Annotated in this window: 56 protein-coding genes and 1 other RNA gene (2 of these 57 running past the window's edge); 19 read left to right on the top strand and 38 right to left on the bottom strand. The window is 64.8% G+C overall.

The genetic code is table 11. The annotated features are described in order from the left end of the window. A protein-coding gene (gene rsmH, locus C2862_RS14220) for a 16S rRNA (cytosine(1402)-N(4))-methyltransferase RsmH (RefSeq protein ID WP_136220823.1) crosses the window boundary here: on the bottom strand, positions 1–609 show its 5' portion. The gene continues 354 nt to the left of window position 1, outside the view; the window shows 609 of its 963 coding nt (coding positions 1–609); its start codon is at positions 607–609; its stop codon lies beyond the left edge, outside the window. Between the two features lie 7 nt (positions 610–616). Further along, positions 617–1,045 (bottom strand): division/cell wall cluster transcriptional repressor MraZ, encoded by a 429-nt coding sequence (gene mraZ / locus C2862_RS14215; RefSeq protein WP_056338436.1) that lies wholly within the window; start codon positions 1,043–1,045, stop codon positions 617–619. Positions 1,046–1,498: 453 nt separating this feature from the next. Here mraZ and C2862_RS14210 point away from each other — a divergent pair, with 453 nt between their 5' ends. After that, positions 1,499–2,449 carry an AAA family ATPase gene (locus C2862_RS14210; protein ID WP_136220781.1) on the top strand — a complete coding sequence of 317 codons (951 nt, stop codon included), beginning with the start codon at positions 1,499–1,501 and terminating at the stop codon, positions 2,447–2,449. A 61-nt stretch (positions 2,450–2,510) separates the two neighbouring features. Continuing rightward, entirely contained in the window at positions 2,511–3,212 is a 702-nt protein-coding gene (locus tag C2862_RS14205) for a fumarylacetoacetate hydrolase family protein (protein WP_136220780.1), read from the top strand. 20 nt (positions 3,213–3,232) lie between these two features. Here C2862_RS14205 and C2862_RS14200 read toward each other — a convergent pair whose 3' ends face one another. The 3 genes from C2862_RS14200 to rnpB form a co-directional block, all read right to left on the bottom strand. After that, positions 3,233–3,754, bottom strand: coding sequence for a PH domain-containing protein (locus C2862_RS14200; RefSeq protein WP_136220779.1), 522 nt, complete (start codon positions 3,752–3,754; stop codon positions 3,233–3,235). Then, positions 3,754–5,241: a glycerol kinase GlpK gene (glpK, locus tag C2862_RS14195; protein ID WP_136220778.1), complete on the bottom strand. Its 1,488-nt coding sequence runs from the start codon at positions 5,239–5,241 to the stop codon at positions 3,754–3,756. Before glpK ends, C2862_RS14200 begins: the two co-directional genes overlap by 1 nt. 19 nt (positions 5,242–5,260) lie before the next feature. Continuing rightward, positions 5,261–5,609: RNase P RNA component class A (gene rnpB / locus C2862_RS14190), an RNA gene on the bottom strand. Between the two features lie 129 nt (positions 5,610–5,738). Here rnpB and C2862_RS14185 point away from each other — a divergent pair. Further along, entirely contained in the window at positions 5,739–7,439 is a 1,701-nt protein-coding gene (locus tag C2862_RS14185; RefSeq protein ID WP_136220777.1) for a thiamine pyrophosphate-binding protein, read from the top strand. Between the two features lie 76 nt (positions 7,440–7,515). Here the strand turns inward: C2862_RS14185 and C2862_RS14180 are convergent, their stop codons facing one another. Continuing rightward, positions 7,516–10,239: a quinoprotein amine dehydrogenase gene (locus tag C2862_RS14180; protein ID WP_136220776.1), complete on the bottom strand. Its 2,724-nt coding sequence runs from the start codon at positions 10,237–10,239 to the stop codon at positions 7,516–7,518. Between the two features lie 240 nt (positions 10,240–10,479). On the opposite strand from C2862_RS14180, the gene C2862_RS14175 reads away from it, so the two are divergent. After that, positions 10,480–11,238, top strand: coding sequence for a DUF4261 domain-containing protein (locus C2862_RS14175; RefSeq protein ID WP_168710064.1), 759 nt, complete (start codon positions 10,480–10,482; stop codon positions 11,236–11,238). On the opposite strand, the gene C2862_RS25265 is transcribed toward C2862_RS14175, so the two are convergent. Further along, entirely contained in the window at positions 11,235–11,378 is a 144-nt protein-coding gene (locus tag C2862_RS25265) for a hypothetical protein (RefSeq protein ID WP_168710063.1), read from the bottom strand. The genes C2862_RS14175 and C2862_RS25265 overlap by 4 nt on opposite strands. A gap of 264 nt (positions 11,379–11,642) precedes the next feature. Here C2862_RS25265 and ftsY point away from each other — a divergent pair, with 264 nt between their 5' ends. From ftsY to rpoH, 4 genes are all read left to right on the top strand, one after another. After that, positions 11,643–12,734 (top strand): signal recognition particle-docking protein FtsY, encoded by a 1,092-nt coding sequence (gene ftsY, locus C2862_RS14170; RefSeq protein WP_136220774.1) that lies wholly within the window; start codon positions 11,643–11,645, stop codon positions 12,732–12,734. Positions 12,735–12,740: 6 nt separating this feature from the next. Continuing rightward, positions 12,741–13,415: a cell division ATP-binding protein FtsE gene (locus C2862_RS14165; RefSeq protein ID WP_136220773.1), complete on the top strand. Its 675-nt coding sequence runs from the start codon at positions 12,741–12,743 to the stop codon at positions 13,413–13,415. Then, entirely contained in the window at positions 13,412–14,332 is a 921-nt protein-coding gene (ftsX, locus tag C2862_RS14160; RefSeq protein WP_136220772.1) for a permease-like cell division protein FtsX, read from the top strand. The genes C2862_RS14165 and ftsX overlap by 4 nt, the downstream gene beginning before the upstream one ends. A gap of 525 nt (positions 14,333–14,857) precedes the next feature. Continuing rightward, positions 14,858–15,751, top strand: coding sequence for an RNA polymerase sigma factor RpoH (gene rpoH, locus C2862_RS14155; protein WP_136220771.1), 894 nt, complete (start codon positions 14,858–14,860; stop codon positions 15,749–15,751). Between the two features lie 244 nt (positions 15,752–15,995). Here the strand turns inward: rpoH and C2862_RS14150 are convergent, their stop codons facing one another. The 4 genes from C2862_RS14150 to pstS all read right to left on the bottom strand — a co-directional run bounded on the left by C2862_RS14150 (position 15,996) and on the right by pstS (position 20,167). Beyond that, entirely contained in the window at positions 15,996–17,252 is a 1,257-nt protein-coding gene (locus tag C2862_RS14150; protein WP_136220770.1) for an NAD(P)/FAD-dependent oxidoreductase, read from the bottom strand. 2 nt (positions 17,253–17,254) lie between these two features. Then, positions 17,255–18,163, bottom strand: a complete 909-nt coding sequence (locus C2862_RS14145; RefSeq protein WP_136220769.1) for a quinoprotein relay system zinc metallohydrolase 2 — start codon at positions 18,161–18,163, stop codon at positions 17,255–17,257. Further along, positions 18,164–18,958, bottom strand: coding sequence for a quinoprotein dehydrogenase-associated SoxYZ-like carrier (locus tag C2862_RS14140; RefSeq protein ID WP_136220768.1), 795 nt, complete (start codon positions 18,956–18,958; stop codon positions 18,164–18,166). A gap of 165 nt (positions 18,959–19,123) precedes the next feature. Next, entirely contained in the window at positions 19,124–20,167 is a 1,044-nt protein-coding gene (gene pstS / locus C2862_RS14135; protein WP_136220767.1) for a phosphate ABC transporter substrate-binding protein PstS, read from the bottom strand. 137 nt (positions 20,168–20,304) lie between these two features. On the opposite strand from pstS, the gene C2862_RS14130 reads away from it, so the two are divergent. The 3 genes from C2862_RS14130 to C2862_RS14120 are packed head-to-tail and all read left to right on the top strand — an operon-like array spanning position 20,305 to position 23,344. Beyond that, on the top strand, positions 20,305–20,697 hold the full coding sequence (locus C2862_RS14130; RefSeq protein ID WP_136220766.1) for a hypothetical protein: 393 nt from the start codon (positions 20,305–20,307) through the stop codon (positions 20,695–20,697). Continuing rightward, the gene (gene ggt / locus C2862_RS14125; RefSeq protein ID WP_136220765.1) at positions 20,694–22,448 is read left to right on the top strand and encodes a gamma-glutamyltransferase; all 1,755 of its coding nucleotides are present in this window, start codon (positions 20,694–20,696) and stop codon (positions 22,446–22,448) included. The genes C2862_RS14130 and ggt overlap by 4 nt, the downstream gene beginning before the upstream one ends. Positions 22,449–22,459: 11 nt before the next feature. Further along, positions 22,460–23,344, top strand: a complete 885-nt coding sequence (locus C2862_RS14120) for a dienelactone hydrolase family protein (protein ID WP_136220764.1) — start codon at positions 22,460–22,462, stop codon at positions 23,342–23,344. Positions 23,345–23,357: 13 nt separating this feature from the next. On the opposite strand, the gene C2862_RS25915 is transcribed toward C2862_RS14120, so the two are convergent. From C2862_RS25915 to C2862_RS14095, 6 genes are all read right to left on the bottom strand, one after another. After that, entirely contained in the window at positions 23,358–23,486 is a 129-nt protein-coding gene (locus tag C2862_RS25915) for a hypothetical protein (RefSeq protein WP_267873533.1), read from the bottom strand. Between the two features lie 154 nt (positions 23,487–23,640). Beyond that, positions 23,641–24,273 carry a hypothetical protein gene (locus C2862_RS14115; RefSeq protein ID WP_136220763.1) on the bottom strand — a complete coding sequence of 211 codons (633 nt, stop codon included), beginning with the start codon at positions 24,271–24,273 and terminating at the stop codon, positions 23,641–23,643. A gap of 628 nt (positions 24,274–24,901) precedes the next feature. After that, complete coding sequence (locus tag C2862_RS14110; protein ID WP_136220762.1) at positions 24,902–25,483, bottom strand: TerD family protein; 582 nt, start codon at positions 25,481–25,483, stop codon at positions 24,902–24,904. Positions 25,484–25,500: 17 nt separating this feature from the next. Further along, on the bottom strand, positions 25,501–26,196 hold the full coding sequence (locus C2862_RS14105) for a TIGR00266 family protein (protein WP_136220761.1): 696 nt from the start codon (positions 26,194–26,196) through the stop codon (positions 25,501–25,503). Between the two features lie 58 nt (positions 26,197–26,254). Further along, the gene (locus C2862_RS14100; protein ID WP_136220760.1) at positions 26,255–26,830 is read right to left on the bottom strand and encodes a TerD family protein; all 576 of its coding nucleotides are present in this window, start codon (positions 26,828–26,830) and stop codon (positions 26,255–26,257) included. 332 nt (positions 26,831–27,162) lie between these two features. Continuing rightward, positions 27,163–28,230, bottom strand: a complete 1,068-nt coding sequence (locus C2862_RS14095; protein WP_136220759.1) for a DUF475 domain-containing protein — start codon at positions 28,228–28,230, stop codon at positions 27,163–27,165. A gap of 116 nt (positions 28,231–28,346) precedes the next feature. On the opposite strand from C2862_RS14095, the gene nhaR reads away from it, so the two are divergent. The 4 genes from nhaR (at position 28,347) to C2862_RS14075 (ending at position 33,105) form a co-directional block, all read left to right on the top strand. Then, the gene (gene nhaR / locus C2862_RS14090; protein WP_136220758.1) at positions 28,347–29,234 is read left to right on the top strand and encodes a transcriptional activator NhaR; all 888 of its coding nucleotides are present in this window, start codon (positions 28,347–28,349) and stop codon (positions 29,232–29,234) included. Positions 29,235–29,302: 68 nt separating this feature from the next. Then, positions 29,303–30,649, top strand: a complete 1,347-nt coding sequence (locus C2862_RS14085) for a hemolysin family protein (protein WP_136220757.1) — start codon at positions 29,303–29,305, stop codon at positions 30,647–30,649. A gap of 93 nt (positions 30,650–30,742) precedes the next feature. After that, positions 30,743–31,555 carry an alpha/beta fold hydrolase gene (locus tag C2862_RS14080; RefSeq protein WP_136220756.1) on the top strand — a complete coding sequence of 271 codons (813 nt, stop codon included), beginning with the start codon at positions 30,743–30,745 and terminating at the stop codon, positions 31,553–31,555. Further along, positions 31,552–33,105, top strand: coding sequence for an ATP-binding protein (locus C2862_RS14075; RefSeq protein ID WP_136220755.1), 1,554 nt, complete (start codon positions 31,552–31,554; stop codon positions 33,103–33,105). The genes C2862_RS14080 and C2862_RS14075 overlap by 4 nt, the downstream gene beginning before the upstream one ends. Positions 33,106–33,247: 142 nt before the next feature. Here C2862_RS14075 and C2862_RS14070 read toward each other — a convergent pair whose 3' ends face one another. From C2862_RS14070 to C2862_RS14025, 10 genes are all read right to left on the bottom strand, one after another. After that, positions 33,248–34,186, bottom strand: coding sequence for a DMT family transporter (locus tag C2862_RS14070; protein WP_136220754.1), 939 nt, complete (start codon positions 34,184–34,186; stop codon positions 33,248–33,250). Positions 34,187–34,244: 58 nt separating this feature from the next. Then, positions 34,245–35,009 (bottom strand): AraC family transcriptional regulator, encoded by a 765-nt coding sequence (locus C2862_RS14065; RefSeq protein ID WP_136220753.1) that lies wholly within the window; start codon positions 35,007–35,009, stop codon positions 34,245–34,247. 75 nt (positions 35,010–35,084) lie between these two features. Beyond that, the gene (locus tag C2862_RS14060) at positions 35,085–36,377 is read right to left on the bottom strand and encodes a sorbosone dehydrogenase family protein (RefSeq protein ID WP_136220752.1); all 1,293 of its coding nucleotides are present in this window, start codon (positions 36,375–36,377) and stop codon (positions 35,085–35,087) included. Further along, positions 36,374–36,805, bottom strand: coding sequence for a DUF2231 domain-containing protein (locus C2862_RS14055; protein ID WP_136220751.1), 432 nt, complete (start codon positions 36,803–36,805; stop codon positions 36,374–36,376). The genes C2862_RS14060 and C2862_RS14055 overlap by 4 nt, the downstream gene beginning before the upstream one ends. Before the next feature lie 76 nt (positions 36,806–36,881). After that, positions 36,882–37,955 carry an AI-2E family transporter gene (locus tag C2862_RS14050; RefSeq protein WP_136220750.1) on the bottom strand — a complete coding sequence of 358 codons (1,074 nt, stop codon included), beginning with the start codon at positions 37,953–37,955 and terminating at the stop codon, positions 36,882–36,884. Between the two features lie 32 nt (positions 37,956–37,987). After that, a complete protein-coding gene (locus tag C2862_RS14045) occupies positions 37,988–38,575 on the bottom strand; it encodes an SCO family protein (protein WP_136220749.1) in 588 nt (195 codons plus the stop codon). A 15-nt stretch (positions 38,576–38,590) separates the two neighbouring features. Continuing rightward, entirely contained in the window at positions 38,591–39,481 is an 891-nt protein-coding gene (cyoE, locus tag C2862_RS14040; protein WP_136220748.1) for a heme o synthase, read from the bottom strand. Continuing rightward, complete coding sequence (locus tag C2862_RS14035; protein WP_136220747.1) at positions 39,478–40,626, bottom strand: heme A synthase; 1,149 nt, start codon at positions 40,624–40,626, stop codon at positions 39,478–39,480. The genes cyoE and C2862_RS14035 overlap by 4 nt, the downstream gene beginning before the upstream one ends. Positions 40,627–40,632: 6 nt before the next feature. Continuing rightward, positions 40,633–41,244, bottom strand: coding sequence for a cytochrome C oxidase subunit I (locus C2862_RS14030; RefSeq protein WP_210735988.1), 612 nt, complete (start codon positions 41,242–41,244; stop codon positions 40,633–40,635). Beyond that, entirely contained in the window at positions 41,222–41,974 is a 753-nt protein-coding gene (locus C2862_RS14025; protein WP_136220746.1) for an SURF1 family protein, read from the bottom strand. The genes C2862_RS14030 and C2862_RS14025 overlap by 23 nt, the downstream gene beginning before the upstream one ends. A gap of 36 nt (positions 41,975–42,010) precedes the next feature. Here C2862_RS14025 and C2862_RS14020 point away from each other — a divergent pair, with 36 nt between their 5' ends. Then, complete coding sequence (locus C2862_RS14020; RefSeq protein WP_136220745.1) at positions 42,011–42,211, top strand: twin transmembrane helix small protein; 201 nt, start codon at positions 42,011–42,013, stop codon at positions 42,209–42,211. Between the two features lie 66 nt (positions 42,212–42,277). On the opposite strand, the gene C2862_RS14015 is transcribed toward C2862_RS14020, so the two are convergent. From C2862_RS14015 to C2862_RS13990, 7 genes are all read right to left on the bottom strand, one after another. Next, on the bottom strand, positions 42,278–43,135 hold the full coding sequence (locus C2862_RS14015; protein ID WP_136220744.1) for a cytochrome c oxidase subunit 3: 858 nt from the start codon (positions 43,133–43,135) through the stop codon (positions 42,278–42,280). A gap of 54 nt (positions 43,136–43,189) precedes the next feature. Next, positions 43,190–43,399 (bottom strand): DUF2970 domain-containing protein, encoded by a 210-nt coding sequence (locus C2862_RS14010; RefSeq protein ID WP_136220743.1) that lies wholly within the window; start codon positions 43,397–43,399, stop codon positions 43,190–43,192. Next, positions 43,400–43,954, bottom strand: a complete 555-nt coding sequence (locus tag C2862_RS14005; protein WP_267873532.1) for a cytochrome c oxidase assembly protein — start codon at positions 43,952–43,954, stop codon at positions 43,400–43,402. 1 nt (position 43,955) lies between these two features. Further along, positions 43,956–44,057, bottom strand: coding sequence for a cytochrome oxidase small assembly protein (locus C2862_RS25525; RefSeq protein WP_210735986.1), 102 nt, complete (start codon positions 44,055–44,057; stop codon positions 43,956–43,958). Beyond that, positions 44,057–45,661 (bottom strand): cytochrome c oxidase subunit I, encoded by a 1,605-nt coding sequence (gene ctaD, locus C2862_RS14000; protein ID WP_136220742.1) that lies wholly within the window; start codon positions 45,659–45,661, stop codon positions 44,057–44,059. The genes C2862_RS25525 and ctaD overlap by 1 nt, the downstream gene beginning before the upstream one ends. A gap of 32 nt (positions 45,662–45,693) precedes the next feature. Next, positions 45,694–46,881 (bottom strand): cytochrome c oxidase subunit II, encoded by a 1,188-nt coding sequence (coxB, locus tag C2862_RS13995; RefSeq protein ID WP_136220741.1) that lies wholly within the window; start codon positions 46,879–46,881, stop codon positions 45,694–45,696. 411 nt (positions 46,882–47,292) lie between these two features. Further along, a complete protein-coding gene (locus tag C2862_RS13990) occupies positions 47,293–48,183 on the bottom strand; it encodes a methyltransferase domain-containing protein (RefSeq protein ID WP_136220740.1) in 891 nt (296 codons plus the stop codon). A gap of 89 nt (positions 48,184–48,272) precedes the next feature. Here C2862_RS13990 and C2862_RS13985 point away from each other — a divergent pair, with 89 nt between their 5' ends. The 3 genes from C2862_RS13985 to C2862_RS13975 are packed head-to-tail and all read left to right on the top strand — an operon-like array spanning position 48,273 to position 50,432. Further along, positions 48,273–49,031, top strand: a complete 759-nt coding sequence (locus C2862_RS13985) for a ComF family protein (RefSeq protein ID WP_136220739.1) — start codon at positions 48,273–48,275, stop codon at positions 49,029–49,031. A 12-nt stretch (positions 49,032–49,043) separates the two neighbouring features. Beyond that, a complete protein-coding gene (gene trmL, locus C2862_RS13980) occupies positions 49,044–49,514 on the top strand; it encodes a tRNA (uridine(34)/cytosine(34)/5-carboxymethylaminomethyluridine(34)-2'-O)-methyltransferase TrmL (RefSeq protein WP_136220738.1) in 471 nt (156 codons plus the stop codon). A 57-nt stretch (positions 49,515–49,571) separates the two neighbouring features. After that, the gene (locus C2862_RS13975) at positions 49,572–50,432 is read left to right on the top strand and encodes an alpha/beta hydrolase (protein WP_210735984.1); all 861 of its coding nucleotides are present in this window, start codon (positions 49,572–49,574) and stop codon (positions 50,430–50,432) included. Here the strand turns inward: C2862_RS13975 and C2862_RS13970 are convergent. The 4 genes from C2862_RS13970 to C2862_RS13955 all read right to left on the bottom strand — a co-directional run. Beyond that, positions 50,398–51,597, bottom strand: a complete 1,200-nt coding sequence (locus tag C2862_RS13970; RefSeq protein ID WP_136220737.1) for a 2OG-Fe(II) oxygenase — start codon at positions 51,595–51,597, stop codon at positions 50,398–50,400. The two genes, C2862_RS13975 and C2862_RS13970, sit on opposite strands and share 35 nt — an antisense overlap. 105 nt (positions 51,598–51,702) lie before the next feature. Beyond that, entirely contained in the window at positions 51,703–52,620 is a 918-nt protein-coding gene (locus C2862_RS13965; RefSeq protein WP_136220736.1) for a diguanylate cyclase, read from the bottom strand. Continuing rightward, a complete protein-coding gene (locus C2862_RS13960) occupies positions 52,617–56,069 on the bottom strand; it encodes a hybrid sensor histidine kinase/response regulator (protein WP_136220735.1) in 3,453 nt (1,150 codons plus the stop codon). The genes C2862_RS13965 and C2862_RS13960 overlap by 4 nt, the downstream gene beginning before the upstream one ends. After that, positions 56,066–56,304, bottom strand: partial view of an oxygenase MpaB family protein gene (locus C2862_RS13955; RefSeq protein WP_229467428.1) — the 3' end only. The gene runs 1,189 nt beyond the window's last position; the window shows 239 of its 1,428 coding nt (coding positions 1,190–1,428); the start codon falls outside the window, past its right edge; the stop codon is at positions 56,066–56,068. The genes C2862_RS13960 and C2862_RS13955 overlap by 4 nt, the downstream gene beginning before the upstream one ends.

Below are 56,304 nucleotides of genomic sequence, written 5' to 3'. Positions count from 1 at the left end.
TTTTTCCCGAGTCTTGACCGCGTCTGCCACGATTGCGGCAAGCTGGCGTGTGCTTGAAATTGGCTCGATTGCCCGGCGAGCAACAATCGCCTTTGCAATCTGAAAAGCAAACCGTTCTTCCCCATAATCTCGTATCACCTTTTCCAGTTGTTGGACGTCCGCCGTGGCAAGCCATTCGGCGGCCGAGAGTCCGCGTGTCGTGTCCATCCGCATGTCGAGCGGACCGTCGTTGCGGAAGCTGAATCCGCGTGTGGCGTCGTCGACCTGCGGCGAAGAGATGCCCAGGTCGAGCAGGATGCCGTCCACCCGCGCCACGCCCTGGGCGGCGAGTGCCGTGCCCATCGTGGCGAAGCTGTCGTGGACGATCGAAAAACGTGGGTCGTCGATCTGTTGCGCGGTGGCGATCGCCTGCAGGTCCTTGTCGAAGGCGACCAGGCGGCCTTTCTGCCCCAGGCGCGACAGGATCAGGCGGCTGTGGCCGCCGCGGCCGAAGGTGCCATCTATATAGATGCCGTCGGCGCGTGTGCCGGCCAGGTCGAGCGCATCGACCGCTTCGTCAAGCAGCACCGTACGATGCAGCAATTCGGGCACCGGAGTGGCAATCGTCATCCGTGCCTCAGAAAGAGAAATTGGAAAGTACATCGGGCATGCCGCCGGCGACGGCGGATGCTTCATCGGCGGCCAGCTTGGCGGCGTCCCAGATCTCGAAGTGGGTGCCCATGCCGAGCATCATCACTTCTTTTTCCAGGCCGACGGCGGCGCGCAGTTCGGGCGAGATCAGGACGCGGCCGGCGCTGTCCATCTCGACATCGCAGGCGTTACCAAGGAAAATGCGCTGCCACGCGCGCGCGGACATCGGCCAGGCCGCGATCTGGTCGCGGTGGGTTTCCCAGACGGGACGCGGGAAGAACAGGAGGCAGCCGTGCGGGTGGCGGGTCAGCGTGAGGCGGCCTTCGCATTGGAGCGCGAGGGCGTCACGATGCTTTGCCGGAATGGACATCCGGCCCTTCGCATCGAGATTGATCGCAGACGCGCCTTGAAACACGTAGGTTACCTAGCTTTGGAGGGTTATCAGTTTAGTTGTTTTGCGCGCCGGGAGACCTGAACTTCTCCCACAAAACTGCACTTTTTCACACTGTTTCCCACTTTAGAGGAAGCGTTGTTACTGGTCAAGCGAATTCCGGTAGGAAAAATCCGGATTTTGTTAATGAAATGAAGGACTTAGCGCTGTTCCCTCATACAGCTTCCAGAAAAAATATCTCGGAAAATTAAGCACTTAGCTGAATGAGTGAAAGTCATTCCTCATCTAGACAAGCTGGCAGCATCGTTGCAATAGAGAAAAAAATTCTGTCTTTACGGCTGTGGTGACGGCGACGCGCAGGGCTCGCACAGCGCAGCTGAAAAATTGCGAATTCATGCTGGACGGGTTAGCATTTCTCATCGCCCGGCAGTGCGGCGACACCGCTGGGCGAATTGCCGTAATAGCAAGGAGAAAGACGTGACCTTGACCATTGCCCGCACCCGCGCCGTGTACGACCTCCTCGACGTGCAGGATGCCCTCGACCGCAGCCGCGGCCGCTCCCCGGAACTCGAAGCCTTCTACGAGCGCATGCTCGAAACCGGGCCCGAGCGTTTCGTGACCACCCCTTCCTCGATCGACGCCCTTTCTCCCCTGCTGGAAGAGTGTCCCAACTTCGACGCCGTACTGGACGACCTGGCGCGCTACCTGCGCCTGGCCCACGCCGGCAACAAGGGTTTCAATGTGATGCCGATCCTGTTGCTGGGCGGTCCAGGGGTGGGTAAAACCCATTTCGCCAAGCGCCTGGCGCGCGCCATGGGCACGGACTGCGAGCTGATCAGCATGAACGCTCTCTCCGCCGGCTTCGTCATCACCGGCAGCTCGGCCAGCTGGCGCGGCGCCAAGTGCGGCAAGGTCGCCGAAAAGCTGGTGCGCGGCCAGTACGCCAACCCGGTGCTCGTACTCGACGAAGTCGAAAAGGCGAGCGGCTCCTCGCAGTCCGATCCACTCGCCGCCCTCTACCAGTTACTGGAACCGGAAACCTCGCGCGCCTTCCGCGACGAATTCATCGACGTCGAGATCGACGCCAGCCAGATCTTCTGGGTGCTGACGGCCAACTCGGTCGAAGGCATCCCCGCGCCGCTACTGAACCGGATGGCCGTGTACGAGGTGCCGGCGCCGACGCCCGAGCAGGCAGCCGGCATTGCCCAGCGCATGTATGCTTCACTGCTGGTGGAGCTGAACCTGTCGGGGTTCGACGCGCGGCTTGCCGAATCCGTGCTCGACAAACTGGCCCCGGTCGCCCCGCGCGACTTGCGCAAGACCCTGCTCGACTCGCTTGGCTATGCGGTGGCCGATGGCCGCGGGCATGTGACGGTCGAGGACGTGCGGCTGCGGCCGGCGGCGGGACGGGGGCGGATCGGTTTCTAGAAACCTCCGTAAAAAGCGTGGCGACGCTAGAATGAGGCCATATCGTCAACCAGAGAGCCTCATGACCGACTTCGCCTTTACGCCGCCCGCCACGCCCTCCCTCGCCATCTTCGGCAGCAGCGCCCGCTTCCCGATCCGCCGCGTCTTCTGCGTCGGCCGCAATTACGCCACCCACGCCCGCGAAATGGGCAGCGACCCGGATCGCGAGCCGCCTTTCTTCTTCATGAAGCCGGCCGACGCCGTCGTTCCGGCCGAAGGCGCCCTGCTCTACCCCTCGGCGACGAAGGAGCTGCACCATGAGATCGAACTGGTGGTCGCCATGCGCTCGGGCGGCGCCGACATCCCGGCCGACGAAGCACTGGCCAAGGTCTGGGGCTACGGCGTCGGCATCGACCTGACCCGGCGCGACCTGCAATCGATCGCGAAAGACACGGGCCGCCCATGGGACATGGCCAAGGGTTTCGATGCCTCCGCGCCATGCAGCCCGCTGCGCCCGGTGAGCGCCTTTGGTCATCCGACCGAGGATGCGGCGATCCGCATCACCGTGAATGGCGAAGTGCGCCAGGAAGGGTGTTTGAACGAGATGATCTGGCCGATCGCGGACATCATCAGCCACCTGTCGCGACTCGTGACGCTGGCGCCGGGGGATTTGATCTTTACGGGGACGCCCGGTGGCGTGGGTGCACTGCAGCCGGGCGACCGGGTGCATGGCGAAGTGGCCGGCGTCGACGAGTTCGACCTGGAGATCGTCGAGAAATCGTAAGTCCGGCAGCGGCCGGCGCATTACCTGGCTTGCGCGTCACGCAGCGCCGCCAGGAAGCGCTCCGGCTGCTCCACACTGATGAGGAGCGACGGCCCCGTCCTGGCCGGCAGGTAGACCACCCGGCTGCGGTCCGTCAGCAGCGCAAACACCACCCCGCCCTGCCCCGTAAACCGCCCCGCCGCATACCCCGGCAAGCTGATGCCATTGCTGCGCACGCCCAGCCGGGCTTCGGGAATCGTGTCCAGGCTGCCGGCCCGCGCCCGCGCCAGGTCGAATTCGGCAAGCGGCCGCTCGTGGCGGTAGAAATGCGCCGCATGCAGCATGAGCTTGCCGCCCTCGAGCCGCAGCTCGTTGTCCGCCATCGTGAACCCCAGGGCGCCCATCAGAGGCAGGATCAGAATCGCTGCCAGCGCCATGTTGCGTGCGGTGCGCGCAGGACCGTCGCGGCGCAGCACCAGCAAGGGTGCGCCGCAGGCCACCAGCGCGATGGCGAACAGGGCAAAGTAGACCGGGGCGCCGACCGAGGGAATTGCAAATTCCATTAGTGCTCGACCCAGCCCTTGGCGTGTTCGACCGCCCGCGCCCAGCGCGCCCGCAGTTCGTCACGCCGCTCCGGCGCCATGGCCGGTTCGAAACGCCGCTCGGCGCGCCATAGCGCCTGGATTTCCTCGCGCCCGCTCCAGAAACCTTCGGCCAGGCCGGCCAGATAGGCCGCACCGAGTGCCGTCGTCTCCGTCACCAGCGGACGCACCACTGGCACGCCGAGCAGGTCGGCCTGGAACTGCATCAACAGATCGTTACGCGCGGCGCCGCCATCGGCACGCACTTCCATGACTGGACAGGCGGCATCCTTCTGCATCGCCGCCAGCAGTTCGGCGCTCTGGTAGGCGATCGCCTCGACGGCGGCGCGGGCGATATGGGCTTTCGATGTCCCGCGCGTCATGCCGACGATGGTGCCGCGCGCGTACGGGTCCCAGTGCGGCGCGCCGAGGCCGACGAAGGCCGGCACCAGCATCACCCCGCCGCTGTCCGGCACCGAGGTCGCCAGCGCCTCGACTTCGCTCGACTCCTTGATGATGCCGAGTCCGTCGCGCAGCCATTGGACGGTGGCGCCGCCCATGAAGACGCTGCCTTCCAGCATGTAGTCGGTGCGGCCGTCGATCTTCCAGCCGATCGTCGCCAGCAGGCGGTTGCGCGAGACAGGCGGCACGTAGCCCGAGTGCATCAGCATGAAGCAGCCGGTGCCATAGGTATTTTTCACCATGCCCTTGTCGTAGCAGGCCTGGCCGAAGGTGGCGGCCTGCTGGTCGCCGGCGATGCCGCTCAGGGGGATCGGATGGCCGAACCACTCCTCGCGCGCCACGCCGACCCGGTCCGAGCTGCGCACCACTTCGGGCAGCATCGCCTCGGGGATGCCGAACAGGTCGAGCAAGGCGGGATCCCAGCGCATCGTGTGGATGTTGTAGAGCATCGTGCGCGAGGCATTGCTGACGTCGGTGACGTGGCGCCCGCACAGTTTATAGGCGAGCCAGCTGTCGATGGTGCCGAAGCAGAGTTCGCCGCGCAGAGCGCGTTCGCGCGCATCGGGCACGTTCTCGAGCAGCCATTGCAGCTTGGTGGCGGAAAAATAGGCGTCCAGCTCCAGGCCGGTGCTGCGGCTGATCTGGCGCGCATACCCTGCTTCGCGCAGGCGGTCGCAGGCGCCGGCCGTTCTCCGGTCCTGCCAGACGATGGCGCGCGCCACCGGTTCGCCCGTGGCGCGGTCCCAGACCACGGTGGTTTCCCGCTGGTTGGCGATGCCGATGGCGGCGATCTGCGAGGCCGGTACGCGGCTATCGGAGATCACCTTGCGCGCGCAGGCGAGCTGGCTTTCCCAGATGTCGAGGGCGTCATGCTCGACCCAGCCGGGCTGCGGGAAATGCTGGGGATATTCCTGCTGGGCGCAGGCGAAGACCTGTCCCTGGCGATCGAACAGGATGGCGCGGGAACTGGTCGTTCCCTGGTCCAGGGCGAGTATGTATTGCGGCACGCATCCTCCGCTGAATTCAGTGTAAAGCAGGCCGATAGGCCGGATTCTGTGTAGTGGTCTCCCTTGCGGGACGCCCCTATGACAGCCATTCCTCTAGGCGCCGAATTACTCCGGCGCTCAAGCTTCCTACCCGCACGCTCCGCGAGCAACATCAACGCGTGCCTATTTGGAATTGCTCCGAGTGGAGGTTACCGCGTTTCACCGTAACTTAATACGCTCGTCTCTGTGGCCCTATTCCTCGCCTTATACCCCTGGCTTGCGCCAGAGGCTTTCGGCGGACGGCCGTTAACCGTCACCCCGCTCTGTGGAGTCCGGACCTTCCTCCCGCCGGCACCGAGGTGCCAGCCAGCGGCTGTCTGGCCTGCTTCACGGCAGCATTGTAACCGATGGGGGGTAGGCGCCGCCATTTCTGAAATTTGGTGTCGCCATTTCAAAAGCCCGGTCGGTAGCGATTGCATAGAATGCCACGATGCCCAATCTTTGAGGATGACCGACACATGACGCACCCTTCCCGCACCGGCGGCCAGATCCTGGTCGATGCACTGCACGTCCACGGCGTCGATACCGCCTTTGGCGTGCCAGGCGAAAGCTATCTCGACGTGCTCGACGCCCTGCACGATTCCGATATCCGCTTCGTCATCAACCGCCAGGAAGGGGGCGCGGCCTTCATGGCCGAGGCCTACGGCAAACTGACCGGCAAGCCCGGCATCTGCTTCGTCACCCGCGGCCCGGGCGCGACCAACGCCTCGATCGGCGTGCACACCGCTTACCAGGATTCGACGCCGATGATCCTGTTCATCGGCCAGGTCGGCAACGATTTCGTCGACCGCGAAGCCTTCCAGGAAATCGACTACCGCCGCATGTACGGCCAGATGGCGAAGTGGGTGGCGCAGATCGACCGCGCCGACCGCATGCCCGAGTACATCGCGCGTGCCTTCCAGATTGCCACCAGCGGCCGTCCGGGCCCGGTGGTGCTGGCGCTGCCGGAAGACATGCTGATCGATACGGCGCAGGTGGCCGACACGCGCCGCTACCAGCCGGTGCAGGCGGCCCCTTCGCAGGCGCAGATCGATACCCTGCGCGGCATGCTGGCCGAAGCACAACGTCCTGTCGTCCTGTTAGGGGGCGGCACCTGGAACGCGCAGGCCTGCGCCGACCTGCAAACCTTTGCCGAAGCGAACATGCTGCCGGTGGCCTGCACCTTCCGCTTCCAGGACCTGATGGACAACGCGCATCCGCACTACATCGGCGACGTCGGCATCGGCATCAACCCGAAGCTGGCCGCGCGCGTGAAAGATGCCGACCTGGTGATCGCGATCGGCCCGCGCCTGGGCGAGATGACGACGGGCGGCTACACCCTGCTCGATTCGCCGGTGCCGAAGCAGCGCCTGGTCCACATCCACAATGATCCCGAGGAGCTGGGCAGCGTCTACCAGGCCGAACTGATGATCGCCAGCGGCGCGCCGCAGGCGACCAGCATGCTGGCCGCGATGGAACCGGTCGACGCCAGCGCCTGGCGCCACACGGTCGCCGAAGCCAAGGCCGACCTCGCCGCCTTCCAGCAACAGCCGCCGATCTTCAAGGACGGCCAGGCCCCGCTCGACCTCTGGCAGGTGGTGCAGGACATGATGGCCGTCCTGCCGCGCGACGCCATCATCACCAACGGCGCCGGTAATTACGCCTCCTGGGCGCACCGCTTCTACCGCTACGGCGCCATGCGCACCCAGCTGGCGCCGACGAATGGCGCGATGGGCTATGCGGTGCCGTCGGGGATCGCCGCGAAAATCGTCGATCCGCAGCGCACCGTCGTCACCTTCGCCGGCGATGGCGAATTCATGATGACCGGCCAGGAACTGGCGACCGCCGTGCAGTACGAGGCCGGCGTCGTGATCCTCGTCTTCAACAACAGCATGTTCGGCACCATCCGCATGCACCAGGAAAAGACCTATCCGGGCCGCGTGTCGGGCACGACCCTGCACAATCCGGACTTCGCGGCACTGGCGCAAGCCTATGGCGGCCATGGCGAAGTGGTCGAGAAGACGGCCGACTTCGCACCGGCCCTGGCGCGGGCACTCGAGCACACGAAGAGTAAAAACCTGCCGGCCGTGATCGAGCTGCGCTACGACGGCAACCTGATCACGCCGAACCTGACTTTGGAGGCGATGCGCAAGGCCGCGCAGGCGACGAAGGCGGGCTGACGCGCCGCGAGCTCGATAAGCAAAGCCCCTGCGCTGCAGGGGCTTTTTTCGTTTCCAGCGCCGGGATCAGCGCAGCTCAGGGACCGACCGGTACGAACGCCAGGAAGGGATCGTCGGTCTGGCCGACCATGATCAGACCGTCGCCGGAAATGTTCAGGGAGTCGTCGGTAAGCGCGCGGGCGTAGCCGGCGAACTTGAAGCTGCTCAGCAACCTGCCGTCGGCGCCGTGCACCCAGACGTCGGCGCTGGAATACCAGCCCATGATGCCGCAATAAACGCGTCCATCGCTCCCGACTTCGACGTTGTTCGGATAGGCATCGCCGCCCGGCAGATCGCCGATTTCGCGCCCGTCCGTGGGACTGATCCGCCTGCAGCGATAGGGCGCGCCGCTTGCGGCGTACAGCCGCGTGCCGTCGCCGCTGACCGCAACATCGGAGGCGCCGAAGCTGCCCCCTGCGGCCTTGCTGAACAGGGTGCCACCCGCCATGGCGCTGTAGTCGATGTCGTATCCGGCTCCTTCCGAATAGATGCGCTTGCCGTCGCTGGTGACGGCGGTCGGCGCAATGCTCGACATCCCTGCCTGCGCACCGTTTTCCGCGTTGTACACCACGCCGTCGGCGGCAACGACCAACTGCACGCCATTGGGCCGCACGGCCAGCAGTTTCGAGTAGTGGTTGACTGCGTTCACGAGGGGCCAGACGCTGGCCTTGGTCATCGACGCCAGGTCGACCACGACGATATTGCGGTTGGCGGTGTCGTATACGTACAGGCTTGCACCGTTCTGGCTCACGCTCATCTTGCCGAGCGAAGCGCCCAGATTGGCGATCGTCCCGACCAGGGCCGCGGTGTAGACGTTATAGACGTCGATCGACGCGCCGCCTTGGTTGGCATACAGGTAAGGACGGATCGGGTCGGTTTTCAGGTGCCAATAGGTCTTGTCCAGCTTCGTCGCCGCGCCCGGCGTGACGCTGCCTTTCCAGAGCGCGACGCGCAAGGTCTCCGCAACCGAGATGCTCGTGTCCGGGCTGCTCAGCGTCACCGTCGCGTAGCTGATCGCATTGGTCGGCAGGCTGGCCGGATTGGCATTCAGGGTCAGTACGTTGCCGCTGCGCGTGACCGTCAGCCAGGCCTTGTCCGAACTTGCGCTCCAGCTTGGTGTCTGGCCAAAGTTGTCGGTGACGGTGATCGTCCGGCTCAGGCGCGACCAGCTGGGGGTCGACGACAGCGCCACGCCGGTTTCCGAGAACAGCAGTTTATGCACGTCGCGGTTGGCCGTGACCGTGATCGGCGCAGTCACGGTGTCGCCATTGACTTTCGCAGTGGCAGTCAGCGCGGCGACGCTGGTGCCCACCGGAAGATTGGCGAACCGTTGCGAGAAGCTCAGGTCGACGCCGGTCTGGCTGACCTGGCCGCTGACGGCGCTGGCGCCCAGCCAAGCGGGCAGTGCCGACATCGTCCATGGATGGGCGTTGCCAAGCGTATTCAGGCTGAGCAAGGTCGCCGCCGTATCCGCGTCGCGGCCGTAGGTGCCGCCCAGCACCAGGGACGTGCTCGAGGCCTTGAGCGTGGCGGGGCTCAGGTTGAGCGTCACCGGGACCGTGCTGGTGTTGGTGTTGGGTGCGCTGATCGTCAGCTGGCCGGCATACTGGCCGCTGGCCAGCTTGCCCTGCGCCGGATCCACCTTCAGCGAGGTGACGCCGGGCGTCGGTCCGCCCGTGGGCGTTATGCTCAGCCATGGCACATTGGTGCTGGCCGCCCATGTCACGGCGCCATCGGCGACGTTGAACTTGACCGCTTCGGCCGCGATCGGCGCGCCGTTGATGGCCGTGAACGTGATCTGGCCGCGGTCCACGCTGAACGCGGCCGGCAGCAACTGCGCTTGCACCGGCACGCTGACGCTGCGGCCATCGCTGGACTTGACCAGGATCGTCGCCGTCTGCATGCCCAGCACCAGCGCGGACACGTCATAGCCGACCCGGAAAGCGCCGTCTCCGGATCCGCGCGTATCCAGCAAGGTGAGCCAGGCGGCGGCGCTCGATGCGGTCCAGGTCTGGCCGGGCGCGCTGACCCGGACGCTGAGCGGCGTGGGCGCCGCCTTGCCGGCGTTGATGGTCAGGTCGAGATTGGCCAACGGCACCGCGGTGAACGCAGGCACCGGCACGGGGGTCGGCGTCGGTGTCGGAGATGGCGGCGTTGTCGGAGTCGGGGTCGGGTCAGGTGGGGTCGTACCCGTGGGTGGCGTCACCGGGGCGGGCGGCGCCGTGACGGTGATCTCGTACGGCAGCTGAATGGGCGAACCCGGGAATTGCTGGGCGCAATTGACGTCGCGGCAGACCTTGACCGTGAAGCTTCCCTTGTAAGTGCCGGCCGCAAGCGAAGGCGCGGTCTGCATCACCGCGCGGTAGGAAATCGGGCCGGTCTGGACGATCTGCACTTGCGGCAGGATGACGCCGGTCGTATCGATGATATAGGCGTAGACCGCGCTGGCCGTACTGAAATCGGCAGGGGTCGTGACCGTCGCGTCGGCGCTGATCGGAATCGAACGCCCTGCTTCGACCGTGGTGGCCGCAGTGGGTGCGCTGAAGGTCAACACGCCTGGGGCTGCCGGCGGCGTCGGCGCCGGTGTGGACCCTGTGGACGGGGCCGGGCTGGGCGTCGAGGGCGCGCCGTTACCGACCGGAGCCGCACTGCCCTGGCTTGCGCCGCCCCCACCGCCGCCGCAGGCGCTCAGCAATCCCAGCAGGGTGCACAGAATCACCGAGGGCGATACGCTTTGTTTCCGAAAAGCGGTCGTAGCCATGTTGACGCCCAATAATTAATAAACACGCAATTATGTTTCAGAATTATTTTTATATAAAGAAAATATTGCAACTGTCGCTCACTAATCACAGTTGACCAGATGAGCGTTATTCACTCGACATGGCCTCGCCCGATTGCCAAAAGCGCCATTTTTCTGAAAAGGCTATGCTGTACAGCAGGCAATACCGCAAACACGCGTCCCATCGGGCGCCCAAGCACAATAAAGAGGAGACGAAACACCGTGAGCAACATCCCGGAACTGGTCCTGTGCATTCCCGGTCCGTGGGAAGAGAGCAGCGTCCTGGCCGACGAAATCGCCTTGAGCGCCATCGGCTATTCCCTTGTCGGCAACGTGTTGCGCGACAGCGAGACCGGTTTCGCCTGCGAACTCGTGCTACAGCGGGCCGACCAGGCGCTGGCGGACGACTTCCGCAAGGCCGGGCCGCACTGGGCCACCACCGTGGCGATGGCCGACATCGAGGATCACCGCTCGGTCGCTTACCTGGTCGCGCCAGGCGGCTCGCGCGAGGCGGCCGACGCCATGATGCGCGCCGGCGCCGCCCTGGTCGACAGCGGCGGCCTGGGTGTAAAAGTCGACAGCACGGGCATCGCCCATGCCCCGGCCTACTGGATCGACATGTGCGAGCAGCTCGACCAACTCACCGCCCACCGCGCGCTGGTGGTGTACGTGGCCGGTGCCGAGGTGTATTCCTGTGGCATGCACAATTTCGGTTTGCCGGAAGCGATCACCAGCGGCGGCGACAAGACGCAGGCCGCCGACATGCTGCGCTTCTTCACGCGCTACCTGCTCGAACATGCACCCCAGCTCGAGGATGGCCACACCTTCTCGGTCAGCGAGGGCAAGCCGGTGTACCGGGTCGAACGGACGGAAGCCATCGATTACGGTGAGGGATCGCTGTTCAACAATCCCTACGGCGCCTGGCGCCTGGTGCCGCTGGTTCCCGAAAAGAAGGGCAACTGGTGGAGCCGCAAGCGCTAAGCAGGTAGCAGTGGTTCCAGTTCCGCCGGCAGCGGTAAAGGGCCTTCGAACACGCTGTGCTGCTGCGCCGTGGGCTGCGTCAGGAACAGCGCGACAAGGATGATGAACAACCAGGCGACGGCACTGCGCAAGCGTGTCATGATTCCCTCCTTGTTGATGAGTTCTTACTGTAGACCTGTTCGCAAAGCTCGGCCGGGGCGCACGATTCAGCCACGTCAGGTCGCTTGCCCCATGCAGGCCGGGCAGCCGAACTGTCGCGTTTGCGCATATTGACAGGCTGCGCCGTGCCCCAGTTCGTTGCCGATTCGTCAGTACGTCCCTCTGGTAAAATACGCGCGACCCTTTTCGTCGTGCCGGTGAAGACGTCCCGGCATGTGCATGCACCACCTCCACCCACGCTATCCATGTTTAGTTTCTTTAAAAGAAAAAAAGCCGACACGCCGGCCGAGGTTGTGCCGGCGCCCGCTCCTGCTCCCGCGCCTGCGCCTGCAACACCAGCCCCGGCAATCCTGGCCCCGGAGCCGGTCACGCAAGGCCTGCCTGAAGCCGACCTGTTCATCGAAGAAACCGCCGAACGTCCCACGACCGAAGCGGAGAAGAAGAAGTCATGGATGGCACGCCTGAAGGCGGGCCTGTCCAAGACCTCGAGCAACCTGTCCCTGCTGTTCGTCGGCGCCCGCATCGACGAAGACCTGTACGAGGAACTCGAATCCGCGCTGCTGATGTCGGACGCCGGCATGGACGCCACCCAGTTCCTGCTCGACAGCCTGCGCCGCAAGGTCAAGGAAGACAAGCTGCTCGATGCCGCCGCCGTCAAGACGGCGCTCAAGGAATTGATGGTCGAGATGCTGCAGCCCCTGCAGAAGCCGCTGGAACTGGGCCGCTACGAACCGCTGGTGATGATGATTTCCGGCGTCAACGGCGCCGGTAAAACCACCACCATCGGCAAGCTCGCCAAGCACATGCAGAGATCAAGTCAATCCGTGCTGCTGGCCGCCGGCGACACCTTCCGCGCCGCCGCCCGCGAGCAGCTGATGGTCTGGGGCCAGCGCAACAACGTCACCGTGATCTCGCAAGCTTCCGGTGACCCGGCTGCGGTCGCCTTCGACGCGGTGCAGTCGGGCAAGGCGCGCGGCACCGACGTCGTCATGGTCGATACCGCCGGCCGCCTGCCGACCCAGCTGCACCTGATGGAAGAGCTGAAAAAAATCAAGCGCGTGATCGGCAAGGGCATGGAGGGCGCCCCGCATGAAACCCTGCTCGTCATCGACGGCAATACCGGCCAGAACGCGCTGGCGCAGGTGAAGGCGTTTGATGATGCGCTGCAGCTGACCGGCCTCGTGATCACCAAGCTCGACGGTACCGCCAAGGGTGGCGTGCTGGCCGCGATCGCGCGCACCCGTCCGGTGCCCGTGTACTTCATCGGCGTGGGCGAGAAGCTGGACGACCTGCAGCCTTTCAATGCAGAAGAGTTCGTTGAAGCGCTGCTGGGCTGAGACCAGATGATCGAATTCCACTCCGTCTCGAAACGTTATTCCGCCGACGCCACCGCCCTGCGCGAGGTGTCCCTCAACATCAACAAGGGCGAGCTGGTCTACCTGGCCGGTCCATCGGGCGCCGGCAAGTCGACGCTGATGAAGATGATCGCGGCCATCGAACGTCCCAGCAGCGGACGCGTGGTCGTGTTCGGCCAGGACATCGGCAAGCTGGGCAAGCCCGGCATCCCCTTCCTGCGCCGCAAACTCGGCCTGATCTTCCAGCACCAGCGCCTGCTGAACGACCGCAACATCCTGGCCAACGTCATGCTGCCCCTCCTCGTGACCGGTGCGCCCAAGGCCGGCGCCGAGCAGCGTGCCCGCGCCGCGCTCGACAAGGTCGGCCTGCTGGACCGCGCCAAGGCCCAGGCGCTCGAACTGTCGGGCGGCGAGCAGCAGCGCGTGGCGATCGCGCGCGCCATCGTCAACCGGCCGCAGATCATCCTCGCCGACGAACCGACGGCCAACCTCGACCGCGTGGCGGCCGACAAGGTGCTCGACGCCCTGCGCGCCTTTAACTCGGTCGGCGTGACCTGCCTGATCTCGACCCACGACGAGCAGGTGCTCGACGGCGCGGCACGCGTGATCCGGCTGGAACACGGCCAGCTGGTCTCTGCCGGCACCACGGGAGGTGCGGCATGAGCCCGTGGATCCGCCAGCACCAGTTCGCGCTCGGCGCGGCCCTGTCGACCCTGCGCAAGGCGCCGGGCAGCTTCCTGTTCAACGTGCTGGTCGTGGCGGTCGCTCTGGCCCTGCCCTTCGCCGGCATCACCCTGCTCGACAACGTGCGTCCGATGTCGGAGCAGCTGTCGGTCGATCCGGAAGTGAGCCTGTTCGTGAGGCCGGGGGCGACGCGCGAGGAGGCGCAGTCGCTGGAGCCGCAGCTGCGCCAGATCCTGCAAGGCAGCAACGCGAAAATCGTGTTCGTGCCGCGCGAGAAAGCGCTCGACGACCTGAAAGACCGCAGCGGCCTGTCCGCCGCCCTCGACACGCTGGGTGAGAACCCGCTGCCCGACAGCTATGTGATGAAGCTGGAAGGTTTTAATAGCACCGTGGAAGCGGCGCGCATCGACGGCATCGTCGAGCAGATGGGCGCCCTGCCTCAGGTCGATACCGTGCAGGTCGATTCCGCCTGGGTGAAACGCCTGGCCGCCCTGCTCGGCATCCTGCGCCTGGCGCTGCTGTTGCTGGCTATTACACTGGGTGTGGTGGTGATCGCGGTGGTCTTCAATACGATCCGCCTGCAGGTCCTCACCCAGCGCGAGGAAATCGCCGTCTCCAAGCTGCTGGGCGCGACCGACAATTTCATCCACCGCCCCTTCTATTACACGGGCGCCCTGCTCGGCCTGTGCGCCGGCGCGGTCGCCCTGGGTGCGGTGGCGCTGGCTCTGAATCCGCTGAACAATGCCATCGCCGAATTCGCGCGGCTGTACGCATCGGAATTCCAGCTGGCACCGCTGGGACCCTTCGAGGTGGCGGGCTTGCTGGCGATCAGCGCCGGCCTTGGCTTGATCGGCGCCCTGCTGTCCGTGCAAAGGCACCTGGCCCGCATGCGCTGAAAATTGTTTTCCGGTCAATGAAAAGGGTGACAGGGCCAGGCCTTGTCACCCTTTTTCATTTCGGCGCCAGGCACCCGATATGGTGCCGCCATGCGAATTTGCACGCCCCGCCTTGTAGGCGCGCATGCCGCCGCCGCGCCAGACAGAGGCGCATCGTGGGCGTGCCACCTTTTCTCGGTGCGCCAATTAACAGAAAATGCCCGTCCTGCACCCGTAACCTGAGTCCTGACAGCACACGCAAGCCCAGTACATTTGAGCTATCTCAACAGTAGTGCAAGGTTCTGCTCTACAGTAAAACAGCCATTTTTTCGATACCGTAGAGAAATACTTTGATGAAACTTAAACGGCCTTGGGATTCCCCAGGGTCGCTAGCACTCTCACATGGGGAGTGCTAATATATGTGCTCAAGAGAAGGTAAACAAGGTCTGATCCGCATTGGGCACGCATCGAAACAACAGCGTGCAACCGGCTCCGGGATGTCCGCTGACCGGTCGATGCAGTAAAGATTACTCTACGAGGAAAAACATGATGTCCGCACAATCCGCATTGGTCCCGACCAGCAGCCGTGCCCTGAACCTCGGCTTCACCGGCAATCTCGGTAACATCGACGCGTATATTTCCGCCGTCAACCGCCTGCCGATGCTCAGCCACGAGGAAGAGGTCTCGCTGGCCAAGCGCCTGCGGGAAGCGAATGATCTCGACGCCGCGCAAAAGCTGGTGCTCTCGCACCTGCGCCTGGTGGTGTCGATCGCGCGCGGCTACCTTGGCTATGGCCTGCCGCACGCCGACCTGATCCAGGAAGGCAACATCGGCCTGATGAAGGCCGTGAAGCGTTTCGACCCGAACCAGGGCGTGCGCCTGGTGTCGTACGCGATGCACTGGATCAAGGCCGAGATGCACGAGTACATCCTGAAGAACTGGCGCCTGGTCAAGGTCGCCACGACCAAGGCCCAGCGCAAGCTGTTCTTCAACCTGCGCAGCAACAAGACCGGCCTGGACGCGATGACCCCGACCCAGGTCGACGACCTGGCGAAGATGCTGGACGTGAAGCGCGAGGAAGTGATCGAGATGGAAACCCGCCTCTCGGGCCGCGACATCGCCCTGGAAGCGCCGACCGACGACGAAGACGACAAGTTCTCGCCGATCGCCTACCTGTCGTCCGACCAGCAGGAGCCGACCAAGGTGCTGGAAGCCGAGCAGGTCACGCGCCTGCAGTCCGAAGGCCTGGAAACGGCCCTGGGCAAGCTCGACCCGCGTTCACGCCGCATCGTCGAAGCGCGCTGGCTGGCCAACGACGACGGCTCGGGTGCGACCCTGCACACGCTGGCGGAAGAGTTCGGCGTGTCGGCCGAGCGGATTCGCCAGATCGAGTCGGCGGCACTGAAGAAGATGAAGGGTGCGCTGGCGGCGTACGTGTAAGGCGCCAGGTAGCACAGCAAGACACAGCGGCCCTGCGAGGGCCGCTTTTTTTTGGTAGCGTCATGTCGAGCCGCGTGATGATCGAACGGTGAACGCGCGGGCATGCCCGCCCTACGATATGCCGCAGCATTGTAGGGTGGGGCATGCCCTGCCCTGTCGGGCAGGGCGCTTCGCAGGCGGGCAGCATGCTGCCCGAATTCCCTGCTACGCCCCACGCGGTACGGCGCTTGATCAATGGCTGCGCCTAGCCCAGCACATCACCCCAGATCTGCTTCGCCCAAGCATCGGCCTCATGTCCTTCCTGCGCCGACGCATGCTCCGACAGGATGCCCTTCCCTTCCGCCTGCATGCTCTTCTTTGCAGGATCGTAGCGATACAGCGTCGAGATGTGCATCGCCTGCCGGTCGTCGATGTAGCTGTAGCAGGTGTTGGCGAAGGCCGGCGCCGGATCGGGAGGTTGGCCCAGCATCAGGTCAACGACGGCGCGCGCGCAGATCTTGGCTTGGGCATTGGCCATGTGCGCGGATTTGGGCAAGCCGGATTCGATCGCGTCCCCGATCACATGTACGCGCGGCAGGGCCACGGACTCGTAGCTGAGGAAGTCGACTTCGCACCAACGTCCCTCGGCATTGGCCAAACCGGCTTCCCGGGCGATCCGGCCTGCGCGCTGGGGCGGAATGATGTTCAATACATCGGACCTGACCGTATCGAATGCGGTCTTGACGGTCCTGGTCGCCACATCGACCTGCTGCAGCTCGCTGCCCGGCAGGTACTCGATCATGCCCGGATACAGCTCGCGCCAGGCCCGCTCGAACAGCGCGCGTTTCGAGGTGATGACGGGATTGGCATCGAGGACCACGACCTTGGAGCGGGGCTTGTGCGTTTTGAGATAGAACGCGACCTGGCAGGCGCGCTCGTAGGGCGCGGGCGGACAACGATACGGCTGCGGCGGCACCACGATCGTGAAGACGCCGCCATTCGGCATGGCGATCAGCTGCCGCTGCAGGTTCAGCGTCTGCGGCCCCGCCTTCCACGCATGCGGAATCCGTTCCTGCGCATTGGCGAGCATGGGAAAGGCATCGTAGATGAAGTCGATGCCAGGGGCCACGATCAGCCGGTCGTATTTCAACTTCTCCCCTGCCACGACAACGCGCGACTTGTCCGCGTCGATCGCCGTCACGCTGCCGTGCTTGAATTTGACGCCATGGTGCTGCTGCAGCGGACCATAGCCGAAGCTCAGCTGCGCCAGCGTCCTCTGCCCGCCCAGCACGCGGTTGCTGACCGGGCAGGAGATGAATTCAAGGTTTTGGTCGACCAGGATGACCTCGATACGCCCGCCGCTCATCAGCCGCACGTACTTGGCCGCGGTCGCGCCGCCATAGCCGGCGCCGACAACCACGACGCGCCCCAGCGACGCCCTGCCGCGCTTGCCGGCCGCCGCGGCGATGCCGGTCCAGGCCGATCCCGCCAGTGCCCATTGCAGAAACTCGCGTCTGCGCATCCTCACTCCCACTCCAGGGCCGGATACAGCGCGTTGACATTGCGCCGGTTGACCACATCGAAAAGCTGCCAGCGTCCGCGCTCGGAACCGGCTGCCGTCTCCATCGTCTCCAGCATGCCGGTGCCCTGGCGGATGCTGCCGCGTACGTCGCGCAGCAAGGCGTCCAGGTAGGCGCGCTGCCGCATCACAGCCTGGTGTTTGTCGCGCGTGACGGGGCCGTGTCCGGGGACGGTCGCGACGGCCGGCAGTTTGTCCAGGGCATCCATCGCCGCAAGCCAGCCCTTGATGTCGCCGTCGATGGACGGCGTGCGCTCGATGAACAGCAAATCTCCCGTCCACAGCGTGCCGCTGGCCGTATCGAACACGCTCAGGTCGTTGTTCGTATGCGCGTTCGGCCAGGCCCTCAGCTCCAGCTTGCGCCGGCCCAGGTCCAGGGTCAGGCGGTCCTGCACCGTCTCGTTAGGGGCGACCAGCCTGCTGTGGTCGGCCACGCTGCCCAACTGCTTTTTCAGGTTGCGTGAGTAGACATCGCCGCGCACGGCCATCGCTTCGGACAGCCTGGCATGGCCGATGAAACGGGGACCATCCTCGACAAACGCGGCGTTGCCGAACACGTGGTCGGGATGCACATGCGTATTGATCACGTAGCGAATCGGCAGCGAGGTAATCTTGCGCAGCGCTTCTTTCAACGCCATGCCGACCGCATACGAGCCGCCGGTATCGACGACCGCGACGGCATCGCTGCCGACGACGAAACCGATGTTGGCGATATCGCCGTCGTAGCCCTCCTCGAAATCCTTGTGCTGCCCGATGTGCACGTACACGCCCGGCGCCACCTGCTCGAGGGGCAGCGGCGCTGCACTCACTTGCGCGGCAAGCATGGCCAGCAGCAGCCAGAGCAGGCGCCGCATCTAGCCACCGACCTCGAGCGATTGGCGGAAGGTGGCGCCTGCATTGTCGCGGATGCGCACCTGCAAGGAGCCGGGCTGGTCGGCAACAAAACCGAACTGGATGAAGGGATCTTCGCTGATGCCGATGGCCGTGTCCGCCGTCATGACGGGCTTGCCGTTATAGCTGACTTCGATCTTGTCGATGAAAAATGCGGGCCGGAATCCGTTCGTGCGCAGGTCGCGCTGCAGGCCGGTATACATCGGATGCTTGATCAGGAGCCTGGCCTGGTTGACGGAGCCGCGCTTGAAGGGACCGTCGAGCGCCAGCTTCATCTTGCCGGCCGCCGCTAGCGCTTCCGGGTTGTCGCCATTGACGGGACCGCCGCAGCCGCCGGACGCGCGCACGGTCGCTGTATTCACGTACAGGCGCCCATCGTTGGTTTCGGCGACGACGTGTACCGGAGAATCGGATTCAAAACGGATTCTGGTGGAAATTTCCGCCTTGCCGCTCTGCGGGTTGAAGTGAAAGACCGCGGTCAGGGGCACCGGGTTTTCGTCGACGAACAGGGTGACCGACTTGATGTACTGCTGCGCCGTCATCGGATGATCGATGCTGAAGGCGAACGGCACTTGTTCGCCGCTGGGCGCGCGCGAAGGGGCTGTCAGGTGGATGAACGGCGCCGCTTCCAGTGTCTTGCCGGGGAAATGGGACTGTTGCAATGCTGCCCAGGACGCCTGAGCCGCGGCCGGCAGGGCCAGCGCCGCCAGACCGGCGAAGCAACACGCAGTGCATAGTCTCTGCAGAGTGTTTTTCATCACATCACCCTTTCTTTATGAAGGATGCACGATTCAATGCTATCAAGATGACTATAGCGCATGCGCGCGGCGGGAGGAACGAAGGCGCGAAAAAAAGCGGCGGTCCCTGTGAGGACCGCCGCCAACCCTACCTACTTCATTGGTGCGGGCAATGCCCGCTTTCATTTAATAAATCGCCGCGCCCGAGGCATCCTTCAGCTGGGCTTTCCAGGCGCCCTGCACCAGCTTGACGACCGATGCCGGCATCGGCACGTAGTCCAGCTCGGCGGCAGCGGCGGTGCCGTTCTTGTAGGCGTAATCGAAGAATTTCACGACCTCCTTGCCCTTGCTGGCGTCGGCTTGCGAGCGGTGCATCAGGATGTAGGAGACGCCCGTGATCGGCCAGCTGTTCTTGCCGGCGGTGTCGGTCAGGACCACGGCGAAGCCCGGGGTCTTGGTCCATTCGGCGCTGGCGGCGGCGGCCTTGAAGTTCTCGTCGTCCGGCTGCAGGAACTGGCCGTCCTTGTTCTTCAGCTGGGTGTGCGACAGCTTGTTCTTCTTGGCGTAGGCCCACTCGACGTAGCCGATCGAACCCTTGATGCGCTGGACGTTGGCGGCGACGCCTTCGTTACCCTTGCCGCCCACGCCGGTCGCCCATTTCACGGCCGTGCCGGCGCCGATCTTTTCCTTGAATTCCGGGTTGGTCTTCGACAGGTAGTCGGTGAACAGGAAGGAGGTGCCCGAGCTGTCGGCGCGGTGCACGACGGTGATGTCGTCGCCCGGGAGTTTCACGCCCGGGTTCAGGGCGGCGATGTCAGGCGCGTTCCACTTGGTGATCTTGCCGAGGTAGATGTCGGCCAGCACCGGGCCGGTCATTTTCAGCTGGCCCGGCGCCACGCCTTCCACGTTCACGACGGCGACCACGCCACCCATGATGGCCGGGAACTGCATCAGGCCGGCTTCTTCGAGTTCCGCGGCTTTCAGGGGCATGTCCGAGGCGCCGAAGTCGACGGTCTTGGCCTTGATCTGCTTGATGCCCGCGCCCGAGCCGACCGACTGGTAGTTCATGCCGGTGCCGGTCGCGGCCTTGTACATCTCGGCCCACTTGGCGTAGATCGGGTACGGGAAGGTCGCGCCCGCGCCGGTGACGTCGGCGGCGAAGGAAGAGGACATCGCGAAAGCAGCTGCGCTACCTACGATCATCGTTTTGAACATGTGCTTCATTTTCATTTTCTCTTGGCTCCGAAGGGCTCGTTGTTGAAGTGACCAGCGCAGTCTAGTCGGCGAATATGACGGCTGTATGACGGCGTTTTTGTTATGCTGCACCTGTCGCCACGACCCGACTTCGAATGCGCCACCTGCTTGCCATGCCCCTTGCCTGCGCCGTCATCGTTGCGTGCGCCACTCCGGCAGCGCCGCACCCTGCCGGTCCGTTCACGCTCGCGCGTGGCGCCAGCGTGCTCGTCGCGCCCGGCGTCAGCGTGACTTTTGATGCGGTCGAAGACAGCCGCTGCCCGCCCGGCGTGCAGTGCGTCTGGGCCGGCAGGCTGAGCTACCGCTTCAGCATCCGCCACGGCGACGCAGCGCCCGAATACTTCACGCTCTCGCCCGCACAACGCGAGGCCGCACCCGCCGCGCTGGGCGGACGCCGCATCGTGCTCGACGCGGACACGATCCCGCCGCCTCCGCCACAAGGCGCGGTCATCGATTACCGCGCTACCCTTTCTATCCTTCCCTCCCAACCTGCCCAACCCACATGAGCCGATCCACGACCGCCCTCACCTGCACCCTCACCCTCTCCATCATCCTGCACGCGCCGCTGGCGCTCGCCAAGACGCCTGTCGCGACCGGCAGCGGCGGCGCAGTCGCCACCATCAGCGAAAAAGCCTCGCAGTCGGCGCTCGCCATCCTCAACAAGGGCGGCAACGCGGTCGATGCGGCCGTGGCCGCCGCGGCGACGCTGGGCGTGACCGACCCGTTCAGCTGCGGCATCGGCGGCGGCGGTTTCATGGTGATTTACCTGGCCAAGGACAAGCGCGTGATCACGATCGACCACCGCGAGACGGCCCCAAGCTCGTTCACGCCGGCGGTCTTCCTGGAGGCTGGTAAAGAGATCGATTTCGAGAAGGCGGTCGCCAGCGGCGCGGCGGTGGGCGTGCCGGGCACGGTGCGCGGCTGGCACGAAGCGCTGGAACGCTACGGCACGATGAACTTCAAGCAGGTGCTGGCGCCGGCGATCGACGTGGCCAACAAGGGCTTTACGGTGAGTGAAACTTTCTCTCATTTGACGCGCGAAAATGAAAGAAAATTTCAGCAATTCGGCAGCACCAGCGCCCTCTACCTGAGGAACGGCAAGGCCGTCACGGCCGGCACCCTGCTGCGCAATCCCGACATGGCCAAGGCCTACCGCGAAATCGCCGCCAAAGGCCAGCGCGCCTTTTACGAAGGGCCGATGGCGCGCGCCATCGTCGACGCCGTCAACCAGCCGCCAGTGGCCAACGGCGCCAGTGTCCGTCCCGGCAAGATGACGCTGGCGGACCTCACCAACTACGAGGCGCGCATCCGCCAGCCGGTGGTCAGCACCTACCGCGGCTATGAGCTCTACGGCATGCCGCTGCCCAGCAGCGGCGGCGTGACGGTGGCCGAAGCCCTGAACATCCTCGAGGGCTACGACCTCAAATCGATGCCGCGCGCGAACGCCGAGCACCTGTACCTGGAAGCGAGCCGCCTCGCCTTCGCCGACCGCAACGCCTATCTCGCCGATCCGGAATACGTGGATGCACCGGTGGCCGGCCTGCTCTCGAAGGAATTCGCGGCCGAGCGCCGCAAGCAGATCGACCTGAAACGTGCCGCCGCCGACGTCTCCGCCGGCGACCCGTATCTGTACCAGCAGGACCAGAGCATCCCGCTGCGCCCGCAGCCACGCCCGATGCAGCGCGAGAATGCGCACACGACCCACTTCACGGTCTCGGACAAGGACGGCAACGTGGTGTCGTACACCTTCACCATCGAGTCCTGGGGCGGCAGCGGCATCGTGGTGCCGGGCTACGGCTTCCTGCTGAACAACGAGATGACCGACTTCGATTTCTCGGGCCCGCGCCCGAACGTGCCGGAAGCGGGCAAGCGCCCGCGCAGCAGCATGGCGCCGACCATCGCACTCAAGAACGGCAAGCCGGCCTTCACCATCGGCAGCCCGGGCGGCTCGACCATCATCACAACCGTGCTGCAGACGATCGTGAACCACGTCGACTTCGGCATGCCGATGGATGCGGCGATCAATGCGCCGCGGCTATCGGAGCGCAACGGCGCCACGACCTCGGTCGAACCTGGGTTTGCCGGCTCGGCGCAGGCACAGGCACTGGCCGGCTTCGGCCACAAGTGGGAAGAGCCGGCCGAGGAGATTGGCGCGGCGAATGCGATCGTGTTCAATCCGGATGGGACCGTGACCGCGGTCAGCGAAGGTAAACGCCACGGCGTCGGCACGGCGCTCGTCCAGAAGCGCGCACATTGAGGAGTCCTGACATGACACGCCTGACAGCAAACGATTTCGATCCCGAAGTGCTGCAACTCTTCGACGGCTACGTTCACGGCCGCCTGTCGCGCCGCGAATTCCTGGCCAGTGCGTCGCGCTATGCGGTCGGCGGCGCGACGGCGGCCACCTTGCTGGCACAACTGTCGCCCTCTTTCGCCGCGCCACTGGTGACGCCATCCGACAGCCGCCTGAAGACGAGCTACGAGCAGTTCCCCTCACCACAAGGTTACGGCACGGTGCGCGGCTACCTGGCCGTCCCTGCGAACCCCAAAGGCAAGCTGCCGGCGATCCTGGTCGTGCACGAAAACCGCGGCCTGAATCCCCACATCGAGGACATCGCACGCCGGCTCGCGCTGGAAGGATTCGTCGCCTTCGCACCCGACGCCCTGCATCCACTGGGCGGCTATCCCGGCGACGAGGACAAGGCGCGCGCGCTGTTCCAGAAGCTGGAGCAGGCAAAATCACGGGCCGATTTCGTCGCCGCGGCGGGCGCGCTCAAGTCGCTGCCACAAGCGACGGGCAAGGTCGGCGTGGTCGGCTTCTGCTACGGCGGCGCCATCGCCAATTACCTGGCGACCGTGATGCCCGACCTGGCGGCCGCCGTGCCCTTCTACGGCAGCCAGCCGCCGGCAAGCGAGGTGGTGAAGATCCGCGCTCCCCTGCTGATCCACGATGCCGGCAAGGACGAGCGCATCCTCGCCGGCTGGCCGGCCTACGAGGCGGCGCTCAAGGCGAACAAGGTGGAGTACCAGCACTTCGTGTACGAAGGTGCGGAGCACGGGTTCAACAATGACACGACGCCGCGTTACGACGAGGCGGCGGCGAAGCTGGCGTGGGGGCGGACTGTGGGATTTTTCAAGGCGAAGCTGGCGTAGACACCCGGCATGCCTATTTCAGTTTCTCTTGCTTCTGCTGCTTATACATGAACAGCGCCATCGCTGCGGAAGCGAGCAGCAACACCACGCTGGCGGCGTCGACGTTGACATCGACGCGGACATCCACTTTAACGTCTTTCATATTCCCCTCATGCAGGTTATTGTTCCAATGACAAGACTCTCAGCTTGATGATAACCCAGCATGCGGGAATCGGATGCCCGGCTCGATGCCTTCGAACTAGGCAAACTGCGTCACTGCCAAAAGATGCCGGTGCGAGCGCCCGGGCGCTGCACCATCAATCCTTGATCAGCTCGCCGACAGTCCAGCCTCCGATGACAACACCGAAAACGGTGAGCGCACGCCGGTAGAAAGGAACGCCGTTCTGGCTGGTATTGGCAAAGGTAATCGCCGCCTTGAAAGCCTGTGCGCTCCTCCCTTCCATGTCACAGTAGCTGTTCTGCAGGGCGGTTCCCGTCAGCGTCAGGTCGAACGCGTTCCTGGATGTCCCTGGAGCGGCCGACACCACTGTGCCGCTCACGATGCACGAGCCGATCGATGCATGGGCAAGCATGCCCGTTACCGTCCCATCGGCTGCGATGGTCAGCGTCTGGCTGGCGCTGGACCAGCGGCCGACCAGGTCTGCCGGCGTGGCGGCCAGCGCATTGGCTACCGAATATTCGTAGGCCATGGCATCGTTCAGCGAGCTGCCTGTGCCGAACGCGCCAGTGAATGAAGATCGGGCATTGAACGTGCCATTCCCGGCCAAAGGAGAGATCATACGCACCGATTGTTCTTCAGCGAACTCGCCACCTGCGGCGAAGGTCCAGCTGCCTCCCGTAAACTGCCACGTACCGTTCCAGGTGATCGGAACGTTTCCAGCCCGTCCCTCTTGATACCCCACGTGATGTTCCTGGGCGTCGACGAACACGAGGCCCTTCGTCGCAGCGGTAGAGATCCAGAGTCCTTCCCCGACCGCGCCGCTTGCCGCGGTCGAACCCGCTTGAGGCGCTGCAAGCGATGGCAGCGTTTCGCTTACCGGTGTCGGGTTAGCTGGAGGCACGACGACAGGTACGACAGGCTGGGGAGCCGGCACCGTCGGTGGGACGACCTCGGGAGGCGCCACTGGAGGTGCAACGGGAGGCGTGGCCGGAACAGGAGCAGGCGCTGGTTCGGCAACAGGAGCGGGAACCGGCGAGGCGGGCGTGCTGCCTGCCGGCGGGAGGCTCGGCGCTGGCGCCGGAGTCACAACGGTACTCGCGCCAATCGGAGCGGATGCCCCTCCATTGCCACCGCCGCCTCCACAGGCAGACAACACAACAGCAGCGGACAAGGCCAACAATGCATTTGGTTTCAACGTCTCTCTCCCCAATTTTAGTTGCAAATATTCTAAGCATCTATTGAATTGATGGCAAGAAATTACGGTTTCAGGCAGAAAACCCGGACAAAGAGGACTGTATCTACTTCACAACAAATAAAGGCTTCGTCAGCGCTCCGGATCGGCACGAAAAAAAACCGGAGACGCATCCCCGGTTTCTTCAATTGCGACAAACGCCCGATTACAGATGCGGCGTAATCGACGGCATCAGGTCGTCGAAGGTGCGTCCGCTGGCATTCTCCCCAATCGCATGCATCTTCCACTCGCCATTGTGACGGTACAGCTTGGCCATCACCTGGGCCGTGTGGGCGCCCTGCACCGACAGGTCGTAGCGCGCGACTTCCTTGTTGCCGGAAGCGTCGAGCAAGCGGCAGTAGGCGTTTTGCACCTGCGAGAAGTTCTGGCCAGTGAAGCTGTTCACGGTGAACACGAGCGACTTCACGTTGCCCGGCACGGCGGACAGGTCGACGTTGATCTGTTCGTCGTCGCCATCGCCGGCGCCGGTGCGGTTGTCGCCGGTGTGGACGATGCTGCCGTCCTTGCTCTTGAGCTGGCGGAACCAGACCACGTCGACCGGACGGTTCGACTCGTCGAACAGGACCACCGAGGCGTCGAGATCGACGCTTTCGGTCTTGGCGCCGAAGCCGAGGAAGCCCTTCGACTTGATGGCGTCCCAGCCCAGGCCCATGGTCACACGGGTGAGCGCACCGCCGCCCTCTTTCGAGAGCGAGATCTTCTGGCCTTTTTGCAGGTTGACAGTCATTGTGGTTCTCCTAGTTTTTAGCGTGCGGGGGCCTGCATCCAGGCCTTGAAGGCGGCGCGGTTACGCGAACACACGTAGACCTTGCCCTTGCCCGAGAAGCGCAGGACCATGCCCTCGCCGCTGGTTTGGCTGTTGATCAGGTTACCCAGGAAGCCGCCGCTGGTGCCGGTCGTGATCGAGATCTCGTAGCGTAGCGTGCTGTCCCAGCACACGACGTGCGAATTGTCGATGATCGCGTCCTTGCCCGGTTCGACTTCCAGCATCGACATCGATCCGAAACCCGACACCACCACCTGGCCCTGGCCGCTCGTCTCGGTGACGAAGAAGCCGCCGCTGTTGGCGAACAGCGCGTTGCCGATGCTCTGGGTGCGCACGTTCAGGCCCACGTTCGAGCTGGCGGCGACAAAGGCGCCGTCGCTGATGATGTACTGGTTCGGACCGACGTCGACGATCTGCATCGCACCCGGCAGCGTCGGCGAGAGCAGGCAGTCGCCCGCGCCGCGGGTGGCTTCGATGTGCTGCTGGAAGAAGGACTCGCCGTTGGCGAAGGTGCGCATCAGCGCGCTGCCGAGCCCGCCCCGCATCTTGCCCTTCAGGTCGAGGGTCGATTCCATCATCACCATCGCGTCGGATTCGCAATAGATGGTTTCGCCCTGGCGCATCGAGACGTGCAGGAAGGGATCGACGTCCCCGGTCACGGTAAAAGTTGGCATGTTGGCTAGCTTCCTTGAGTGACGGTCCCCGGTCGTGGGGACCGCGAACCTTTGTTAATTAAACGTTGACGCCGTAGTTCTTGGCGAGTGGCCCCAGGCCGCCCTGGAAGCCCTGGCCAATGGCGCGGAATTTCCAGTCGGCGCCGTTACGATACACCTCGCCGAAGATCATTGCCGCTTCCGTCGAGCCGTCTTCCGACAGGTCGTAGCGGGCGATCTCGCTATCGCCGTTGGCGTTGAGGCAGCGGATGAAGGCCTTGCCGACCATGCCGAAGTTCTGGCGGCGCGATTCGGCGTCGTGGATGGTGACGGCCAGCACGATCTTGTCGACGTCGGCCGGGACCTTGCTCAGGTCGACTGCCACGACTTCGTCGTCGCCCGCGCCTTCGCCGGTCTTGTTGTCGCCCGAGTGGACGACGGAACCGTCGGCCGACTTCAGGTTGTTATAGAAAATGAAGTCGGCGTCCGAGCGCACCTTGCCCGACGAGTTCAGCATGAACACCGCGCCGTCGAGGTCGAAGGCGGCGCCGTCGGTGGCGCGGGTGTCCCAGCCCAGGCCGACTTTCAGGTTGGTGAGGCCTGGGGCTTCTTTAGACAGGTTGACGTTGCCGCCTTTTTGCAGACTGATTGCCATTTGTGTATCTCCTTAGTGAGGACTGCTTTTTGAACACCGGGGTTGTCACGCGCAGCGAACTGGTGTTCTGCCATTCGCCGTGCGGTTCGTTGCGGAGCGCTTTGTGTGGGCGCTCCCGCGTTAATCTGTGAATCTGTTCTTGCTCTGAACGCGTGGAGTCAGGACTCCACCCTACGTCACGGGTTTTCGTGGTGCGCCGTATCCGGTCGCCGCACCGGCAAACTACCGGTACGTAGGGGTCATTGAGGCCAATGGCCTCAATGACGTGTTCACTGGAGTCCTGACTCCACGCGGTACGGCGCTTGCTCTGCCGCACCGCGTGGACCTACTGCTTACGCCAGCTCTTTCACTTCATGCCCTTCGAGCGCGGCATGCTTCTTCTTGTGCTGGATCGACGACCACAGCGAAGCCGCGATGAAGGCCACACCCGTCAGACCGGTCACCAGCTCAGGCACGTGGAACTTCATACTTGCCAGCATGATCACGGCCAGGATACCGATCGCGTAGTGCGCGCCGTGCTCCAGGTACACGAACTCGTCCAGCGTGCCCTTCTTGACCAGGAAGACGGTCATCGAACGCACGAACATCGCGCCGATCGCCAGGCCCAGCATGATGATCACGACGTCGGAGGTGATCGCGAAGGCGCCGATCACGCCGTCGAAGGAGAACGATGCGTCGAGCACTTCGAGGTACAGGAAGCCGCCGATACCGCCGGTCTTGACCATGTTGCCGACATTGCTGCTCTCATCCGACTCGCTCTTTTCCAGCAGGCTGCTGATCATGTCCACGCCGACGTAGACCAGGATGCCCCAGATACCGGCGACCAGGACGATCATGCGCTGGGCTTCGTCAACGAAGGTCGAAGCGAACAGCAGGGCCGCCAGCGAGACCATCACCGAGATCGACGACACCTTGCCGAAGGAACCGAGCTTTTTCTCGAAGTTGCCCAGCCAGTGGGTTTCCTTCTCGTCATCCAGCAGGAAGTTCAGGAAGACCAGCATCAGGAACATACCGCCGAAGGCCGCCACTTCCGCATGGTGCGCCGTCAGGTGGCCCGAGAACGACTTCGGATCGTTCAGCGCCAGGTTCCAGACTTCGGTCAGGCCGAGGTCAGCCGCGACTGCGACGATGACGATCGGGAACACCAGACGCATACCGAACACGGCGATGATCATGCCCAGGCCCAGGAACAGCTTCAGCCAGAACTCGTTCCAGCCTTTCAGGACCGAGGCATTGACCACGGCGTTGTCGAAGGAAAGCGAAACTTCCATGATCGACAGGATGGTGGCGATACCGATCGCCGTCAGCGCACCGGACGTGCCGCCATGCTCGTAACCCCACCAGCCCGCCAATCCGAGACAGATGATCGTGACGAGGAATGACCCTCTGAAATGCTTCATATTGATTTCCCTTCGTTGTTAAAGTTGACAGGACGCAGTGTAGGCCCTGGCGGCATATATAAAAAGCGAAGATAATCGAAGGATTACTTCGGAAAAACAGAAGAGATCGGGTCGAGATGAAAAATGCGAGTACGAATTTCCGCCATTTGTACTATTTCTGGGTGGTCGCCAAGGAAGGTAGCATCACGCGCGCCGCCGAGCGGCTCGGTTTGGCAGTGCAGACCGTCAGCAGCCAGATCGCCCTGCTCGAGCAGTCGCTGGGCAAATCGCTGTTTACCCAGCAGGGCCGGCGCCTGGTGCTGAGCGACGCGGGCGAGCTGGCGCGCACCTATGCCGACCAGATCTTTCTCCTAGGCGAGCAGATGCAGGATGCGCTCGACCAGTCCTCGACCCTGCGCACCCGCGTCTCGGTCGGGATTTCCGATTCCCTACCTAAACTAACCGCCTACCGCCTGCTGGAAGCCACCACCCAGCTGAGCACGCCGGTACGCCTGGTCTGCCACGAGGACGAGTACGAAGCCCTGCTGGCCGACCTGGCCCTGCATAAGCTCGACGTGGTGCTGACCGACCGCGCCCTGCCCACCGGCAGCACCCTGCGCGTGTTCAGCCACCTGCTGTTCGAAAGCGAGATGACGGTGGTCGGAACGGCAGCCTTGGCCGAGACCTACAAGCAGGATTTCCCGAAGAATTTGAATGGCGCGCCTTTCCTCCTGCCAACGAGGAATAATGCCTTGCGCGTCAAGATCGACGAGTGGTTCGAGCTGCAGGGCGTGCATCCCGACATCGTCGGCGAATTCGAGGACAACGCCTTGTTGAATACTTTTGGGCGCCGCGGCCTGGGCCTGTTCTTCGCGCCGGCGGCGCTGGCCAGCGACCTGGCCGAGCAGCTGCAGGCGGTGCTGGTCGGCCGGGTGCCGCAGGTGCGCGAGCAGTTCTATGCGATCTCGAACGAGCGGAAAATCCAGCATCCGGCGGTCGAAGCAATTCTTGCCTCTATGCACTAGGAAGAGCTTGCTGCTCGTTGAGTTGTACAATAGGCATCAGCAGTACCCTTCTTCAACTCACTGTTTGTATGGAAAATCTTTTATTTGTCGTTCTGGCCCTGTTGTTGGTTGTCCTGAACGGCTTCTTCGTGGCGGCCGAATTCGGCATCGTCACCTTACGTAAAACCCGCGTACGCGCCATCGCCAAGACTTCCGGACTGCGCGGGCGCATCCTGGCCAAGGTCCACGGCCAGCTCGACGAATATCTCTCCGCCTGCCAGCTCGGCATCACCCTTGCCTCGCTGGGTCTGGGCTGGGTCGGCGAACCGGCCTTTGCCAGCCTGCTCGAACCAGTGTTCGCCTTTGCCGGCGTGACCTCCCCGCAGGTCATCCACGGCGTGTCCTTCGTGATCGCCTTCAGCGTCATCTCCTTCCTGCACATTGTCGTCGGCGAGCTGGCGCCGAAGTCGCTGGCGATCCGTATTCCCGAAGTGGTCGCGATGTGGTGCGCCCTGCCCCTGTACGGTTTTTACTGGGCCATGTACCCGGCGATCTGGCTGCTCAACGCCAGCGCCAACGCCACGTTGCGCGTGGCCGGCCTGTCCGGCGCCGGCAGCCACGACACCCATTATTCGACCGAGGAACTGAAACTCATCCTGCGCACCAACACCAGCACCGGCAAGGAAAAATTCACCCACGACGAGCGCCACATCCTGGCCCAGTCGCTGGAATTTTCCGAGATGGCCGTGTCCGACCTGATGCGCCCGATCAATGAGGTCATCGCCCTGCACGAAGACCTGTCGATCGAGGAAAACCTGGACACGGTGCGCCGCAACCGTTTCTCGCGCTATCCCTATTTCGACGAGGAAGGCGAAGAAGTACTGGGCGTGATCCACCTGAAGGACCTGTTCTTCGCCCAGCAGTCGGGCAAGGACATCAGCGACCTGTCGCAATTCCTGCGTCCCGTCGAGACGATCTCGGCGCGCACCCCGGCCCAGGACATCTTCCGCCGCTTCCGTTCCGGCGCCCCGCACTTCGCCCTGATCGGCGAGAAGGGCAAGCGCCCGGTCGGCTTCATCACCCTCGACAACCTGCTGGGCGCGATGGTCGGCGAGATCCGCGACGAGTTCCGGATGAACGAAAACGACTGGCTGCCGCAGTCGGACGGCACCTATATCGGCAAGGCCTCGCTGCCGATCTATTCGCTGGAACGCCTGCTCGGCATCGACATCGACAACGAAGAGATGGGCCTGGACGACGTCGAATCGGTCGGCGGCCTCCTGATGGCGAAGCTGGGCGATATTCCGAAGCAGGGCCAGCGCATCGAGTTCCCGAAGTTCGACGTGGTCGTCAAGAAGACCAATGGCCCGCGCATCCTGCTGGTCAAAGTGATTCCGCGCCTGGAACGCGGCGAGGACGAAGACGAGCTCGCTTGAGCGTACAAAGGCGTTACAAACCGCTGGACCGCTGTCGCATTTGCATGCGTATAATGTTTCGTCGGCAATAGCCTTAGTTCACAGTGAGCCCGTATGAGCGTGCGTCTTCGTAACAACGTGACCGTCACGGGCACGGGTTCCACCACCCTCCTCTTCGCCCACGGTTTCGGCTGCGACCAGGTCGTCTGGCGCTTCATGACGCCGGCCTTCGAAGACCGCTACCGGGTCGTCGCCTTCGACCTCACCGGCAGCGGCAATTCCGACCTCTCCGCCCACGACCGCCAGCGCCACGGCAGCCTGCACGGCTATGCCGACGACCTGCTCGAGATCATCGACGAGGTGGGCGGCCCGGTCGTGTACATCGGCCATTCGGTGAGCGCCATGATCGGCATGCTGGCCGCGATCAAGGCGCCCGAGCGTTTCCTGGCCCAGGTGATGATCGCGCCTTCTCCCTGCTACATTGACGAAGGCGACTATCGCGGCGGCTTCAGCCGCGGCGACATCGAGGAGCTGATCGAGACCATGGATGCCAACTACCTCGGCTGGTCGAGCAGCATGGCGCCCGTGATCATGGGCGCGCCCAACCTGCCGCACCTGGGCATCGAACTGACCAACAACTTCTGCCGCAACGATCCCGCCATCGCCAGGCACTTCGGCCGCGTCACTTTCCTGTCGGACCACCGCGCCGACCTCGCGCACGCGCCGGCGCAAGTGCCGGTCCTGATCCTGCAATGCAGCGACGACCTGATCGCGCCGCGCGAAGTGGGCGACTACCTGCGCACGAAGCTCGTTGGCAGCCGGTTGGAACTGGTGCGTAACGTCGGCCATTGTCCGCACATGAGCGCGCCGCAGGAATGCACGCGCCTGATCCAGGACTTCCTCGATGTACTAAAGGCGCAGGTGTGAACGAGTTGCCCGGCGACGATACGCTCTACCAGCACGCCCCTTGCGGCCTGCTGCTGACCGACGGCGCCGGCCTGATCCTGCGCGCGAACGCGACCTTGTGCCGCTGGCTCGGCTATTCGGCCGGCGCCCTGGTCGGCAAGGTCCGCATCCAGGACCGCCTGCCGGTCGGCACGCGCCTGTTCCACCAGACCCACTGCCTGCCGCTGCTGCAGGTGCAGGGCTCGGTGGCGCAGCTGCAGGTCGAGATCCGCGACAGCGCCGGGCAGCGCATGCCGGTCCTGGTGAACATCGTGCGCCGCATGCAGGACGGTGAGGTCTTCAACGAGTGGGCGCTGTTCGCCGTCAACGAGCGCCGCTCCTACGAACGCGAGCTGCTGGCCGCGCGCAAGAGCGCCGAGCAGGCCCTCGAGGCCCGGCTCGACGCCGAAACCCGGCTGCGAGAGTTGAACGTCGCCCTGTCCGACGCCGACCGCCGCAAGGACGAATTCCTCGCCACCCTGTCGCACGAGCTGCGCAACCCGCTGGCGCCGATGCGCAGCGCCATCGAGGTGCTGAAACTCGAAGCCGGCGCCGAAAAGCGGCCCCTGCTCGACGTTTTCGACCGCCAGCTGCATCACCTCACTCACCTCGTCGACGACCTGATGGAAGTCTCGCGCATCACGCAAGGCCGCATGGAGCTGCGGCGCGAGCCCGTGCTGCTGGCCGACATCGTGCGCGGCGCGCTCGAGGACGTGGCGGCCGGCATGCGCGCGGCCAGGCATGTGCTGGCGGTCGAGATCGCGGCACCGCATGCGGTGGTGGATGCCGATCCGACGCGCCTGTTCCAGGTCGTCGTCAACCTGCTGACCAACGCCTGCAAGTACACCCCGCACGGCGGCGCCATCGCGCTGGGACTCGATATCGAAGGCCGCGAGGCGGTCATCCATGTGCGCGACAGCGGCATCGGCATCCCGGCGCATGCGCTGGACAGCGTGTTCGACATGTTCTCGCAACTGAAACCGGCGCTCGACCGTTCGAAGGGAGGCCTCGGCATCGGCCTGGCCCTGGTGCGCGGCATCGTCGGCCTGCACGGTGGCAGCGTCACCGCCGCGAGCGAAGGCGAAGGCCGCGGCAGCACCTTCACGGTGCGCCTGCCGCTGGCAGCGGTCCAGGTCACGCCCGATTCGCTGGAGGCGGCCCACGACGCCGTGCGCCCGGCCAGCGTGCTGGTGGTCGACGACAACGTCGACGCCGCCGAGACCCTGCAGATGTTCCTCGAACTCTCCGGCTGCATCGCCCGCGTCGCCCACGACGGCGCCGCAGCGCTCGACCTGCTGGAGCGCTTCACGCCGCAAGTCGCCCTGTTCGACATCGGCCTGCCCGACATGAACGGCTACGAACTGGCGCGGCGCGTACGCCGGCTGCCGGGGGGCGCCGACATGCTGCTGATTGCGGCTACCGGCTGGGGACAGGAGGCGGACAAGCAGCTCGCCTTTGATGCCGGCTTCGATCACCATCTCACCAAGCCGATCGATTTCGACAAGCTGCGAGCGCTGTTGGCGGCCCGGTGACGAACTAACTAAACTATTTTATCGATACCGATGCGCACCGTAGGGTGGAGTCCTGACTCCACGCGGTGCACGGTTCGCGTTGAGATAACGCGTTTCGATCGGGATGCGCTGTCGACGCGTGGAGTCGGGACTCCACCCTACGTTACGCGACTGCCTCGGACAAGCACTCATTCTTCGCCCGGTGCACCGACGCACACGACACGACTCCGGCCAACAATAACACCATCGCCACGCTCTCCCCCATCGTCGGCCACCTCCCCTCCCACAGAAATCCATACAGCGCCGCGAACACGGTCTCGAATACGATCATCTGCCCCATCAGGCTAAGCGGCAGCACACGGCTCGCCACATTCCAGAGCCCGTTGCCGACCACCGAGCACAGGACCGCCACCGTCGTCACGATGCCGGCAAACGCCATCCAGTCCGCCTCCGAGTGCCCCGCCTGCGTCCCCATGAATGCCGGCACCGCCAGTACCACCGCCTCGACACCGGTCACCACACCCACCAGCAAACTCCACTCGTGCGCCGACACGTTCTGCAGCCGCGCCAGCCAGCGGCTGTTGGCCACCGCATAGATCGTCCACGACACCAGCGCCCCGAAGGCGCAGCCCAGTCCCAGCAAGGAACCCGCCCCCGCCCTGAAGACCGATTCCCCGCTGATGCACAGCAGCCCGGCAATGCTCAGCACCAGCGAGGGCAGCAGCCGCCGCAGCGGCACCGCATGCCGGTCGCGGCTCCCGACCAGGGTCACGGCCACCGGCAGGAAGCCGATCACGAGCGAAGCCATCGCCACGCCGCCCTGCTGCACCGCAGTGGCTAGGAACAGGTAATAAACGATGTTGCCGCACAAGGCGAGCCAGACCAGCGCCTGCCACTCGGTGCGGCTCAAGCGGGCCGCCACGCGGCGCCAGGTCGGCGCCAACAAGGCCGCGGCCACCAGGCCATAGGCGAGATAGCGGCCGGCCGATAGCTGCAGCGGCGTGAAGCCCGGGGTGAGTTTCGGGGCGAGAAAAACCAGGCCCCAGACGGCGCCCGCGGCAATGCCGGCACCGATGCCGAGCCAGTGTTTGTTGATGTTCATGTGATTCTCCTGTCAGCCTTGATTCTGGACGGCCGTCGAGGAGCAGTCTTGGCGGGAACTACCGAATCCTTGTCGCATTCTCTCGCATTGCACGGCGATAGGCCGCCGGTGTCACATCGAGCCCCTGGCGCATGGCCCGCGTCAGCGCGCTCTGGTCGGAAAAGCCGGCCGCCTGCGCCACGTCGGCGATCGAACGATTGGTACCGGCGAGAATGCGGCAGGCGAAGTCGACGCGCTGTTGCAGCAGCCAGGCATGCGGACTCGTATCAAGCTCCTCGCGAAACAGCGCGTGAAGACGGCTGACGCTGATGCGCGCGCACTGCGCCATCGATTCGGTCGACCACGGATTGCCGGGATTGGCCTCGACCCGCGCCAGCAGCGCAGCCAGGCGCGAACGCGGCTGCGGCGCGCCCAGGGCCAGCGTATCGAGCAGCAGCGGCACCCAGCCGGCAAGATGCGCCGCCTGGACGGCGCGCTGCTCGGTGACCAGCTCCATGAACTCGATCAGCTTGCGCGCCGCCGGGGTGATCGCCGTGAACGGCTTTTCCTGCAGCCGCTGCCAGCCCGCGTGCGTCAGCGCCGCGGCATCGATATCGAGGATCAGCGACCGGTTGCACGCCTCGCTCGACTGCGCATGCCAGGCCCCGACCGGCACGAAGGCGCCTTGTAAAGGATCGAGGCGCCGGCCACGCCCCTCGATGGCAAGCTGGACGTCTCCCGCTACCGGCAGCACGAGCTGGGCGTAAGTATGGCGATCCGGCTCCCGTTCTTCGGCATAGGAGCGGATTTCGATGTCGAAGGGTGAGGTTCCTGAAAGTGCCACGACGGTGTCCGGCCTACAGATGAAGCGAAAAGTCTAGCATGAGGAGGCGCCGGACGCCTCCTCACCAGGCGCGGCTCAGCGAGCCGGCGTCACCCGCCAAATGGTATTCGCCAGGTCATCCGCCACGATCAGCGCCCCGCGCGGATCGACCGTCACGCCGACCGGCCGCCCACGCGTCTTGCCGTCGCTGTCGCGGAACCCGGTCACGAAATCGACCGCCGGACCGGCAGGACGTCCGCCGTTGAAGGGCACGAAGACCACCTTGTACCCCACCGGGTTGTTCGTGTTCCAGCTGCCGTGTTCGCCGACGAAGGCGCCGTTCGCAAAGGCGCCGCCCATGACCGGTGCCGAGAAGCTCACGCCCAGCGCGGCGACGTGGGCGCCCAGGCTGTAGTCGGGCTTGATGGCGGCGGCGACCTTTTCCGGGTTGCCCGGCTGGACGCGGTTATCGACGTTCTGGCCCCAATAGCTGTACGGCCAGCCGTAAAAGCCGCCGTCGCGGATCGAACTCAGGTAGTCCGGCACCAGGTCGGGGCCGATTTCATCGCGCTCGTTGGCCACGGCCCACAGCTGTCCGGTTTCCGGCTGGATCGCCAGGGCCGTCGGATTACGCACGCCGGTGGCATACGGCCGGTGGGCGCCCGTGTTGACGTCGATCTGCCAGATCATCGCGCGGTCCACTTCCGCTTCCATGCCGCGCTCGGTGATGTTGCTGTTCGAGCCGATGCCGACATAGGCGAAGCGGCCGTCGGGGCTGAGGGCCAGCGACTTGGTCCAGTGGTGGTTGATCTCGGACGGCAGCTGCGTGATCGTCTTCGGCGGGCCGCCGGCCTTGGTCTGGCCCTCGGTATAGTCGAAGCTGACCAGGGCATCCTGGTTGGCGACGTACAGCTTGCCGTTGGCGAAGGCCAAGCCGTAAGGGGCGTTCAGCTTGTCCGCGAACACCGTCTTGAGTTCATACGTGCCGTCCTTGTCGGCGTCGCGCAGCAGGGTCAGGCGGTTGCCGCTCTTGACCTTGGTATTGCCCTTGGCCTTGATGTAGCCGGCGATCACATCCTTCGGTTTCAGCTTGGCCGCGCTGCCGCCACGGCCTTCCGCCACGATGATGTCGCCGTTCGGCAGCACCAGGGTCTGGCGCGGAATCGCCAGGTCGGTCGCGATCGCGGTGATGGTGTAACCCTGCGGCACGGTCGGCTTGCGAGTGCCCCAGGCCTCCGGCTCGGCGATCTTCATGTCGGGCAGCAGGCCGCGGTGCGGTTCCGGCATCTTCGGATCCGGGCCGATCGACAGGGTCTTGCTGCCTTCGTCGCTGCAGGCGCCCAGCAGCAGCGCCATACCCATGACGATCAAAACGTTCGCGCGTTTCATTGCACACCTCCCGCACGTGGCTGCAGGCCGATCCAGGCGGTCACCAGGATCAGGATGGTGACGATGACCGACAGCACCAGGCCCGCCGGCATGACGGCCCAGGCATCCTTCGCATGCTGGAAGGCGTTGACCAGGCCCAGCACCCAGGTCACGAGCAGCAACAGGAAGTAGGTCAGCGGCTGCCCGCCCTTGCGCGGCGACCGCACCAGTCCAATCAGCGCGCCCAACAGGGCGAGACCGGCGAACAGCTCGGCACCTGCGAGCAGCCAGGAGGCGAAATTGCTCCACTGGATCTGGTAGGTGTTGTGATAAGCGATATCACTCAGCAATGCGCCGAGGAACAAAGGCACTGATCCGGCAAGCAGGATCGTGTGCAGCAGCCCTGGCGGGCTGCGGTAGACCGGGGTGGCCGTCGTTGCGGTAGACATGGCAGGTCCTCATGATGATTATTGTTATGCAAAGCATATCGGCTAGGCGAAAATGCTGTCGCATAATTAACTCACCTCAGGCTTCCTGCTCCCCTTTCTGCTTCACGATCGGATCGCGCGTCCCCGTCCATTCGCTCATCAAGGAATAGCCCACCGCCAGCAGCACCGGCCCGATGAACATGCCGACAAAGCCGAAGGCGATCACGCCGCCGAGCACGCCAAGCAATGTCAGCAGGAAGGGCAAACTGGTGCCGCGGCTGATCAGCATCGGGCGCACGACGTTGTCGACGCCGCTGATCAGGAAGGTGCCCCAGATCAGCATGAAGATGCCCCAGCCCGTCTCGCCCTGCGAGAACAGCCAGATCGTGGCGCTGCCCCAGATCAACGGCGGACCGAAGGGCACCAGCGAGGTGACGAACACCAGCACCGACAGCAGCGGCACGGCCGGCACGCCGGCCATCGAGAAGCCGATCGCGGCCACCAGCGCCTGGGCCAGGGCCGTACCGAGCAGGCCGTACATGACGCCGCGCGTCGTCTGGCTGATCGTGTCGGACACGGATTCGGCGCCCTCGCCCATCACCTTGGCCATCATGCTGCTTGTGACCGCGATCAGCGCGTGGCCGTCGCGGTACAGGAAGAAGCTGACGAATGCGGCCAGGCTCATCTGCACCACGCCGGTACCGAGCATCAGGCCGCCGGCCATCAGGTAGTGGCGCGCCGGTTCGACCATGCGCTGGGCCAGTTCCAGCATCTGGTCGCGGCTGGCAACCAGCTGGCGCAAATAGATGTCGAGGGTATCGCCGATGAAGGGCAGCTCGCGCACCCAGCCAGGGGGCACGAGGGCGCCGTGCTCGATGGCATAGCGCAGCTGGCCGAAGGTGGTGGCGACGTCGTCGGCCAGGTTGTAGGCAACGATGGCCAGCGGGATGATGACGAGCAGGGTCAGCGAGAGCGTCATCGTCAGCGCCGCCAGCGAGCGGCGTCCCTGCATCGCGCGCAGCAGGCGCAGGTACAAGGGCCAGGAGGAAATGACGACGGCGGCCGCGAACAGGATCGCGGGCAGGAAGGGTTTCAGCACCCAGAGGCAGCCCAGCGTGAGCAGGACGACCGTGGCGATGCGCGTGTAGTTCCTGCCTGAGCGTGGTTCCATGCCAGCCGTAAGAGATTGTCTTTACAAGACAATCATAACAGCTGGCGCAGGTCGTGCACGACGGGAGCGGGACCCTGGCCATGGCGCAGGAACAGGCGCACGCGCCCTTCCTTGTCGAACACATAGCTGCCGGCCGTGTGGTCGACCGTATAGCTGCCCGGCTCCTTGCCCGGCACCTTCGAGACAAACACCTTGAATTCCTTGGCCGTGGCCGCCGTCTGTTCCGGCGTGCCGCGCAGGCCGAGGAAGCGCTTGTCGAACGCAGGCACATAGGAAGCCAGCAGTTCCTGGGTGTCGCGCTCCGGGTCGAGGGTGACGAACAGCACCTGCACCTCGTTGCTCGAGGGGCCGAGTTCCTTCATCACGGCGGCCATCTCGGCCATCGTGGTCGGGCAGACATCCGGGCACTGGGTGTAGCCGAAGAACAGCACCACCACCTTGCCCTTGAAGTCGGCCAGCGTGCGCGGCTTGCCGTTATGGTCGGTCAGCGAAAAGCCTTTCGCATAATCGAGGCCGGTCAGGTCCGTGTTCTGGAAGGCGACAGGTTTCGAGGACAGCTTGTCGCAGCCGGCGGACAGCAGCGCCAGCGCGATCATCCCGGCGGTAATCAGTCTTTTCATGGCAGAACTTGCGAATTAAAACCGAAAATAATGGTCGACCAGCAGCGCCGCAAACAGCAGCGACAGGTAGACGATCGAATAAGCAAAGGCCTTGCGCGCCACCTGGTCGCTGTAGTGCTTGTGCACGCGCCAGGCGTGGCGCAGGAAAATCGCGTTCAGGATGATGGCGGCAACCAGGTAGATCAGGCCGCTCATGCGCACGATCCAGGGCAGCAAGGCGGTGGCGAACAGCGCCAGCGAATACAGCCAGACCTGCTGGCCGGTATAGGCCATGCCGTGGGTCACCGGCAGCATCGGCAGGCCCGAGCGCGCATAGTCCTCGCGCCGGTACATGGCCAGCGCCCAGAAGTGCGGCGGGGTCCAGACGAAAATGATCAGCACCAGCAGCCAGGCCTGCATCGGCACCTCGTTCGCGACCGCCGCCCAGCCCAGCGCCGGCGGCATCGCGCCCGACAGGCCGCCGATGACGATGTTCTGCGGCGTCGCCGGTTTCAGGTAGATCGTGTAGATGACGGCATAGCCGACGAAGGTGACGAAGGTCAGCCACATCGTCAGCGGATTGACGAAGGCGTACAGCACCCACATGCCGAGGCCGCCGATGATGGCGGAGAAGACCAGGGTCTGGTTGCGCGTCAGTTCGCCGCGCGCGGTGGCGCGCCGTGCGGTACGGGCCATGCGGGCGTCGATCTCGGCTTCGATCAGGCAGTTGACGGCAAAGGCGGCGCCCGCCAGCAGCCAGATCCCGATCGTGCCGGCGACCAGCACGCGCCAGCCGGGGAAACCGTCGGTCGCCAGGAACATGCCGATGATGGCGCAGAAAACGGCGAGCTGGGTCACCCGGGGCTTGGTCAGCGTCCAGTATTGGGAGAAGCGGCTGGTGGAGTGGAGGGCGGTCTGGGTGGTCATCGATACGAGTTCGCAGGAACGTCGGCATTCGCGGGGACGCGCTGCGACACGTCGAGCAAGTGCTTGACCTTGTAGTTTAACATGGTCACCAGCAGGACGAGGAGAGCAGCCCCGGCGTTATGCAACACGGCAATGGCCAGCGGGAAGTCGAAAAACACCGTCGCCACGCCCGTGAACAGCTGGACCAGCAACACCAGGGCAATCAATTTCGCCGTCTTGCGCAGCGCCGGCTGGCGCCAGGCGCGCCAGGCCGTCAGTCCCAGCACCAGGGTCACCACGACGGCAAAGTTGCGGTGCACCCAATGGATCGCGACCAGGGCCGAGAATTGCAAGTAATGGCCCGCGGCCGTCTTGCCCAGTTCGCGCCACAAAGTAAAGCCGTGTTCGAAATCCATTTCGGGGACGAACTTGCCGTCGCAGAGCGGGAATTCGTCGCAGGCCAGGGTTGCGTAGTTAGTGCTCACCCACCCGCCCAATGCGATCTGGACCAGCAGCACGGCCGCGGCCAGCAGTGCCAGCGTGCGCAGGGACTTTACTGTCGCCAGCTTGGGGCTCGGCGCCAGCGGCTTCATCAGGTGATTCTCGCGCTCGCCCAGCCAGACCAGCATCGACAACAGCAGCATGCCCAGCAGCAGGTGGATGGTGACGATCACCGGCTGCAACTTGAGGGTCACGGTCCAGGCACCGAAGGCGCCCTGCACGCAGACGAACAGGAACAGCGCCACCGGCAGCGCCGGAGCGAAGGCCTGCTGGCGCGTTTTTCTCCACTGGCGGATGGCCTGGAACATCAGCGCCATGATCAATACGCCAATACCCATCGCGAGGTAGCGGTGGATCATCTCGATCCAGGCTTTCACTTTGGTCACCGGTCCGGTCGGCATCAGGGCCTCGGCCGCGGCGATCTGCTCGTGCGCGATGAAGGGGTTCGCCGCGCCGTAGCAGCCCGGCCAGTCGGGGCAGCCCAGGCCCGAGTCGGTGAGCCGGGTAAAGCCGCCGAATACGATCAGGTCGAAGGTCAAGAACACCATCACCCAGACGAGTTTACGGTACTTGTTGGCGTCGTTCGACAGCCAGACCATGGTCAGGGGGATGCTGGCGACAAAGATGCCCATCAGGGCCAGCTGGAGCAAAGTCGAAGGATGCATGTCCGCTTAACCGATCGCCGAGGCTTTTAATAACTTCGACAAGTCCTTGTGCACCTTGCGCGGGTCCGGGTCCTTCGGGAAGCGCATCATGAGATTGCTGCGCGGGTCGATCAGGAAGATATGGTCTTCCAGTTTCGTCCCCTGCTCGGTCGGCAGCCATTTCGCCAGCTGTTCGGGCGAGACGCGCAGCATGTGCATGTCGTCGTAGCTGCGGATCAGGATGGTGTCGACTGGCTCCTGGTCGGTGATCAGCCACGCGCGTTCGACGCGGTCCATGTTCTTGCCCTGCATGGTGCGCAGCTGGCGCATGGCGAACAGCTGCTTGGCGCAGGCCTCGTCGCAACGGCCGCCGCCGACTTTCACCATGATCCATTTGCCGGCATAGTTTTCCAGCGTCTCCGGGCGGCCGTCGAGCGTCGTGCTGGAAAGCTGCGGCATCGGGTGCGCGCGCTGGTCGATGATGGCGCCGTAATTGGTGCGGCCGCTCGGCTTGATGACGTAAAAGGTGAGATACGAGGCGATGATCGGCGCCGCGCAGACCAGCAGCAGGAGACCCAGTTTCAGGCGGCCCTTGCGTTGTGCCTTGGCCGCGCCTTCAGACAGCTTGTTTTCTTCCACTTCGAAACCCTGTAATCACGAAAAATAAGGCAGCCATGGCCGCCAGCGCGTACCACTGGAAAGCGTAGCCGCGGTGCTTGTCGACGCCGGTACTCGGTGCCGGCCAGTCGCGCACCAGGCCTTCGCCCTGCCCGGACTGCTGGACAAAAAACGGCGCCAACGCCAGGCCGCTTGCCTTGGCCACGCTGTCCACGTCGAGGTTCTGCACGCGCATCCCCGGCTTCAGCGCACCCGCGCCGCCGAGCTGCATGACGTGCCCCGCGCTGAGCGTGGCCACGCCCTCGATCGTCACCGTGCCGGCCGGCGTTTGAAAGTCCGGCAAGCGCGCGTAGTCGTTCGCATCGCGCGGCAACCACCCGCGCAACACGAGCACATGTTGGTCCGAACCCGCTATTTTAAACGGCATCGCCAGGATGAATCCCGCCCGCCCATTCAGCGGCCGGTTATCCAGGAACAGCGGCCATTGGCTGACCCACTCCCCCGTCACCCGCACCCGCCGATACTCGAGATCCGTAGGGTGGAGTCCCGACTCCACGCGTACGTGCCCATCCACACCCCCACCCTCACCGAGGACCACCGGCGCCTGCTCACCACGCTCAACAAGCCGCGCCGCAATCCCCAGCTTCTCCTCCGCCCGCCTCGTCTGCCAGTTCCCCAGCACGACCCCGAGCACCACCAGCGCAACGGTAACGACGAACGGAATGACCCTAAACCTGAATGCCAAACGCATTACAATGAACCTCTACTCAACCCGCGGGCAAGAATAATGAAAATCTTCATCGCCATCGCCTTCATCCTGATCATCGCCAGCCTCGGCTCGGCGCTGTTCTTCCTGATGAAGGACAAGGGCCGCAGCAACCGCACGGTGCAGGCGCTGGCGATGCGCGTCGGCCTGTCGATCACGCTGTTCCTGATCGTGCTCGCTTCCTACAAGATGGGCTGGATCCATCCGACCGGCATCCGCTGAGCGCACCCTACATATGACAAGGGGACAGCCGCGCGGCTGTCCCCTGCTATTCCTTCCTGCCGCCGCTTACAGCCAGTACACGACCACGTACAACCCCAGCCAGACCACGTCGACGAAGTGCCAGTACCAGGCGGCGCCTTCGAAACCGAAGTGGTGGTCAGCCGTGAAGTGGCCGCGCAGCACGCGGTACAGCACCACCGACAGCATGATCGCGCCCATCGTCACGTGGAAGCCGTGGAAGCCGGTCAGCATGAAGAAGGTCGAGCCGTAGATGCCCGAGCTCAGCTTCAGGTTCAGCTCCTGGTAGGCGTGGATGTATTCGTAGGCCTGGAAGCCCATGAAGATCGCGCCCAGCAGGATGGTGAGGAACAGGAACACGGCCGTGTTGCGGCGATGGCCTTCGCGCAGCGCGTGGTGGGCAATCGTCAGCGTCACGCCCGAGGTCAGCAGCAGCGCGGTGTTGATGGTCGGGATCCAGAACGGGCCCATGGTGGTGAAGCTCTCGACCACGCCGGCCGGGCCGGTATTGCCCCATTGGGCGGCGAAGTCGGGCCACAGCACCTTGTGGTCGAGATCGGCCAGCCAGGGCATGGAGATCGCACGGGCATAGAACAGCGCGCCGAAGAAGGCGGCGAAGAACATCACCTCCGAGAAGATGAACCAGCTCATCGACCAGCGGAAGGACGAGTCGATGCGCTGGCTGTACTGGCCCGTTTCGGACTCCTTGATGGCGTCGCCGAACCAGAAGTACAGCACGGTCAGCATCGCGACGATGCCGGCCAGGCAGACGGCCGGTCCCCAGGAGGCGCTGTTGACCCAGCCGGACGCGCCGAGCATGGTCACCAGCATCGAAATCCCGCCGGCCATCGGCCACATCGAGGGGCCCGGCACGAAATAATGCGGCGCGGTCTTTGACACACTCATCTTCATCTCCTGGAACGTTGTTCTAATGCGTTGAATTGAAATGCTTAAAAACTTCTACTGCGCGACCGCCAATTTCACGACAAACAGCAGCACGCCGATAAATATCGCCACTCCCAGCAGCGCCGCCAGAATCACGTGGAACGGATTCAGGTTCGCCGCGTCGTGCTCGTAATCCTTGCGCTTGCGCACCCCGAAGAAGGACCAGAACACGGCCTTCATCGAGGCTAAAAACGAGGCCTTCCGCGGCTGCTCGTTGGACTTCATCTAGTTCGCCGCCACAGCGCCGGACACCTCGAAGAAGGTGTACGACAGCGTGATGTTCTTCACTTCCTTGGGCAGCTTCGGGTCGATGAAGAATACCACCGGCATTTGCCGCGCCTCGTTCGGCTTCATGAGCTGCTCGCGGAAGCAGAAGCACTCCACCTTCTTGAAATGCGGCGTCGCCGACTGCGGCGCGTAGCTCGGGATCGCCTGCGCTTTCACGGCGCGCGCCTGCGTATTCACCACTTCGTAGACCACCGTCGCCAGCTCGCCCGGATGCACCTGGATCGAGCGCGTGGTCGGACGGAAGCGCCAGGGTCCCTGCGCATTGCCGTCCAGTTCCACGGTGATCGTGCGGCTGGTGTCGACCTGCGTGTTTTCCGGACGCTCGACCGTGCCGTCCTGCTGGGTGATCACGTTGATGCCGAGTACCTCGCACATCTGGCGGTAGACCGGCACCAGCGCGTAGCCGAAGCCGAACATCGCCACCGCCACCACCACCAGCTTGCCGAAGGTGGAGCGGTTCAGGCGCAGGCGTTCTTTCGGGGTATAGCTCACATCACATCCAGACGCGCTTGAGGATCACGGCCGCAAAGAAGAACGCGGCGATCGCAACCAGCACCAGCGCCGTTTTGGCATTGGACTTCTTCTTCGCGTTCATCACTTCACCAGCGGCGGGTTCTCGAAGGTGTGGAACGGCGCCGGGCTCGGCACGGTCCACTCGAGGCCTTCGGCGCCTTCCCATGGCTTGGCGTCCGCCTTGGCGCCGCCCTTGATGGTCGGCAGCACGACGAAGAACAGGAAGTACACCTGCGACAGGCCGAAACCGAAGGCGCCGATCGAGACGATCATGTTGAAGTCGGTGAACTGCACGGCGTAGTCCGCATAGCGGCGCGGCATGCCGGCCAGGCCCAGGAAGTGCATCGGGAAGAAGGTGACGTTGAAGGTGATCAGCGACAGCCAGAAGTGCAGCTTGCCGCGGCCTTCCGGATACATGTGGCCGGTCCACTTCGGCGCCCAGTAGTAGAAGCCGGCGAACAGCGCGAACAGGGAACCCGCCACCAGCACGTAGTGGAAGTGGGCGACCACGTAATAGGTGTCGTGGACCTGGATGTCGATCGGGGTCACGGCCAGGATCAGGCCGGTGAAGCCGCCCATCGTGAACACGAAGATGAAGCCGACCGCGAACAGCATCGGGGTTTCAAAGGTCATCGAGCCGCGCCACATGGTGGCGACCCAGTTGAACACCTTCACGCCGGTCGGCACCGCGATCAGCATGGTGGCGTACATGAAGAACAGCTGCGAGGTCACCGGCATGCCCGTGGTGAACATGTGGTGGGCCCAGACGATGAAGGAGAGCACGGCGATCGAGGCGGTCGCGTAGACCATCGAGGCGTAGCCGAACAGCGGTTTGCGGGCAAAGGCCGGGATGATCTGCGAGACGATGCCGAAGGCCGGCAGGATCATGATGTAGACCTCGGGGTGGCCGAAGAACCAGAAGATGTGCTGGTACATGACCGGGTCGCCGCCGCCAGCGGCGTTGAAGAAGGAGGTGCCGAAGTGGCGGTCGGTCAGGGTCATGGTGATCGCGCCCGCCAGGACCGGCATCACGGCGATCAGCAGGAAGGCGGTGATCAGCCAGGTCCAGCAGAACATCGGCATCTTCATCAGGGTCATGCCCGGAGCGCGCATGTTCAGGATGGTGACGATGATGTTAATCGAGCCCATGATCGACGAGGCGCCCATGATGTGCATGGCGAAAATCGCCATGTCCATGCCCGGGCCCATCTGGGTCGACAGCGGCGCATACAGGGTCCAGCCGGCAGCGGTGGCGCCGCCCGGCGAGAAGAAGGAACCTGCCAGCAGCAGCGCCGCCGGCGGCAGCAGCCAGAACGAGAAGTTGTTCATGCGCGCGAAGGCCATGTCGGACGCGCCCACCTGCAGCGGGATCATCCAGTTCGCGAAGCCGACGAAAGCCGGCATGATCGCGCCGAACACCATCACCAGGCCGTGCATGGTGGTCAGCTGGTTGAAGAACTCGGGACGGAAGAACTGCAGGCCGGGCTGGAACAGCTCGGTGCGGATCATCAGCGCCAGTACGCCGCCCGAGAGCAGCATGATGAACGAGAACCACAGGTACAGGGTGCCGATGTCCTTGTGGTTGGTGGCGAAGAGCCAGCGGCGGGCGCCGGTCGGCATGTCGTGATGCGCGTGGTCGTGGCCGTGATGGTCGTCGTGCGCGTGATCGAGAGTGCTGGTAGTCATGTCAGTATCCTGGAAGCTCAGTACTTACAACGTTACTTGCTGCGTGCAGCCAGCACTTCGGCCGGTTGGACGATGTTTTCGGCGGCCTTGTTCGACCAGTTGTTACGCGTGTAGGTGATCACGGCGGCGATGTCCGAATCCGACAGCTGCTTCCAGGCCGGCATCGCGCCCGGCCAGGCCGGCGTATCCTGGCCCTTGAGCAGCACATCGATCTGGTGCGCCTTCGGGCCGTTGACCGCCTGCGAACCGTCGAGCGGGGCAAAAGCGTTCGGCACGCCCTTGCCGTTGGCCTGGTGGCAGGCCACGCAGTTGGCGGCGTAGACGGCTTCGCCCTTGGTTTTCAGTTCGTCGATGGTCCAGACCTTGGTCGGATCGTCGGCCAGTGCGGCCATCTTTTTCTTTTCGCCGGCAACCCAGGCGGTGTAGTCCTCGGCCGAGACGACGCGCACGACGATCGGCATGAAGGCGTGGTCCTTGCCGCACAGTTCGACGCAGTTGCCGCGGTAGACGCCGATCTTGTCGGCCTTGAACCAGCCGTCGCGCACGAAGCCCGGAATCGCATCCTGCTTGATCGCGAAGGCGGGGATGGTCCAGGCGTGGATCACGTCGTTGGCGGTGAGGACCATGCGGATCTTCTTGCCGACCGGGACGACCATTTCATTGTCGACTTCGAGCAGGTAGTTTTCGGTGCGCGCTTCGGTCGGCGCGACGCCCGGCTCGCCCACCTGGGTGCGCGGGGTCGACAGGTTCGACAGGAAGCTGATGCCCTCGCCTTCGCCCTTCAGGTAGTCGTAGCCCCACTTCCACTGCATGCCGGTGGCTTTGATCGTGATGTCGGCGTTCGAGGTGTCCTTCAGGGCCACGACGGTACGGGTGGCCGGCAGGGCCATGCCGATGACGATCAGGAAGGGAACGACAGTCCAGGCGATTTCGACGGCGGTCGATTCGTGGAAGGTGGCGGGCTTGTGGCCCAGGGATTTGCGGTGCTTGAACACCGAATAGAACATGACGCCGAAGACGCCGATGAAGATGATGAGGCAGACCAGCATCATCCAGTTGTGCAAGCTGTAGATGTCAGCGCCGATCCCAGTCACCGGAGTTTGCATGTTCAACTGGTGTTCCACCGGCCGCCCCGTGATTTCAGGTGCAGCCAGTGCCGGGATACTGGTCGATACCGCAAGACCGAGCATCAAGGCGTGAAGTCGCTTTGCATATGTCATGAATTGTCCCCAACCACCCAAAATAAGAATATTTTTAAACGGTCAGCAATTCCATGAACGAACCGCCGCCGCTCCGAAACCAAGTGCAAGCTGGTTCCCGGCGGCACGGCCTGTGGACGCGCAACGGGTTGAAACCATGCTCGTCCACCAGCAACTGCAACAACGTACTGACGGGCGCCAAACTTGCTGATGCTGCTATTTCAATTTTCTAATTCTTCCACTATTCGGCACCGTTTTTCAACTTCTACGGGGCGCCGGGGCGAAAAAATAGTTATTGATTATACTCAAATCGCTAATTTTTATTCAAGGAAAATCCTTGTCATGACTGTGATATTTCGTGCATTAAAGCATCATATTTCGTAGTTCGGGGCTTGCCGCCGGGCGCCAGCCGTGCTAGCGCCATCGGCCCGCTTATGGCTTGCGCGGCCGGAACTGGATGATCGCCTCCCCTGCCGCCGTCGTCTTCGGCACCGGCCGGAACGCGTGTCCGTAGATGACCTCGAAGCTGAGCGCGATCTTGCCGTCCGCGCCCCGTTGCGCTTCCAGCGCATCGACCATGCGCTTCCAGGCGGCGCGGCCGATCAGCCCGCGCCGGCGCGTGGCCAACGGATTGCCGCCGATGGCGCGCACGTCCGCCAGCAGCGCCTCGACCGTGCCATAGGTGACGGTGATGCGCTCGGCATCCATGACCGGCGTCGAGAAGCCGGCTTCCACCAGCTGGTCGCCGAAGTCGTGCATGTCGACGAAGGGCAGCGTGTGCGGCGATTCGTCCAGCTCGGCAAAGGCGGCGCGCAGTTCCTTGAAGGTGTCCGGGCCGAAATTCGAGAACATCAGCAAGCCATCCACGCGCAGCACGCGGCGCCACTCGGCGAACACGCGGTCGGGCTGGGGATGCCAGTGCAGCGCCAGGTTCGACCACACCAGGTCGAGCGAGTTCGGCCCGAATGGCAGGGCCCCGAAGTCGCCGCAAAGCAGATCGACGCCGGCCTTGGCCGGCATCAGGCGGCTGAGCATCTGGTTCAGCGAACGCATGGCCGGCACCGGCGCCTTTGCCTCGAGCAGCATCGCACTGGAGGCGTCCAGGCCGAGAATCTGGGCCGCCGGATAAGTCTTTTGCAGGGTGCCGAGGTCCGGGCCGGTGCCGCAGCCGGCGTCGAGCACGCGCTGGGGCACGATCTTTACCAGGCTCAGCCGTTCATGCATGCGGCCGGCGATTTCGCGGCGCAGGAAGTCGGCAGCGGCCACGCGCTGCGGTTCCGCGAACAGCGCGCGCACGCGCGACTGGTCAATCGGCGCGCTCATTTTCGATGGGGACGAGGGAGAAGCCATAATCTTGTTGCGTTCAAATGAGATAATGGCGGGAGTGTACAGGTTTGCCGGGAGTCGAGCCGATGGGTGAGCGCATCGAACCGCTGTTGCTACGACCATTGTTGCGCTGGCCGCGAGCCCTGGCGCGCATGCTGCTGCCCTCTTGCTGCGCCCTGTGCGGCGAGGAAGCGACGGGGGCCGTGTGCATGCCCTGCACCTTGCGCTACGCAAGTCCGGGCGGACCGCGCTGTCTTTGCTGCGCCAACCCGCTCGGCCGCGACGAGCCGTCCGGACAAACCTGCGGCACCTGCCTGGCCGACGCGCCGGCCTTTGACGCGACCATCGTTGCCGCCGATTACGCGGCGCCGCTCGACGGTCTCGTGCTGGGTTTGAAGTTCGGCGCCCGCCTGCCGCTGGCGCCCTGGTTCGCCGGCCGCCTGGTCGATGCCGTGCTGGCCGCGCCGGGCTGGCCCCTGCCCGACCTTCTGTGCGCGGTCCCGCTGGGTGCGCGCCGCTTACAGGAGCGCGGCTACAACCAGGCGCTCGAGATCGCCCGGCCGCTGGGCCGCGCGATCGGCGTCGCCGTGCAGCCGCGCCTGGTCGTGCGCGCCGTCGAGACGGCGGCACAGTCGGGCGTGACGCCGCGCGAACGGGCCGACAACATCCGCGGCGCCTTCGAGGTGACTCCGGAGATGGCAGGACAGATTGAAGGCCGCCACATCGGCGTCGTCGACGACGTCATGACGAGCGGCCACACATTGAACGAACTGGCCGCCACCTTGAAGGCGGCCGGTGCGGCGCGCGTGTCGAATCTCGTATTCGCGCGCACGCCACCACATTGAATTGGAGAGTTGATGTTCCACGTCGTACTGGTCGAACCGGAAATCCCGCCCAACACGGGCAACGTCATTCGCCTGTGCGCCAACACCGGCGTGCAACTGCACCTGATCGAGCCGCTCGGTTTTCCGCTGGACGACGCCAAGATGCGCCGCGCCGGCCTGGATTACCACGATTACGCGACCATGAAGGTGCACAAGAACTGGGAAGCCTTCCTGGCGGACACGCAACCCGACCCGAGCCGCATGTTCGCCCTCACCACCCACGGTTCATCTCCCTTCGCCGACGCCGCCTTCAAGCCGGGCGACGTGTTCGTCTTCGGCGCCGAATCGCGCGGCCTCGACCCGGCCCTGCGCAACAGTTTCCCGACCAGCCAGCGCATTCGCCTGCCGATGATGCCGGACAACCGCAGCCTGAACCTGTCGAACACGGTGGCGGTCGTGGTGTACGAGGCCTGGCGCCAGAACGGGTACGCGGGCGGGGCTTGACCCTGCGCGGCTGAGACAGGCACACTGTCCGGCAATCCACACAGCCCGGGAGCGGCCTTGCGCAACAGACGATCCGTGTTACAGGCCGCCGCGGCGCTGGTCGCCCTCGCCGCCTGCGGCCCCGCCGCGGCCCAGACGGCGCAGATGGCACCCGACGCGCTGGCAATCGGCGACACCTTTACGCTGACCTCGACCGTGCTCGGCGAAACCCGGCGCATTAATGTCTACAACGCGCCGCCCGCGAACGTGGCGGAGGCCCAGGCCTTGCCCGTCCTCTACATGCCCGACGGCGGACTGCAGGAGGACTTCCTGCATATCGCCGGCCTGCTGCAGATATCGATCGCAAGCGGCACGATGCGGCCCTTCATGCTCGTCGGCATCGAGAACACCCAGCGCCGCCGCGACATGACCGGTCCCAGCGAGGACCCGCGCGACCGCAAGATCGCGCCCGTCATTGGCGGCGCCGACGCCTTCCGCCGCTTCATCCGCAACGAATTGATGCCGGCAATCAAGGCGCGCTACCGGACGACCGGGGAGAGCGCCATCATTGGCGAATCACTGGCCGGCCTCTTCGTCATGGAAACCTTGCTCGTCACGCCCGAGATGTTCGACACCTATGTCGCCGTCGACCCCAGCGTCTGGTGGAACCACGAGAACTTGCTGGCGAAGGGCGGCGCGCAGCTGCGTACCGGGCGCCATGCCGGCAAGACCTTATTTGTCGCCGCCAGCGGCGAACCAGGCATGCCCCAGCTCGCCGCCAGGATCGAAAAATTGTTCAAGAGTGCGGCGGCGTCGGGACTGCGTTTCGAACTGGCTGCGTTTCCCGAGGAGACGCACCGTACGATCTATCATCCCGCCGCACTGCGCGCCTTGCGCACCCTCTTCAGGAATCCGCCGGAGCGCCCGCCGGGCCGGTGACAGCCGGTTCCGCCGGGGCCGACTGCCCATCCAGCAGCGCGAACTCGTGCTCTCCCTTTGCGCGGTCGAACACCTGTCCGGTCAACGAATGGGCATTGCTTTCTCGCTGGCGCGCGGCCTGCTCGTCGTAGAAGAACGGCAGGAAAGCGTAGCGTTCGCCCCGCGTCACCGGCGTTGCCTCGTGCAGGAGCGAGCACGAAAACACGACGGCGCCGCCGGTCGGCGCGCGGTAGGTGCGGGGTCCGAATTCCGGGAAACGCAGGTCGCCGCCTTCGTACGCCTGCGTGTTCAGGTTGATGGTGCAGGCAAAGCGGCGGTGCGCGGTGCCGAGCGTCGTGTTGTCCTTATGCGGGCGAAAGAAGCCGCCGCTGTCGCCGTCGTAGCGGGCAACGATGTAACGTTCCATTCGCGTCGCCTCGAACTGGAATGCGCGTTTGATTTCCGGCAGGACGCGGCGCCCGATGCGCGCCTGGATCGCTTCCCTGAGCGGCGCCAGCTCGGGACGCGCATCGAATTCGACATCGTGGCGCCGCTTGAAGCTTTGCTCCCTGACTTCCACGGTCTTCCCGTTGACCTCCCGCATGAAGCCTGATTCGACACCACCGTAGCGCTGGTACAAGGCGATCAGTTCTTCACAGAGGGCGTCTTCGAACACCCTGGGCAGGATCAGTACCGGGGCGCTCAGGGCGGTACCCGCATGCTCTTCGACGGGCGGGAGCCGACCGATGAGCTCGCCGAGCGCCTCGTTATGGGCCGCGGCGGGAAGCAGCGGTATGCTGGCCATTACCCGCAGCATCGGGTCGAGGACCAGCGTGAAAGGCCGGTAGGCCGTTGCGGACGACGGACTTGAGACAATGGCCCCGAACTGGGAGCTGAGCGTGCGGTCGAAGTCCCAGAAATAGCGTATGCCCGGGATCATGGCGCGCAGGCGCTCCTGGCGCTCGTCTTCCGGATCGATGGACACCCCGTAAAAACACAGGTGCCGGTCGTCGAACAAGGCACGCCTCTGCTGGACGAAGTCGAGCACCTGGCGTGTGCTTTCGTGGGCTGCGCTGCCGAGGAAGCTGAGGACGACATAGCGGCCGGCCGCCGTATAGAAGGCGTAGCGGGGATTGCTCGTGGAGCGCGCCACGAAGCTGGGTATCGGGTCGCCAGTTTGCCACATCGTCCGCCCCTTCAACGCTGTCGTATTGACAAGTCTAGCGAACAGTTCGGTTCTCGCCAAGATGGAAGCGCCACTTTTTTCAGCCGGCACCGGCGGACAAGGTCTTCAGCCCTCGTCGCTCCTCCACATGACCCGGTTCCTTCCTCCCTGCTTCGCCCGGTACAGCTGCACGTCGGCCGCCTCGAACAGCGCGGCCGAGCTTTCCATGCGGGCGGAATCGAGGCTGGCGCCGCCGATGCTGACCGTGATGCAGGATGCGGCCGCCGAGCCGGCGTGGGCGATCATCAGCTGGGCCACGGCTTCGCGCAGCGCCTGCGCGATCTGCAGCGCCTGCCGGCCGTCGGTTTCCGGCATCAAGAGCACCATCTCTTCGCCGCCGTAGCGCGCCGCCAGGTCGGCCGGGCGGCGCATGTGGGTGCCGGCCACGCGCGCCACCGCGCGCAGCGCGCGGTCGCCGGCCGGGTGGCCGTATAGATCGTTGAACTGCTTGAAGGAGTCGATGTCGAGCAAGGCCAGCGAGAGCGGCTGGCCGCTGCGCCGGGCGCGCTGCCATTCGAGGTCGTAGACGTCGTCGAAGCGGCGCCGGTTGGCCAGTTCGGTCAGGCCGTCGACGTGGGCCAGGTGTTCCAGCAGGCGGCGCTGGCGCACCAGCTGCAGGTGCAGCGCCACGCGCGCCAGCACCACGGTCGCATTGAAGGGCTTGGCGATGTAGTCGGAGGCGCCCATCTTGAGGCCGGCCGCCTCGTCTTCCGGACGGTCCAGGCCGGAGATGAAGATGATCGATACGTGCTCGGTCTGGGGCGTGGCGCGCAGGCGGCGCAGCACCTCGAAGCCGCTCATGTCCGGCATCATCACGTCCAGCAGGATCAGGTCGGGCACGTGGCGCGTTGCGCGCTCCACCGCCTGCGCGCCGTTCTTCGCCAGCAGCACCGTGTACTCGGGCTGCAGCAGTTCGCACAGGACGTCGCGGTTGATCGGGTCGTCGTCGGCGATCAGGACTTTTTGCGGTTCGGCAGGCGTCATGCGGTCTCCTCCAGGTTCAGTCCCAGCAACTGCGCCAGTTCGCCCAGCGGCGCCAGCGCGGCCTCGTACTCGAGTTCGTCGACGCAGTCGGCGATCGCGGCCAACGACGCAGCATACTCCGCATCGGGGAGCAGCGCGTGCAGTTCGGCCAGCGTGTCGCGCGCGCGGGCATCGTCGCTGGCCAGCTGGCTGGTCAGGCGAGCCAGCAGCGCCGGCAGCGCATCCGGCGCCTGCGCCGGCAGGTCGCGCGGACCGGCCAGCGGCGCCATCCCGGCCAGGATCGCATCGAGCGCGGCGATCAGGGCCGGCACCATGCCCGCCGCGCGCTCGGAGTCGCTCCCGCGCAGTGCGTCCTCGATGCGGCGCGCCAGGCTGGCCAGCTCGTAGGCGCCGACATAGGCAGCACTGGCCTTCAGGTTGTGCGCCAGCGCCTGCAGCGGCGCCTCGTCGCCGGCCGCCAGCGCGTCGGCCAGCTGGCGCGGCGCCGTCCGGTATTCCTGCACGAAGCTGCGCACGCGCTTGATCAGGCGCGCATGCTGGTGGCCGACGCCGGACAGCGCGGCGTCCCAGTCGATTCCGGGCACCGCCGGCAGCAGCACGGTGTCGCTTGTCGCGAGCGCCTCGGCCGGCGCGCTCGGTGCCGCCCGGCCTTCCAGGCGGCCTGGGTCGATCCAGGCCAGCAAGGTGCGGAACAGCTGGTCCGGATCGACGGGTTTCGCCAGGTGGTCGTTCATGCCGGCGGCCAGGCTGCGTTCGCGGTCGCCCGCCATCGCATGCGCCGTCATGGCCACGATCGGCAGCGCGCGCAGGCGTTCGATGGCGCGGATGCGGCGCGTGGCCGTCAGGCCGTCGACTTCGCGCATCTGGATGTCCATCAGCACCAGGTCGTAGTCATTCGTCTGCACCATCTCGACCGCCTCGCCGCCGTGCACGGCGACGTCGACCTGGACCGGCGCGGCGGCCAGGAAGTCGAGCGCGACTTCGCGGTTGTTGGCGTTGTCCTCGACCAGCAGGATGCGCGCGCCGCGCAGGCGCGCCAGGCCGCGCGGATCGGCCTCCACCCGTTCCGAGGCGCCGGGCAGCTCGAGTTCCGGACGCAGCGCGCGCAACAGGCTGTGGTACAGCAGCGCCGGTCCTACCGGCTTGTTCAGGAAGCCCTGCAATTGCAGCGGGCCCGCCTGCAGCTGCACCGTCTCGCGCGCGCTGGCGCTGACCATCAGGATCGACGGCGCCGCGTGCGCGACACCCTCGACGCCCTCCAGCGCGCGCAGGCGGCGGATGGTCTCGACGCCATCCCAGCCCGGCATCACGTAATCCATCAGCACCACCTGGTAAGGCAGGCCGCACGCCAATGCGTCCTTCATGCGCGCCAGCGCCAGTTCGCCCGAGGCGGCGGCATCGGCCGCCACGCCGAAGCTCTCCAGCATCTCGACCAGCGCCGTGCGCGCCGTCTCGCTGTCGTCCACCACCAGCACGCGCAGCTGCTGCAGGGCCGCGCCCGGCGCGGCCAGCACACCCGGCGCGCTGGTGGCCTGTCCCAGCGGTACGGTGAAGCTGAAGCTGCTGCCCACGCCCGGGGTGCTGGTGACGTCGATGCTGCCGCCCATCAGTTCGACCAGCTGTTTCGAGATCGACAGGCCCAGGCCCGTGCCGCCGTACTTGCGCGTGATCGAATCGTCGCCCTGGCGGAAGGACTGGAACAGGCGCGCCAGCTGGTCGCCGTCCATGCCGATGCCGGTGTCGGTGACGCAGAAGCGCAGCGTGACGCCGCCGTCGCTGCGCGCCGCCACTTCCACGGCGACGACGATCTCGCCCTGCCCGGTGAATTTGACGGCGTTGCTGGTGAGATTGATCAGCACCTGGCCCAGGCGCAGCGGATCGCCGACCAGGCGCGCCGGCACGCCGCGCCCGACGCGGAACACGAGTTCGACGCGGCGCGCGTCGAGCTTGACGGCGGTGAGGTTCGACAGATGCTCGAGCAGGTCGTTGAGGTCGAACTCGACCTGCTCGATCTTGAGCTGGCCGGCCTCGATCTTGGAAAAATCGAGGATGTCGTTGACGATGCCGAGCAGGTGCTCGCCCGCGCCCAGGATCTTGCCGAGGTAGTTGCGCAGGCGCGGCGACGGGTCGGCCATCAGGGCCAGGCGGCTCATGCCGATGATCGCGTTCATCGGCGTGCGGATCTCGTGGCTCATGTTGGCCAGGAAGTCCGATTTCAGGCGCGTGGCAGCTTCCGCGCGCAACATCGCATCGCGGATCGCGCTGGTGCGCAGGCCCAGCACGCGCATGAAGATGATCATGTCGATCGCGTTGGTGAACTGCAGCGAATGCATGGTCCAGAAACTCGCGTCGACGGCGCCGTTGATCATCTGGCTCAGCACCAGCGAGCCAAGGAAGCTCAATGCCCAGCCGAGCAGGAAATACAGGCCGACCGGGTCGCCGCGGCGCGCGCGCTTCAAGGCGCCCGGGATCCCCAGCAGCATCGGCATGATGCCCAGCGTGCTGACGATGGCCACCAGCTGGCCGACAGTGATCAGGTCGAGACCGAAGGCCAGCGCGGCGACCGCCGTGAGCGCGGCGCCGGATTTCATCAGGCGGCTGAAGGTGCGGTCCATGCCCGGGCGTGCCAGGGCCTGCTCGACGAACAGGTAGGCGCCGCAGGAAGACATCAGGGCGAACAGCCCGCCCGCGTGGATGTTCATCCAGGCGTTGTCGCCCCACACGTACTGGCTGCCGATGCCGAAGAATTCGGCCGAGAACAGGGACGAGCCGCAGATCATCAGCGCGTACTTGGCGAACAGCGGTTCGCGCAGGTTGACGGCCTGGGCCAGGCTGTAGAGCAGCAGGCACAGGCTCAGGCCGAGCAGCAGGCCCTGCACCATCTGTTCGTTGACGGAGTCGGCGTGAAACACGGCGGGCTGCGAAAAGCGCAGCGGCAGCACCATCGCGCCGGTATTCTCGATGCGCAAATAGATGTCGTAGCGCGGGCCGTGCAGCAGCTCGAGCAGCACGGCAGGCGTGCGCACCCGGTGCCCGCCCGCCTGCGGCGGCTGCAGATTGCCGGCCAGGCCGTGCTGGCGCACGACGCCCTCGCTCACCACGAAGAATTCGACCTTGTTCAGGACCGCGTAATCGATCTCGGCGATCCAGGCGGCGCGGCTGCCCTGCGGTACCCGGACCGGGATGCGCAGCCACACCGGATCGTCCTGCACGCCCAGCGTCGCGTGGCCGGACACCGGCGGCGCGAAGCGTTGCGGCGCCGCCAGCACGTCCTCGATCCCGAGCTTGCCGCCCGGGTCGGTCAGCATCGTCACGGCAGGCCAGGCTTCGACGCTGCCGATCCGGTCATCCAGCACCAGCGGGTCCGCCGCCCAGGCTCGCGGCAGGAAGGCCAGCAGGAGCAACAACAGGGCGCAGGCGGCGCGCAGTCGGGATGACAGGATTTTCATGCGGCTTCCTCGGATGGAGTAGTGACGGCGCCGGGCCGCATGCGTTGTTCGATGGCGTTCATCCAGCCGGGCGCCTGCGGATCGACGTCCCAGCCACGCACGGCGCCGTCGACCTGGCGCAGCAGCGCGTCGGGCAGCTTCAGGGGCCGGGTCTGGTCCATCAGGAAGCGCACCGTCAGGCGGTAGCCGAAGATGCGCGTGACCAGGCGCGAGATCGAAAAACCGGGGCAGAGCA

The organism is Massilia sp. Mn16-1_5 (genome assembly GCF_004798585.1).
Classification (GTDB): Bacteria; Pseudomonadota; Gammaproteobacteria; order Burkholderiales; family Burkholderiaceae_D; genus Telluria.
Note: the sequence above shows the minus strand (reverse complement) of the source record. Positions and strands in the feature narration are given on the sequence as shown.

Bases quoted from the DNA above. Each gene is read 5' to 3' on its own strand.
- nhaR (WP_136220758.1), top strand. From the start codon at position 28,347: ATGAAAAATGCGAGTACGAATTTCCGCCATTTGTACTATTTCTGGGTG.
- C2862_RS14200 (WP_136220779.1), bottom strand. From the start codon at position 3,754: ATGGAATTTGCAATTCCCTCGGTCGGCGCCCCGGTCTACTTTGCCCTG.
- C2862_RS14150 (WP_136220770.1), bottom strand. From the start codon at position 17,252: ATGCGCAGACGCGAGTTTCTGCAATGGGCACTGGCGGGATCGGCCTGG.
- C2862_RS14120 (WP_136220764.1), top strand. From the start codon at position 22,460: ATGACACGCCTGACAGCAAACGATTTCGATCCCGAAGTGCTGCAACTC.
- C2862_RS14130 (WP_136220766.1), top strand. From the start codon at position 20,305: ATGCCCCTTGCCTGCGCCGTCATCGTTGCGTGCGCCACTCCGGCAGCG.
- C2862_RS14185 (WP_136220777.1), top strand. From the start codon at position 5,739: ATGACGCACCCTTCCCGCACCGGCGGCCAGATCCTGGTCGATGCACTG.
- trmL (WP_136220738.1), top strand. From the start codon at position 49,044: ATGTTCCACGTCGTACTGGTCGAACCGGAAATCCCGCCCAACACGGGC.
- C2862_RS14045 (WP_136220749.1), bottom strand. From the start codon at position 38,575: ATGAAAAGACTGATTACCGCCGGGATGATCGCGCTGGCGCTGCTGTCC.
- C2862_RS14085 (WP_136220757.1), top strand. From the start codon at position 29,303: ATGGAAAATCTTTTATTTGTCGTTCTGGCCCTGTTGTTGGTTGTCCTG.
- C2862_RS14050 (WP_136220750.1), bottom strand. From the start codon at position 37,955: ATGGAACCACGCTCAGGCAGGAACTACACGCGCATCGCCACGGTCGTC.
- C2862_RS14145 (WP_136220769.1), bottom strand. From the start codon at position 18,163: ATGCGGCGCCTGCTCTGGCTGCTGCTGGCCATGCTTGCCGCGCAAGTG.
- C2862_RS14055 (WP_136220751.1), bottom strand. From the start codon at position 36,805: ATGTCTACCGCAACGACGGCCACCCCGGTCTACCGCAGCCCGCCAGGG.
- C2862_RS13990 (WP_136220740.1), bottom strand. From the start codon at position 48,183: ATGAGCGCGCCGATTGACCAGTCGCGCGTGCGCGCGCTGTTCGCGGAA.
- C2862_RS13985 (WP_136220739.1), top strand. From the start codon at position 48,273: ATGGGTGAGCGCATCGAACCGCTGTTGCTACGACCATTGTTGCGCTGG.
- ftsY (WP_136220774.1), top strand. From the start codon at position 11,643: ATGTTTAGTTTCTTTAAAAGAAAAAAAGCCGACACGCCGGCCGAGGTT.
- ggt (WP_136220765.1), top strand. From the start codon at position 20,694: ATGAGCCGATCCACGACCGCCCTCACCTGCACCCTCACCCTCTCCATC.
- C2862_RS14070 (WP_136220754.1), bottom strand. From the start codon at position 34,186: ATGAACATCAACAAACACTGGCTCGGCATCGGTGCCGGCATTGCCGCG.
- C2862_RS25265 (WP_168710063.1), bottom strand. From the start codon at position 11,378: ATGACACGCTTGCGCAGTGCCGTCGCCTGGTTGTTCATCATCCTTGTC.
- C2862_RS14080 (WP_136220756.1), top strand. From the start codon at position 30,743: ATGAGCGTGCGTCTTCGTAACAACGTGACCGTCACGGGCACGGGTTCC.
- C2862_RS14035 (WP_136220747.1), bottom strand. From the start codon at position 40,626: ATGCATCCTTCGACTTTGCTCCAGCTGGCCCTGATGGGCATCTTTGTC.
- C2862_RS14165 (WP_136220773.1), top strand. From the start codon at position 12,741: ATGATCGAATTCCACTCCGTCTCGAAACGTTATTCCGCCGACGCCACC.
- C2862_RS14095 (WP_136220759.1), bottom strand. From the start codon at position 28,230: ATGAAGCATTTCAGAGGGTCATTCCTCGTCACGATCATCTGTCTCGGA.
- cyoE (WP_136220748.1), bottom strand. From the start codon at position 39,481: ATGACCACCCAGACCGCCCTCCACTCCACCAGCCGCTTCTCCCAATAC.
- C2862_RS13965 (WP_136220736.1), bottom strand. From the start codon at position 52,620: ATGACGCCTGCCGAACCGCAAAAAGTCCTGATCGCCGACGACGACCCG.
- C2862_RS14110 (WP_136220762.1), bottom strand. From the start codon at position 25,483: ATGACTGTCAACCTGCAAAAAGGCCAGAAGATCTCGCTCTCGAAAGAG.
- ctaD (WP_136220742.1), bottom strand. From the start codon at position 45,661: ATGACTACCAGCACTCTCGATCACGCGCACGACGACCATCACGGCCAC.
- C2862_RS14140 (WP_136220768.1), bottom strand. From the start codon at position 18,958: ATGAAAAACACTCTGCAGAGACTATGCACTGCGTGTTGCTTCGCCGGT.
- C2862_RS14020 (WP_136220745.1), top strand. From the start codon at position 42,011: ATGAAAATCTTCATCGCCATCGCCTTCATCCTGATCATCGCCAGCCTC.
- C2862_RS14180 (WP_136220776.1), bottom strand. From the start codon at position 10,239: ATGGCTACGACCGCTTTTCGGAAACAAAGCGTATCGCCCTCGGTGATT.
- C2862_RS13970 (WP_136220737.1), bottom strand. From the start codon at position 51,597: ATGTGGCAAACTGGCGACCCGATACCCAGCTTCGTGGCGCGCTCCACG.
- C2862_RS14060 (WP_136220752.1), bottom strand. From the start codon at position 36,377: ATGAAACGCGCGAACGTTTTGATCGTCATGGGTATGGCGCTGCTGCTG.
- pstS (WP_136220767.1), bottom strand. From the start codon at position 20,167: ATGAAAATGAAGCACATGTTCAAAACGATGATCGTAGGTAGCGCAGCT.
- C2862_RS14025 (WP_136220746.1), bottom strand. From the start codon at position 41,974: ATGCGTTTGGCATTCAGGTTTAGGGTCATTCCGTTCGTCGTTACCGTT.
- C2862_RS14100 (WP_136220760.1), bottom strand. From the start codon at position 26,830: ATGGCAATCAGTCTGCAAAAAGGCGGCAACGTCAACCTGTCTAAAGAA.
- C2862_RS14015 (WP_136220744.1), bottom strand. From the start codon at position 43,135: ATGAGTGTGTCAAAGACCGCGCCGCATTATTTCGTGCCGGGCCCCTCG.
- C2862_RS14105 (WP_136220761.1), bottom strand. From the start codon at position 26,196: ATGCCAACTTTTACCGTGACCGGGGACGTCGATCCCTTCCTGCACGTC.
- rpoH (WP_136220771.1), top strand. From the start codon at position 14,858: ATGATGTCCGCACAATCCGCATTGGTCCCGACCAGCAGCCGTGCCCTG.
- coxB (WP_136220741.1), bottom strand. From the start codon at position 46,881: ATGACATATGCAAAGCGACTTCACGCCTTGATGCTCGGTCTTGCGGTA.
- C2862_RS14010 (WP_136220743.1), bottom strand. From the start codon at position 43,399: ATGAAGTCCAACGAGCAGCCGCGGAAGGCCTCGTTTTTAGCCTCGATG.
- ftsX (WP_136220772.1), top strand. From the start codon at position 13,412: ATGAGCCCGTGGATCCGCCAGCACCAGTTCGCGCTCGGCGCGGCCCTG.
- C2862_RS25525 (WP_210735986.1), bottom strand. From the start codon at position 44,057: ATGAACGCGAAGAAGAAGTCCAATGCCAAAACGGCGCTGGTGCTGGTT.
- C2862_RS25915 (WP_267873533.1), bottom strand. From the start codon at position 23,486: ATGAAAGACGTTAAAGTGGATGTCCGCGTCGATGTCAACGTCGACGCC.
- C2862_RS13960 (WP_136220735.1), bottom strand. From the start codon at position 56,069: ATGAAAATCCTGTCATCCCGACTGCGCGCCGCCTGCGCCCTGTTGTTG.
- C2862_RS14205 (WP_136220780.1), top strand. From the start codon at position 2,511: ATGACCGACTTCGCCTTTACGCCGCCCGCCACGCCCTCCCTCGCCATC.